This window comes from Brachyspira hampsonii, from assembly GCF_001746205.1.
Classification (GTDB): domain Bacteria; phylum Spirochaetota; class Brachyspiria; order Brachyspirales; family Brachyspiraceae; genus Brachyspira; species Brachyspira hampsonii_B.
In genome coordinates this window covers 115,344-173,014 of the sequence record NZ_MDCO01000006.1, presented here as the reverse complement: position 1 = coordinate 173,014, position 57,671 = coordinate 115,344, and the positions used below count along the sequence as shown (strand labels likewise).

The 57,671-nt window shown below is 27.1% G+C and carries 40 protein-coding genes, 1 tRNA gene and 3 pseudogenes (2 of these 44 cut by a window edge); 14 read left to right on the top strand and 30 right to left on the bottom strand.

Annotation, left to right across the window (positions count from 1 at the left end; genetic code table 11):
• The 9 genes from BFL38_RS03850 to BFL38_RS03810 all read right to left on the bottom strand — a co-directional run.
• A protein-coding gene (locus tag BFL38_RS03850) for an ankyrin repeat domain-containing protein (RefSeq protein WP_069725814.1) crosses the window boundary here: on the bottom strand, positions 1 to 374 show its 5' portion. 373 nt of this gene lie to the left of the window's left edge; the window shows 374 of its 747 coding nt (coding positions 1-374); its start codon is at positions 372 to 374; its stop codon lies beyond the left edge, outside the window.
• Between the two features lie 127 nt (positions 375 to 501).
• A complete protein-coding gene (locus tag BFL38_RS03845) occupies positions 502 to 1,536 on the bottom strand; it encodes an NADH:flavin oxidoreductase/NADH oxidase (protein WP_069725813.1) in 1,035 nt (344 codons plus the stop codon).
• A 212-nt stretch (positions 1,537 to 1,748) separates the two neighbouring features.
• Complete coding sequence (locus BFL38_RS03840) at positions 1,749 to 2,093, bottom strand: hypothetical protein (RefSeq protein ID WP_069725812.1); 345 nt, start codon at positions 2,091 to 2,093, stop codon at positions 1,749 to 1,751.
• A 78-nt stretch (positions 2,094 to 2,171) separates the two neighbouring features.
• A complete protein-coding gene (locus tag BFL38_RS03835; protein ID WP_069725811.1) occupies positions 2,172 to 4,820 on the bottom strand; it encodes an ankyrin repeat domain-containing protein in 2,649 nt (882 codons plus the stop codon).
• 93 nt (positions 4,821 to 4,913) lie between these two features.
• On the bottom strand, positions 4,914 to 6,296 hold the full coding sequence (locus tag BFL38_RS03830; protein ID WP_069725810.1) for an ankyrin repeat domain-containing protein: 1,383 nt from the start codon (positions 6,294 to 6,296) through the stop codon (positions 4,914 to 4,916).
• A 28-nt stretch (positions 6,297 to 6,324) separates the two neighbouring features.
• Positions 6,325 to 9,264: an LPS-assembly protein LptD gene (locus tag BFL38_RS03825; RefSeq protein ID WP_069725809.1), complete on the bottom strand. Its 2,940-nt coding sequence runs from the start codon at positions 9,262 to 9,264 to the stop codon at positions 6,325 to 6,327.
• A gap of 28 nt (positions 9,265 to 9,292) precedes the next feature.
• Positions 9,293 to 10,489 carry a tyrosine--tRNA ligase gene (tyrS, locus tag BFL38_RS03820; protein ID WP_069725808.1) on the bottom strand — a complete coding sequence of 399 codons (1,197 nt, stop codon included), beginning with the start codon at positions 10,487 to 10,489 and terminating at the stop codon, positions 9,293 to 9,295.
• A 172-nt stretch (positions 10,490 to 10,661) separates the two neighbouring features.
• Positions 10,662 to 11,738 (bottom strand): M24 family metallopeptidase, encoded by a 1,077-nt coding sequence (locus BFL38_RS03815; RefSeq protein ID WP_069725807.1) that lies wholly within the window; start codon positions 11,736 to 11,738, stop codon positions 10,662 to 10,664.
• 72 nt (positions 11,739 to 11,810) lie between these two features.
• Positions 11,811 to 12,701: a DMT family transporter gene (locus BFL38_RS03810; RefSeq protein WP_069725806.1), complete on the bottom strand. Its 891-nt coding sequence runs from the start codon at positions 12,699 to 12,701 to the stop codon at positions 11,811 to 11,813.
• 580 nt (positions 12,702 to 13,281) lie between these two features.
• On the opposite strand from BFL38_RS03810, the gene BFL38_RS03805 reads away from it, so the two are divergent.
• Together BFL38_RS03805 and BFL38_RS03800 are read left to right on the top strand one after the other, a co-directional pair.
• A complete protein-coding gene (locus tag BFL38_RS03805; protein ID WP_069725805.1) occupies positions 13,282 to 14,076 on the top strand; it encodes a hypothetical protein in 795 nt (264 codons plus the stop codon).
• A 1-nt stretch (position 14,077) separates the two neighbouring features.
• On the top strand, positions 14,078 to 15,847 hold the full coding sequence (locus tag BFL38_RS03800; protein WP_069725804.1) for a hypothetical protein: 1,770 nt from the start codon (positions 14,078 to 14,080) through the stop codon (positions 15,845 to 15,847).
• Between the two features lie 251 nt (positions 15,848 to 16,098).
• Here the strand turns inward: BFL38_RS03800 and rplT are convergent, their stop codons facing one another.
• From rplT to thrS, 4 genes are all read right to left on the bottom strand, one after another.
• Positions 16,099 to 16,452 carry a 50S ribosomal protein L20 gene (rplT, locus tag BFL38_RS03795; protein ID WP_028329892.1) on the bottom strand — a complete coding sequence of 118 codons (354 nt, stop codon included), beginning with the start codon at positions 16,450 to 16,452 and terminating at the stop codon, positions 16,099 to 16,101.
• A 14-nt stretch (positions 16,453 to 16,466) separates the two neighbouring features.
• Positions 16,467 to 16,670 (bottom strand): 50S ribosomal protein L35, encoded by a 204-nt coding sequence (gene rpmI / locus BFL38_RS03790; protein ID WP_008725923.1) that lies wholly within the window; start codon positions 16,668 to 16,670, stop codon positions 16,467 to 16,469.
• A 102-nt stretch (positions 16,671 to 16,772) separates the two neighbouring features.
• Complete coding sequence (gene infC / locus BFL38_RS03785; RefSeq protein WP_069725803.1) at positions 16,773 to 17,363, bottom strand: translation initiation factor IF-3; 591 nt, start codon at positions 17,361 to 17,363, stop codon at positions 16,773 to 16,775.
• Positions 17,364 to 17,375: 12 nt separating this feature from the next.
• Entirely contained in the window at positions 17,376 to 19,307 is a 1,932-nt protein-coding gene (gene thrS / locus BFL38_RS03780) for a threonine--tRNA ligase (protein ID WP_069725802.1), read from the bottom strand.
• 351 nt (positions 19,308 to 19,658) lie between these two features.
• Here thrS and BFL38_RS03775 point away from each other — a divergent pair, with 351 nt between their 5' ends.
• From BFL38_RS03775 to BFL38_RS15745, 3 genes and pseudogenes are all read left to right on the top strand, one after another.
• A complete protein-coding gene (locus tag BFL38_RS03775) occupies positions 19,659 to 20,621 on the top strand; it encodes a class II fructose-bisphosphate aldolase (RefSeq protein WP_008725933.1) in 963 nt (320 codons plus the stop codon).
• Positions 20,622 to 20,866: 245 nt separating this feature from the next.
• Positions 20,867 to 21,769: an SAM hydrolase/SAM-dependent halogenase family protein gene (locus BFL38_RS03770; protein ID WP_069726052.1), complete on the top strand. Its 903-nt coding sequence runs from the start codon at positions 20,867 to 20,869 to the stop codon at positions 21,767 to 21,769.
• A gap of 103 nt (positions 21,770 to 21,872) precedes the next feature.
• Positions 21,873 to 22,489 (top strand): annotated as a pseudogene (locus tag BFL38_RS15745) (GmrSD restriction endonuclease domain-containing protein).
• 516 nt (positions 22,490 to 23,005) lie between these two features.
• Here BFL38_RS15745 and BFL38_RS03760 read toward each other — a convergent pair.
• From BFL38_RS03760 to BFL38_RS03735, 6 genes are all read right to left on the bottom strand, one after another.
• A complete protein-coding gene (locus tag BFL38_RS03760) occupies positions 23,006 to 24,655 on the bottom strand; it encodes an ankyrin repeat domain-containing protein (RefSeq protein ID WP_069725801.1) in 1,650 nt (549 codons plus the stop codon).
• 61 nt (positions 24,656 to 24,716) lie between these two features.
• Positions 24,717 to 25,478, bottom strand: coding sequence for a DUF4261 domain-containing protein (locus tag BFL38_RS03755; RefSeq protein ID WP_069725800.1), 762 nt, complete (start codon positions 25,476 to 25,478; stop codon positions 24,717 to 24,719).
• A gap of 10 nt (positions 25,479 to 25,488) precedes the next feature.
• Positions 25,489 to 26,841, bottom strand: coding sequence for a UDP-N-acetylmuramoyl-tripeptide--D-alanyl-D-alanine ligase (locus tag BFL38_RS03750; protein WP_069725799.1), 1,353 nt, complete (start codon positions 26,839 to 26,841; stop codon positions 25,489 to 25,491).
• A gap of 72 nt (positions 26,842 to 26,913) precedes the next feature.
• Positions 26,914 to 28,734, bottom strand: coding sequence for a glycoside hydrolase family 10-like protein (locus tag BFL38_RS03745; protein WP_069725798.1), 1,821 nt, complete (start codon positions 28,732 to 28,734; stop codon positions 26,914 to 26,916).
• An 81-nt stretch (positions 28,735 to 28,815) separates the two neighbouring features.
• Positions 28,816 to 30,867 (bottom strand): ligand-binding sensor domain-containing protein, encoded by a 2,052-nt coding sequence (locus BFL38_RS03740; RefSeq protein WP_069725797.1) that lies wholly within the window; start codon positions 30,865 to 30,867, stop codon positions 28,816 to 28,818.
• A 71-nt stretch (positions 30,868 to 30,938) separates the two neighbouring features.
• Entirely contained in the window at positions 30,939 to 32,699 is a 1,761-nt protein-coding gene (locus tag BFL38_RS03735) for a SpoIVB peptidase S55 domain-containing protein (protein WP_069726051.1), read from the bottom strand.
• 187 nt (positions 32,700 to 32,886) lie between these two features.
• Here BFL38_RS03735 and BFL38_RS03730 point away from each other — a divergent pair, with 187 nt between their 5' ends.
• The 3 genes from BFL38_RS03730 to BFL38_RS03720 all read left to right on the top strand — a co-directional run bounded on the left by BFL38_RS03730 (position 32,887) and on the right by BFL38_RS03720 (position 35,374).
• Entirely contained in the window at positions 32,887 to 33,549 is a 663-nt protein-coding gene (locus tag BFL38_RS03730; protein ID WP_069725796.1) for a bifunctional nuclease family protein, read from the top strand.
• A 74-nt stretch (positions 33,550 to 33,623) separates the two neighbouring features.
• Positions 33,624 to 34,796 (top strand): tetratricopeptide repeat protein, encoded by a 1,173-nt coding sequence (locus BFL38_RS03725; RefSeq protein WP_069725795.1) that lies wholly within the window; start codon positions 33,624 to 33,626, stop codon positions 34,794 to 34,796.
• A 26-nt stretch (positions 34,797 to 34,822) separates the two neighbouring features.
• Positions 34,823 to 35,374 (top strand): hypothetical protein, encoded by a 552-nt coding sequence (locus BFL38_RS03720; protein WP_069725794.1) that lies wholly within the window; start codon positions 34,823 to 34,825, stop codon positions 35,372 to 35,374.
• Between the two features lies 1 nt (position 35,375).
• Here BFL38_RS03720 and BFL38_RS03715 read toward each other — a convergent pair whose 3' ends face one another.
• The 6 genes from BFL38_RS03715 to BFL38_RS03690 form a co-directional block, all read right to left on the bottom strand.
• Positions 35,376 to 36,278 (bottom strand): carbohydrate kinase family protein, encoded by a 903-nt coding sequence (locus tag BFL38_RS03715; protein WP_069725793.1) that lies wholly within the window; start codon positions 36,276 to 36,278, stop codon positions 35,376 to 35,378.
• 17 nt (positions 36,279 to 36,295) lie between these two features.
• On the bottom strand, positions 36,296 to 38,200 hold the full coding sequence (locus tag BFL38_RS03710; RefSeq protein WP_069725792.1) for a penicillin-binding protein: 1,905 nt from the start codon (positions 38,198 to 38,200) through the stop codon (positions 36,296 to 36,298).
• A gap of 14 nt (positions 38,201 to 38,214) precedes the next feature.
• A tRNA-Cys gene (locus tag BFL38_RS03705) sits at positions 38,215 to 38,285 on the bottom strand.
• 247 nt (positions 38,286 to 38,532) lie between these two features.
• Positions 38,533 to 40,161, bottom strand: coding sequence for a peptide ABC transporter substrate-binding protein (locus BFL38_RS03700; protein ID WP_069725791.1), 1,629 nt, complete (start codon positions 40,159 to 40,161; stop codon positions 38,533 to 38,535).
• A gap of 133 nt (positions 40,162 to 40,294) precedes the next feature.
• Positions 40,295 to 41,290: an NAD(P)-dependent oxidoreductase gene (locus BFL38_RS03695; protein WP_069725790.1), complete on the bottom strand. Its 996-nt coding sequence runs from the start codon at positions 41,288 to 41,290 to the stop codon at positions 40,295 to 40,297.
• A 44-nt stretch (positions 41,291 to 41,334) separates the two neighbouring features.
• Positions 41,335 to 42,366: a hypothetical protein gene (locus BFL38_RS03690; protein ID WP_069725789.1), complete on the bottom strand. Its 1,032-nt coding sequence runs from the start codon at positions 42,364 to 42,366 to the stop codon at positions 41,335 to 41,337.
• Between the two features lie 173 nt (positions 42,367 to 42,539).
• Here BFL38_RS03690 and BFL38_RS03685 point away from each other — a divergent pair, with 173 nt between their 5' ends.
• Both BFL38_RS03685 and BFL38_RS03680 read left to right on the top strand, forming a co-directional pair.
• Positions 42,540 to 43,232, top strand: a complete 693-nt coding sequence (locus BFL38_RS03685) for a tetratricopeptide repeat protein (protein ID WP_069725788.1) — start codon at positions 42,540 to 42,542, stop codon at positions 43,230 to 43,232.
• A gap of 38 nt (positions 43,233 to 43,270) precedes the next feature.
• Positions 43,271 to 44,965, top strand: a complete 1,695-nt coding sequence (locus BFL38_RS03680) for a DNA repair helicase XPB (RefSeq protein ID WP_069725787.1) — start codon at positions 43,271 to 43,273, stop codon at positions 44,963 to 44,965.
• A 25-nt stretch (positions 44,966 to 44,990) separates the two neighbouring features.
• Here BFL38_RS03680 and BFL38_RS03675 read toward each other — a convergent pair whose 3' ends face one another.
• The 5 genes and pseudogenes from BFL38_RS03675 to BFL38_RS03655 all read right to left on the bottom strand — a co-directional run bounded on the left by BFL38_RS03675 (position 44,991) and on the right by BFL38_RS03655 (position 53,878).
• Complete coding sequence (locus BFL38_RS03675; protein WP_069725786.1) at positions 44,991 to 45,266, bottom strand: PTS transporter subunit EIIB; 276 nt, start codon at positions 45,264 to 45,266, stop codon at positions 44,991 to 44,993.
• A gap of 114 nt (positions 45,267 to 45,380) precedes the next feature.
• Entirely contained in the window at positions 45,381 to 47,489 is a 2,109-nt protein-coding gene (locus BFL38_RS03670) for a BspA family leucine-rich repeat surface protein (protein ID WP_069725785.1), read from the bottom strand.
• Positions 47,490 to 47,529: 40 nt separating this feature from the next.
• A pseudogene (locus BFL38_RS03665) lies at positions 47,530 to 48,732 on the bottom strand (BspA family leucine-rich repeat surface protein); the annotation flags it as partial.
• A 43-nt stretch (positions 48,733 to 48,775) separates the two neighbouring features.
• Positions 48,776 to 51,184: a BspA family leucine-rich repeat surface protein gene (locus tag BFL38_RS03660; protein WP_069725784.1), complete on the bottom strand. Its 2,409-nt coding sequence runs from the start codon at positions 51,182 to 51,184 to the stop codon at positions 48,776 to 48,778.
• 111 nt (positions 51,185 to 51,295) lie between these two features.
• Entirely contained in the window at positions 51,296 to 53,878 is a 2,583-nt protein-coding gene (locus tag BFL38_RS03655; RefSeq protein ID WP_069725783.1) for a BspA family leucine-rich repeat surface protein, read from the bottom strand.
• 255 nt (positions 53,879 to 54,133) lie between these two features.
• On the opposite strand from BFL38_RS03655, the pseudogene BFL38_RS03650 reads away from it, so the two are divergent.
• The 4 genes and pseudogenes from BFL38_RS03650 to BFL38_RS03635 all read left to right on the top strand — a co-directional run.
• A pseudogene (locus BFL38_RS03650) lies at positions 54,134 to 54,517 on the top strand (BMP family ABC transporter substrate-binding protein); the annotation flags it as partial.
• 70 nt (positions 54,518 to 54,587) lie between these two features.
• The gene (locus tag BFL38_RS03645; RefSeq protein ID WP_069725782.1) at positions 54,588 to 55,664 is read left to right on the top strand and encodes a BMP family lipoprotein; all 1,077 of its coding nucleotides are present in this window, start codon (positions 54,588 to 54,590) and stop codon (positions 55,662 to 55,664) included.
• Positions 55,665 to 55,815: 151 nt separating this feature from the next.
• Complete coding sequence (locus BFL38_RS03640; RefSeq protein ID WP_069725781.1) at positions 55,816 to 57,345, top strand: ABC transporter ATP-binding protein; 1,530 nt, start codon at positions 55,816 to 55,818, stop codon at positions 57,343 to 57,345.
• Positions 57,346 to 57,401: 56 nt separating this feature from the next.
• Positions 57,402 to 57,671, top strand: partial view of an Rpn family recombination-promoting nuclease/putative transposase gene (locus tag BFL38_RS03635; protein WP_069725780.1) — the 5' portion only. It continues 576 nt past the right edge of the window; 270 of the gene's 846 nt are visible here — the first part of the coding sequence; the start codon lies at positions 57,402 to 57,404; its stop codon lies off the right edge, out of view.

Below are 57,671 nucleotides of genomic sequence, written 5' to 3'. Positions count from 1 at the left end.
GTAGATTTATAATTATCTCTAAGATTAACATCCGCCTTATACCATATAAGCATCTGTATAATATCAAAATCACAAGTATTGCATGCATATATTAAAGCAGTTTTACCGCTGTCATTTTGCATATTAGGATTGGCATTGTTCTTTAATAATAATTCTAATATATAAATATCTTTATTAAATACAGCATGCATCAAAGGAGTAACACCGTATCTGTCTTGAACATTAATATTAACATCTTTTTTATTAAGTATATTTCTAATTGACATAATATCAGATTTTTCGGCAGCCATAATTAAATCATTTTCATTTTGAGTAAATGAATATATAATATTACAGCAAATGCTTATAAATATGATAATAGATACAGTCTTCATAATTTATAATTCTATTATTAAATAGAAATATATCAAGAAGTAATGAAAATAAAAAAGGCTTAAATTATGCATATTTATATAAGCATAATCAAGCCTCAAAAAATATTTAATTATATTTATTTTTTAATTATCTTTTAGCCATTTCATATTGTTTAGGGAATGGAACATCAATACCTAAAGTTCTGGCAGCCTGTAATGCCCAATAAGGGTTTCTTAAAATCTCTCTTCCAATATATACAGCATCAGCAGCACCGTTTCTTACTATCATATTAGCCATTTTAGGATCTGTTAAAAGTCCTCCACCTATGCAAGGAACTTTCATATATTGTTTTAACTCTCTGCAGAAAGGTATTTGATAGCCTTCATAAGGTATAATTTTACCGTCAGCAGTAACAGCTCCTGTACTAACATTGATAGAATCAAATAATCCTTGTTCTTCTAATGGTTTTAACATATCAACAAAATCTTTTACTGTGTTCCCGCCTTCTTTCCAGTCATAAGAAGATATTCTTATTTGTATAGGATAATCTTTTCCTACAGCTTCTTTTCCTTTTCTTAAAATCTCTTCTAAAATTTTAGCTCTGTTTTTTCCGTATTCATCCGTTCTTTTATTTGATAATGGTGATAAGAAAGTAGAAATCAAATAACCATGAGCAGCATGAACTTCAACCATATCAAAGCCTGCTTTTTTAGCTCTGACAAATGCTTTAACAAATGCATCAACAACTTCATTAATATCATCTTTAGTCATTTCAACAGGTGTTTTAAACTGATCACTAAATGCTATAGCACTAGGAGCATATATTTTATCAACTTTCAAACAATCACATTTTCTTCCTGCATGATTAATCTGTATTGCTGCAGAAGCTCCATTACCTTTTATAGCTTTAACAAGTTTGCTTAAGCCGTCAATATATTTATCGTCCCAAATGCCTAAATCATTGTCAGTAATATAGCTGGCAGTAGAAAGCACTCCTGTAGCTTCAACAATAATAAGTCCTGCTCCGCCTATAGCCCTTGTAGAATAATGCTGAATATGCCAATCATTAACATATCCGTCTTCAGCACTATACATACACATTGGAGGCATTACTACACGGTTTTTTATTTCAAGATTACCTATTTTTAAAGGTGTAAAAAGATTACTTTTTTCTGGTTTCATAAAATAACTCCTTTATAAAAATAAACTAACTATTTTCTGAATATAGTAATATATAGTATATAACAATTTTTTATATATTTCAATTTCACAATATAATTAATTTGAATATACTTATAAAATAATTATATGTGAACATCAAAAAGATTAATACAAATAACACATATAATACATTTGTTTGTAAAAAATGCATGAAAAATACATAAGAATTATTATTAAATTATCAAAAATATACTAATAAAAAATACTATTCTTTTTTTAGACCATTTAATAGTATATCTGTCAAACGATTTACTTCTATCGGCAAGACATATGGTATCTTTTTTCACTTTAGCTGTTATGGTAATATTTTGTCCTACATACTGGGCATATTCATCAAAAAATTTTTTATCAAAATAATAATCTCTCTCTTCAGTGCTTATAACAATATCTGGAAATATAGAAGTTCCAACCATTCTAATTGTACCTGTAATATCTTCTTTTTTAGCAAAAAGTAAAAAGAAAAAAATGCACATGCAAATATAAGAATATTTTATCATATTTTTATAAATTGTTTTCATTAGTTCTCCATTTTTTGTAGATTAATATTTTTTATATTTTCTCATTTTTAATATAAAATCAATAATCAATAAATTATTCTAGCTAATAATATCAGTTGGAGTTAATCCTTCATTATTTTTTATATCAGTTTTAGCACCTCTTTGAACAAGCAAGTTAATAGTAGAGGAATATCCCTTTTCACTAGCACAATGTAAAGGAGTGTTGCCCTCATTGTCTCTAGCATTAATACTCAAAAATGTATTAGATAAATAATACGATATGGCTTCATCATTTCCATATAAAGCAGCAAAATGCATAACTGTTCTTCCGCTTAAAGATTTTTCTCTTGTAAGAGATGGATCTTTTGTAAGTAAAAAGTGTATCATATTAGCATCAGAAAATGCTGAAGCATAAAATAAACTGCAGTATCCATTATAATCTTTTTTTCTTGTATCTGCCCCATTTTCTATAAGCAGATTTACAGCATTAGTATTGCCTTTATATACTGCATATTCTAAAGGAGTTGTACCGTTAAATAATACTTCTCCGCTGAAATTTTTTCCTTTTACAGAGTACATATTAGTATAATTATTAAGAGGCATTTCTATATCTATAATATTGCTATAGCTTAAAAGAGCCTTCATAACTTCAATCCTGTCATAATTAATAGCATAAAGTAAAGGAGTAAAACCATCTTCATTTCTTGAGTTTATGTTAATACCATTTGAAACAGCTTTTAATACATCAGAAACATTGTTATTGTATATAGCTTCAAATAAAGGTTTCAGCGCATCATAATATTCTGAATAATCATCATCTGTATCATCTTCTACATAATCATCAGAATTATCTTCCGTAATACCTTCATCGCTGTACTCGTATATTAAATCATCAGCAAAAGTATTAGCATTAACTGCCATAACATTATCAAATGTGTTTTCATTATTAATGCTGTTAGTATACTGTATATCATTATAAGGTAAAGTTTCTGCATCATAATTGCTGTTTGTGCCAATATTATTATTTTGATTATCATTATAATAATTAGTATTATTATAATCATTATTTGTATTAATGAAATTTGTATTATTTAAGTTTGTATTATTAGTATTTATCTTATTAAATTTATCATTCGTATAGATATTAGTAAATGAATTAGCATCATTACTTATAATGCTTTCTATACTCTCAATACCATCACCATAAAGTAAATCAGAAGCTGTTTTTCCATCATAATTTTTTATAGTATAGTCAGCACCTTTTAAAAGTAAAAATCTGTATGTATTAGTATTATGATTTTTTACAGCCAAATGCAAAGGAGTATTACCATCAATATTTTGTGTATTTATATTTATAGGAGTTCTATTCATAAGTGCAGTCAAAGTATTAGTATTTCCTAATAATGCAGCATTATGTAAAGGAGTATTACCATATATATCAACAACTCTGTAAGAATTACTGCTGTAATTTAAAAGCGTATCAATAACTTCTGCATTTCCATAACTTGCTGCATACATTAAAACATTATTTCCTAAACTGTCTTTTCTGCTTATATCAGCCCCATATTTTAGAAGAGTATTTATTATATTAGTATTTCCTTTGAATATAGCATACTGCAAAGGGCTTGCATTATACAAATATACATAACCTGTAAACTCTGCCCTGCTTTCATTAAAATATAAATCATCTCTTGGTATAAAACTAGTTTCTATATTAATAATATTTGTATTATCAATTCTATATTTTAAAAGTTCATTAACCATATCATCTTTACCAAGATGTATAGCATAAGTAAGAGGAGTTTCATAAGCTATAATTACAGAATTCATATTAAAGTTAGAATACATCATTATATTTCTTAAAGAATTAGTATCTGATTCTCGAATAGTTCTAATAATAGACATATTTTCTTCATAAGTATTTGTAAATGAATTATTATTTTCTTCATTGCTAGAATTATCACCTAAATCAACAGCAGAACTTCCTCCTGATAAAACATATTCAGGCTTAACTCCGTAATTATCTCCTATATCTTTATTAGCACCGAGTTTAATAAGAAGATTATAAGCCTCTTTTTTTGCATGATAAGCAGCATAATATAAAGCAGTACATCCGTTTGAATCTCTGTCATTAATATTCATATTAACATTTTTAATTAAAAAATTAATAGTTTCTAAATTATTGAGAGAAGCAGCATAATGAAGTCCATTAACATCAGAATTTTTATCATTAACTAAGTTCCTATCTTTTACAAGAAGCATTCTTATAATATTTCCGTCTCCAAAACCGCATGCATATAAAAATACAGAAGTTCCTTCATTATCTCTAGCTCTAACATCAGCATTTTTATCTATAAGCTGCTTAACTATTTTGGCATTAGCTTTGAATATAGCAAACATTAAAGGAGTAGCCCCTCCTATATTAAAACTGTCGCCTTCAACTTTATTTATATATGGATAATCTGCAAAATCATCTGGAAGTTTATATTCTATATTAACATCGCTATACTCAAGCAATACTCTTACAGCTCTTTCATTACCGCATTCAATAGCATACAAAAGCGGAGTTAATCCTCTTTCATTTGTGGTATTCAAATTCATTTTATATCTTAAAAGATTTTTTAATTGAGATTCATATTTATTTTCTTTTACGGCATCAAAAAATTCCTGCTCTTTTTGAGTTAAAGCAAATATATTAAAACTAATAGTAAAAAGTAATATAATAAATAAAAATCCATTTTTAATCATAATAAAAATTTCCTAATATATTTTAATAAGTAAACATAATATCAAAAATTATATAATAATAATTAATTAATGCAATATAACAAAATTGATAATTTAGCGTAAAACATCAGCAGGCTTTAATCCCTCATTATTGGCTATATTTTTGTCAGCACCTAATCTTAAAAGCAAGTCATAAGCTTCTTTTTTATTATTGGCAGCTGCATAATACAAAGCCGTCCAGCCGTCATCATCTTGAGCATTAATATCCGCTTTCAAATTTCTAACCAAATATTTGATATTATCTATATTATCATAAACAACAGCCATGTGAAGAGGGGTAACATTATCTTTTGTTTTACTGTTAATGAGATTTCTGTTTTTTAACAAAATATTTCTAAGCATAGAACTATTTCCAAAAGCAGCTGCATATAAAAATGTAGACCAGCCTTCTTCATCTGAAGCATTTACATCAGCACCTTTTCTTATAAGAGCATTTACTATTCTGCTATCTCCGCCGCTTTTAAATATAGCATAAATAAGAGGTGTAGCCTTTCCTATATAAACTGCATCTGAAGAGTTATCTCCCAAATGAGTAAAATAACCTTCAGGAAGTGTAGATTCCAAATCAATATTTCTATTTGCTAAAAGCACATCAACAGCCCTAAAACTATTATACTTTATAGCTAAATGTAAAACGCTTAAGCCGTATCCGTCTTTAGCATTAATATTAGCACCTCTATTTATTAAAGTTCTTATCTTTCTATAATCATCTTTTTCTACAGCTTTAAATAATTCAATATCAATATCCCTTACTTCATTAAGTTCGTCTTCAATTTTTCTATTAAGTATAGTTTCAGGCAATACATTATGATTATCTGCAATATTAGTATCTGCTCCAAGTATTATTAGTAAATTATAAGCCTCAATACTCTTAGAATTTGCCGCATGATAAAGAGCAGTCCAGCCGTCTATATCCTGAGCATTAATATCTATATTAGAATTAGTGCATAAATACATCAAAGCATCAAGATTATTATAATCACAAGCTATATGCAAAGGTGTTACATTAAATTCTGTTTTAGTATCAAGCAATGTACTGTCTCTCTCTGCAAGTAATGCAATAGTATACAAGTCAGAAAAAGCAGCCGCATACATAATACTATTCCAAGTTTTAAAATCCCTCGCTCTTAAATTAGCTCCATTATCTATTAAAATTTTAGTTATTTCTCCTGCATTTTTATATATAGAATAAAGTAAGAGAGTAGCACCTCCTAAATTATTTGGATAATCATCTGTAAGTTTTGAGTCAATATTTATATTTCCATTGCTTATAGCCGTTCTTATATAATCTGCATCATAATTATCTATAGCCTCATATAAATTATCATAACTGATATTTAAATCATAATCCGACATTTCATCAGTTACTATATCTGTAAAATCTTCAGCAAATAAGAATATGCTTAAATAAAATATAATAATTACAATTTTCTTCATAAAAAAACCTAAAAAACCTATATAATAATTACTGTGTAGTAGCGGCACTATCTTGCAAATCAGTAATCGTACTGTTAAGATTATATTCTTTTTTAGGAAGACCAACATTAGGAAAGTCTGTAAGAGTAAATTCAATCCAAAACTCTTTATTCCAATAAACACCTTTTACAGAACCTGAAGTAATATCAGACGGAAGTGTAGAAGGTTTAACAGCAAAAGTAGCCTGAATCTGCCATCCATCTAATTCATGCCAAATACTAGCCTCTATGGATTTTAATTTAAATAAACTATCCGTTCTTTTTTGAGCATCAGAAAAATTAAACGAATTTATAATATCCCAAAAAGGATTAACCCAAGTTTGATTTTCTTTTTCGGCATAAGATTTTATATATCTGTAAGTATTTTCATTTGCACTAGTAGTAGATATTCTGAATTTCCATTGTTCTAAAACCTGCAGCTCTATACCAAATGTAAATGATGCTGTATTATATCTGTAATTAATAAAATCATGAGTAAAAGCAAATCCGAAATATAAGTTAAAATCATTAACTATACCATCAAAAAAAGGTTTTTTATTATTTTTTATTAAAATCCAATCTGTGATTTTTCCTAAAGGTATTGGAAAGTGAAAATATGCATTTATTCTATTAGCTGTTAAATTAGTTCCTAATAAATTTCTAGTTACATCATAAGATATATAAGATTGATTATATAAAAGTCTTGCAGAAGCCCCTACTTCAGTTGTAAGCATCTTATTTGTGGAAAATTCAACTTGATAAGATTTAGTTTCCACATTATATGTAGGTATAAAGTCATAACCTGTTGTTATAAATGTTTCCATATTAAGATTTAAATCAGGTAAATAAAACAAACTATACCCTGTTCCGCCCATAGAAAATCTAGTTGTAAAATTATGATTATTAAATTCTCCAAATTGTGAATTTCCATAATCATTATCAACATACTTTTCTTTGAATCTATATCCCAAAGTATAAGTAGTATCCCATCTTATAGTAGGTTCAAAATATTGAGTAAAATTATAAGGCAGAATGCTATAAGGTAAAAACATAGAAAAATTTATACCAGTTCCTAATCCCAAATAAGTATTATCTTTATCATAAATCAAATCTTCAGCTGAAGGAGATATACTATTTTGATATGCATATTCCATATTAACACTAGGCACAAATCTTATAAAATCATTGGTAAAAGTTCTTGATACATCTCCGTATAAATTAAGATTATCCCTCTCAGAAAGCTTATCATTTAATTGTGAGTCAAGCATTGGATTATTGTAAAATGCTATACCCTCTGATGTCTTATAATTAATAGTATGATTATAATTAGCTCTTAAATTATAATTAATATTAAGATTCGGAAAGTAATAAGATGTTTCATCGCCAAATACAGAACTATAACTAGCCTCTACAGAAGGAAGAATAAGTTTATACGGTTTAGGCATATAATAATCGAAGTTAGTATTAACATCAACTGATATATTTCTAACGGCTTGCAAATCCCATTCTGCTCCTACTTTTAAATTGACACCATAAATATTATTATTAAAATATACAGAATTTTCAATATAACTTTCAGGATAAGAATCACCTATATCTTGTAAATCTCCTGTAAGAGAAGTAAAAAATGTTAATATATCAAAATTACCTCTTTGATTGTAGAAGTCGGATCTAAAATATAAATCACTATTTAAATTAAGCTTTCCTGTAACATAACTATTTATATTTTGACTGCTGTATAATTGAATTGTATGATCATATTGAAATTTGTATCTTGGTACAAACTTTCCCGACTCACCTGATGAAAAATAGTTAACATACCTAGTTCCATAACCTATACTTGAAGTAATATAAGAATCAAGTAAATAATACTGTCTTCCCAAAGCAAACATAGCATCAAGAGCCAAATTCTGATACTGACTTGTATATCTTATTTCATCGCCAATTAAAAAACCTAATTTCTGATAAGCATCAAATCTTACTTTATGCTGAACTCCATACAAATCAAATATTTTATAATTCTGTATATAAACACCTTCTCTTAAAGATTCACCGAAAGAAGATATTATGCCTGTACCAAAATTATTTTGAATAAATAGAGGGAAATAGAATACGGGCTGTCTTCCTACCCTATAAAGACTATTAAATACCATCATTTTTTTACTATCCCAAAGATAAACCCTGCTAGCTAAAAAATCATGGGCTACGGGAGTAAGACGAGAAAAACTTACGCTGCTGTTCTCAGCAAAAAAATCCTGATCATTAAATTTTATGATACGGCCTTCTACTCTAAAACTCATAAATTTTGTGCCGCCGCCGAATAGAATACCTTTTTTATTTTCTCTATTCAGCATAAACCATTCACCATTAAGAGTAGTATCAGATGACTCCACAGTTATATTACCAGAAGCAAAAACTTCACCCGTTTTTAAACTATAAACAACTTTGTCAGCTATTAATGTATTATTATACATTTTCATAGTAACATTACCATATAATGATATAAGCTCCTCATCTGCTTCTTCTACCGCATATCTTTCAGCAAAATCTGCACCTATAAGTTCTACTTGAGCTCCGCCTTTGTTTATAGTTGTTCTTGCAATTTCCTTTACCTCTTCATTTCCTTTAATAACTTCCTGCTTTATATTTAATTGCCTTTCTATTATTCTGGCTCTCAAAGTAGATTCTGTATCATAAGGATAAATTTCTATATTGTTAACTTTTGCATATTCTTGTAATACATAATACGGAGTAAAATTAACTAAATTAATAAATGAAACAGGGTTTCTTCTGGCATCGAATCTATTTATCTGCATTATTGCACTTTCACCTCTATTAGCAGAAATGGTATTATTATTATTTGTTGCAATAGTATTATCTGCATTAGTATCCTGAGCATAAAGACAAACATTAAATATTAATGTAAATAATAACAAGACAAAGATTCGCATTCTATCCTCTAAAACTCAATCACTAACTTTAAGAAAATTTAATTTTAAAGAAATTGCGTTTACCTACTTTTAAAATCCCCTCTTTAGAAATCAAAAAATTTATGTCATTTATCTTTTCATTATCCAAAGCAACACTACCTTGAGAAACAAGCCTTTTCAAATTAGATTTACTTTCTGATGACATACAAATAGATAATACATTTAAAATATTATCATCTTTATTAAGAATAACTTCTTCTATTTCATCAGGAAGTCCTTTAGAACTGAATATTCTTTTAAACTCTTCTTCAGCATTCAATGCTTCTGATTCTCCATGATATATTTTTACTATCTCTTTTGCTAATATACCTTTTATATTTCTAGGGTTTTCACCATTTTCCATAGCTTTAACATAATTTTTTATATCATCTATAGGTATATCTGTAAGAAACTCCATATATTTAGATATTAAACTATCCGGTATACTCATAGCTTTACCATACATATCTTTAGGACTGTCATATATTCCTATATAATTTCCTAATGATTTACTCATCTTTTCAACACCGTCTAACCCCTCTAATAAAGGAACAGTAATAACAGCCTGAGGAGATAATCCATACTCCTTCATTAAAGTTCTTCCTACAAGCAAATTAAATTTCTGATCATTTCCTCCAAGCTCGACATCGCATTCCAAAGCAACAGAATCATATCCTTGTGCTAATGGATACAAAAATTCCATAATACTAATAGGCTGTCCGTTTTTATATCTTTTAGAAAAATCATCTCTCTCTATCATCTGAGCTACAGTATATCTTGAAGTAAGTCCAAGTACATCTGCAAAACTCATTTTCTCAAGCCATTTAGAATTAAATTCAACTATAGTTTTTTCAGGATCCAAAATTTTAAAAACCTGCTGCTTATAAGTTTCAGCATTCCTTAAAACATCTTCTAAAGTAAGTCTTGGTCTAGTTTTAGTTTTACCTGAGGGATCTCCTATTCTTCCTGTAAAATCGCCTATCAAGAATATAACTTTATGACCTAATAATTGAAAATGTCTCATTTTTCTTAAAAGTACAGTATGTCCCAAATGTATATCTGGTGCGGTAGGATCAAAGCCGGCTTTTACAGTTAATTGCTTGCCGCTTTTTAATTTTTCTTTTATTTCTTCTAAACCTATAACTTCGCTGATTCCTCTTGTAATTAACTCTATAGATTCTTCGATACTGTATTTTTTATCTTCCATTTTACTATCCCTTTAATAAAAATTATTATAACAAAAATATAATTATAGTAGAATATTAATAATAATGTAAATTTCAATTAAAGTCAAATAAAGAATTTTTTATTATGTTAATTATAAATAAAATAGAATAATTTTTTAATATTAATTTAATATTTTTTAATATATAATCTTATTACTTTATTATCATTTCTTTTGTAAAACTATTCAAGTTTTTATGTCCTTCTCTAGTTACAAGTACCAAATCCTCTATTCTTACACCAACTTTCTTATTAGAGCAATAGATACCCGGTTCTATTGAGAATATCATGCCCTCTTTTAATAATGCCTGATGAACAGAACTAACATCTCCATATTCATGAACATCCATACCTATACAATGCCCTGTTCTATGAGTAAAATATTCTCCATATCCATTTTCTGTTATATATGAACGTGCTTCATTATCTATATCTGAAAATTTTAATCCTTCCTTTACTTTATCAATAGCTCTTTCATTAGCAGTTTTTACTATATTGTATATTTTTTTAGACTCATCATTAGGCTCACCAAAAAATATAGTTCTAGTCATGTCCGAACAATATCCATCATGCATACAGCCCATATCTATAACCAAACAGCCATTATCTCCTATTATAGTATTGCCTGTAGAATAATGAGGATTGGCGGCATTCTCTGCAAAAGCTATTATAGGTGTAAAAGAAAAACCACCATCTGCTCCGTTTCTTTTATATATAAGTTTTAATTCCTCTAAAACCTCAATCTCTTTCATGCCAGATCTTATAAAATTAATAATATCATTCATACTTTTATCATTGATTTCTGATGCCTTTATCATCTTTTTTATTTCTTCTTCGTCCTTTTGCATTCTTACATAGTCTATACAGCTTGACGCATTTAAATAACTTTCTGCAATATTAAGCTCCATCATCTCAAGCAAAAAATTTGATGTCATGGCTTTATCTATTCCAATATTTTTATCTTTATGTACAAATTTAGATAGTTTTTTTACCGCATTTTCTGTATCTGAATAGTATAAAATATCTATATCATTATTATTTAATGGAAAAAGCTGATTATTAATAAGATGAACTTCATTATCCTGATTAATATAAAGTCCTAAAAATCTTTCTCCTGAATGTATATTAATATTTGTAAGATAATATATTGACATTCTATCTGTTATAACAAATTGATAAATATTTTTTTCTTTCATAGAATCAATAACTCTGTTTAATCTATTAGCATTCATAAAAATAATTCCTTTAAAACTCAAAAATTATTAAAATGCATTATATACTGTAATATATTATTTGTATATAAATTATTTATTTTTTTCAGGTAAACTAAGCAAAGTCAAAGCAGTCAATGTTAATAATACACCTATAACAGAAAGTACGGTAGGAATTTCATGATAAAAGAATATGCCAAAAAACATTGCCGCTATAGGCTCTCCTGATGCCAATATAGAAGCCTTTCCAGCATCCATATAACCTAAAGCTATAGTAAAAAATGCATAAGGAAATACTGATGTACAAAGAGAATGAAAAAGCATAAAAACCAACATTCCTGAACCATTTTCTATTACAACATTTGAAAGCGCTTTCCAATCAGTAAAAGGAAGTGATATTACTGCTATGCTTATTAAGGCATACAATGTAACTGTCAATGTATTATAATTTTTTCTTATAGCAAGTTTAGAGAATATACTATAAAGTCCGTAGAAAAAAGCACCTAAAAAACCTATAAATATACCGAAATATGTCCAATGCATAGTTTCATTAGTTTCAAGTATTCCGCTTGCAAAAAAACAGCCTAACAATGCTAGTATCATACAAATAATTTTTTTTGCTGTGATTTTCTCTTTAAAAAATATATTAGCGAATATTAAAACAAATATAGGTGATAAGCTCAAAAGAATAGCAGATAAAGATAATGATAATTGCTTTACAGCCTCATTATAGCAAATATTAAGCCCCAATATTCCAAGTATGCCGGCTGAAATAAATATCCATAAATCTTTTAATTTTATTTTTACCAAAGATCTGTCATATAAAAACACGCTTATAAAAAATATTATGCTTGCTAAAATAACTCTTGAAGAAACTACAGTAAAACTATTTATATTTAACTCCATAAGTCTTCTGATAAATATTCCGCCGCCGCCCCAAAATATACCGGATAATATAGGGAGAATTGGTATAAACTTTTTCATAATGAAGCAAGACTCCATAAAATAATAATTAAAATTTTGAATAAGTATTATATATTAAAAATAATTTTTTTTAATAGAAAATTTTTAAATATTTTTCATATTGAACTGATTTTTTATTAATTCCTGATGTTCTAAAGATGTATAAGTTAAAAGCTCAAAAATAATTTGCTTATGAAACTTGAATACTTAACATATCTATGAAAAGAGCTAACTAATTTATAATATTTTTAATATTAAAGCTTTATTATAAAAAATAGTAAAAAAAATAAACCGCTTTTGTGGGATGAACAAAGCGGCTTATTACAAATATAGTTATTGGGGGGTAGTCCAATCAACTAAATATATTATCGGCCGCTTGGAAATTAACTTTAATATTTTTATAAAAAATAGCAAAATTATTAAAAACAATACAATATAATTAAACATGTATTTTTAATTTAAAAAAAATATATTAAATTTTTTAAATTATAATAAAACATATAAATACTTGAAAATTATATTTATATAATATATAATTATATATAAATCATAATTATATATATTTATTTTAATAATTTTATAAAAATCATAAGGAGTGAATATGTCTGATAATAACTCATCAAAAATATTTGAAATAGTTAAAGGTATATCATCATCATTTAACCCTATTAATACTATATCAAATGCCACTAGTAATATAACATCTTCTATATCAAATGCTGTTTCAAAATCTAAGGAAACAAAGGCTAAAATAGTTGAATCTGATAATAATAGAGAAATAGAAAATAAAAGAACTGATGCTATGATGAAAGCAAGTATTACAAATGCTGCTATAAATGGAGCGGCAAATGCTGGTAGTTCAATAATATCTTCTATATCACATGCCTTTGGTAAATCAAAAGAAACAGAGGCTAGAATATCTGAATCTAAAGATAATAAAACAATAAAAATAGTTGAATCTTTTAATAATAGAGAAATAGAAAATAAAAGAACTGATGCTATGATGAAAGTTGAAATCGTAAGAGAAGGAGTAAATTTAACTTCTGTTGTTCTTAATAATACTGATGCAATAGTTGATGTATTAAATACATTTAAAGAAGCAAAATTAGCAATGGCAGAAATAGAAGCAGATTTAGAAAAAAATCAACTTGAATTTGAAAAATGGAAAATTCAAGCTAATAACGATTTGATAAAATTCCAAGAAGCCTCTAATAATACAAAAGAAATTATAAACTCATATTCAAGAAGATTAGAAAAAATTACAGATACTATTTTATCAATCCCTACAGATACATTAAATGGAGAGGAAATAAAAATAAGAACACAATTATTAGAAAAAATGGATGATATAGATGATAAACTAGCTAAAACATTATTTGAATTATTAGGAAAATAAAATGGATATAGAGACTTTAAATATAGATGCCAATGAGTTATTAAAAATAAAGACAGATTTAGAAAATATACTTAATGAAATGGATAGATTAGCAGGAGAATGGATTAATATATCCGCTTCAATAAAAGATATTGCAGTTTCTTTCTCTATAATGAATAAAAAATTAGGTATAATAAAAAAAGAAACTTTATTAAAAATAAGTCCGCAAATAGGACTAGCAATAGCAGCTGGTACTTTGATAGTTAAGGGAACAGCAAAAATAATTACTGAAATGCAGAAAAACAAAAAAATTAAGGAAACATTGCCTATTTTAAAAGAGACAGCTAATATAAAAATACCAGTAATAAAAGAGCATATAGAAACACTAGAAAAAAAATTAATGAAAGTTAATAAAATATTAACAAACGATATTCAAATAAAATTATCAGAAAATAATATACAAAATAAAGATCTATTAATAAATGGAATAAATTCATCATTTGCTTCTTATTGTACATTGACACATGTATATAAAACTTGTCAATATGTTCTTGATACATATTATGCATGGTTAGATGATAAAATTGACTGCGGAAAACCTATGCCAAATATAAATCAAGTATATTATGAATCTACTTTGTATTTATATAATAATTCAAATTTTAAATCAATTATAACATTAAACCCAAGTTTTGGTTCATTACTAATTATAGATAATAATAATAATCCTGAAATTGAATTTATACCAACTTTATTAACATCGTATGCTTTAACTAATAATGATGAACTATCAAATTTCATATTCAATAATAGAAAAAATGAAAATCTTAAAGAAAGTAAATTAATAAATACTTTTAAGAAAGCAAGAAAATTAAAGATAAAAGAAGAAATAAAAAAGAAGTTTATTAATAATCCTATAATTTTATTATTTATTTTTATTTTTACTTCATTAACTACTTTTTTTATAGAAAAAAATGCATACGGTACTCTACTGCAAACATCTTTATTTACATTGGCAACAGCATTAATAGCAACAATTATATTCTATGCTTTAACTAAATTATATTCTATATTCCTGATAAATAAAAAATCTAGATTTGATTCCGGGGATATTTTAAAATCTTTATTTTCATTTATTATTATGATATTCTTGATTATTGGAAGTACATTTGGATATAATAAATATTATAATTTAAATTATAAAGAAAATAATATAATAAATATTAAAGATAATGAAAACAATATATTAAAATTAATATCAAATAAAGATTTTGAAAATGCCTACAATAAGAATTCTTCTTTTCAATTATTAAATAAATTTCCTATTGTAGATATTAAAGAAGGAAAGACTTTAAAAAATATAAAAAAAGAACTTTATAATAATATGGCAATAAACTTTTTTAATAATATAGAATATATAGTATTTAATGAAGATATGGATTATGACAATTATAATTATATTTCAACAGCTTACGAAAATAGAAAAAAATATTATACAAAAATTATTGATAAATATAAAAAAGAATATGCTGATAAATTAATAAACGATATACCAGAAATTGTTGATAATAAAAGACATCAATATTTATTATCTCAAATTTCAATAATAGAGAATTTAATAGAAGAAGATAAGAAGGTAGAAGCTAGAAAAGCAATATTTCAATTAGAGCATTTATCTGATTCAAAACTTAAAATAAATGATGAAAAAAAATTATTGTTTTTTGGTAATACAATTGAATATAAAAAGTATTGGGAAAAAGAAAGGGAAAGATTATCAGAATTGATAAAATAAATATATAAAATTATTCTCTAATAAAAAAACCGTTAGCATTCATTAATTTGTATACTAACGGTATTTTTTTATTCTATTACTAGTAAAACATTAAATTTAATAACTTTATATATTTATAATAAATACAAATATCATAACTTATATTGAAAATAATTTAAAAATGAATATTTTAAATAATAAAAAACCGTCGGCATTCTTAAGAATACCAACGGTGATTTTATACATAAGTAAATATTTTTTTAAGTCTAATTTTAAGCAAGTGCTTTTTTAGCTACCTCAACTACAGCTTCAAATGCTTTATAATCTTCAATAGCCAAATTAGATAAAGCTTTTCTGTCAATTATAACATTAGCTTTTTTAAGTCCGTTAATGAACTTGCTGTAAGATATACCTAAAGGTCTGCAAGCCGCATTGATTCTTAAAGTCCATAAGCGTCTCATCATTCTTTTTTTCTGTCTTCTATCACGATAAGCGTATTTTAAGCCTCTTATTACAGCTTCTTTAGCTTGTTTCATCTGCTTACTATGAGAACCATAGTAACCTTTAGCCATCTTTAATATTTTTTTAACTTTTTTCTTTCTTACTACACCGCTAACTGCTCTCATTTTAGTCTCCTTTATTATCTGCCGTAAGGCATTAATCTTGGCATTTCTAACATATTAGTATCATCAGCTATTCTAGCTTTACGATATTTTCTTTTAGTGTCAGGTCTTTTGCTTAAGAATTTGTGGCTACCAAATGCATGAGCAAATTTAACTTTACCTGTTTTAGAAAATCTAAAACGTTTTTTTGCACCGCTTTTTGTTTTTAATTTTTGTTTCATAAACTAATATCCTTTTGATTATATTTACTGTATGCTCAATCTATATGTATGATAAGTACATATAGCTAGTGGGCTATTATAATATTTTAAAAACTGTATTTATTATTCTTCAGTATTCTCAGAAGATTCTTTTTTAGTAGAAGAACCTTCAGAATCAGAAGCAGTTTTTTTTGCTTTTACCGGATTAAGCACTGCCGATAGATTCTTACCTTCTAATTTAGCAGGTTTTTCTGTAGCAGCTTCATTTTCCAAATCCTGTATAATTTTGTTGATAAGTTCATAGCCAAATTCAGTATGGGCCATTTCCCTACCCCTAAACATTATAGTGATTTTTACTTTGTTACCTTCATCTAAGAATTCACGAATATGCTTCATTTTAAAGTTGTAATCATGTATGCTTATTTGAGGTCTCATCTTGATTTCTTTAAGCTGTACCGATTTTTGTTTCTTCTTAGCTTCTTTACTCTTTTTTTGAATATCAAATTTATACTTACCATAATTGATAATCTTACAAACAGGAGGATCTGCTGTAGGTACAATTTCAACCAAATCTGAACCTTCCTCTTTAGCTAATGCAAGAGCATCTTTAATACTCATTACACCGGGGCTTACTCCCTCATCACGCACAACTCTAACTTCTGGTGCAGTAATAAATTGATTAATTCTCTCTCCTTCTTTTTTTACTGTTGCCATTATTTAGCTACCTCATTTAGTAGTAAATATAGAATCATTCATTCTCTCCTTAGATTCTTTTTTGAGTTTCTCTATAAACTCATTTAAATCCATATCTTTAATTTCTTGCGAAGAACGTGTTCTAATAGACAATTTACCATTAGAAACTTCTTCCGCTCCTATTATAACTGTATACGGAGTTCTTTGCAAGCGGTATTTTTTAATCTTAGTACCTAAATTTTCATTTCCTTCATCTGTTTCTACCCTAAATCCTGCATCTTTTAATGCCTTAGCAACTTCATTAACTCTGTCAATCTGAGATTTTTCATCAAGAACATTAACAACAGCTACTTGTAAAGGTGAAAGCCATAATGGGAACTTACCATTATAATGCTCAACTAATATACCTATAAAACGCTCCATTGAACCAAGTATTGCTCTGTGAAGCATTACAGGAGTATGTTTTCTTCCATCTTTACCTTCATAACTAATTTCAAATCTCATAGGAAGTGAAAAGTCTACTTGTAAAGTACCGCATTGCCAATTTCTATCAAGAACATCTTTAATATTAAAATCTATCTTAGGACCATAGAAAGCTCCGTCTCCTTCATTAATTTTATACTTTATACCAAGTTTATCCAAAGCATTAATTAATGATTTAGTAGCAAGCTCCCAAATTTCATCGCTTCCGATTGATTTTGCTGGTCTTGTAGAAACAAATATTTCAAAGTTCTCGAAACCAAAGTCTTTATATACAGATAAATAATATTCAATAGTATTAATAATTTCATCGCCTAGCTGCTCTTCAGTACAGAATATATGTGCATCATCTTGAGTAAATGCTCTAACTCTGAAAAGTCCATGTAAAGCTCCAGAAAGCTCATGTCTGTGAACAAAACCTAATTCAGCAACTCTTAAAGGCAAATCTCTATAACTATGTATATTAGAATTATAAACAATTAAGCCGCCCGGACAGTTCATAGGCTTTACAGCGTATTTAGTTTCATCAATCTCTGTAAAATACATATTTTCTTTATAATTATCCCAGTGTCCGCTTCTATGCCATAATTCTTCATTAAGTATAGCAGGAGTTTTTATTTCAACATATCCGCGTTTATCATTTTCATTTCTTATATATGATTCTACTGCTTTATAAATAATCATTCCTCTAGGATGCCAGAAAGGGAAACCGGGACCTTCCTCATGAAAACTAAATAAATTAAGCTCTTTACCCAATTTTCTATGATCTCTTTCTTTAGCTTCTTTAAGTTTTTTAAGATATTTGTCTAAAGCCTCTTTGCTTTCAAATGCTGTTCCATATATACGAGAAAGCATTTTATTATTAGAATCCCCTCTCCAATAACTTCCAGCTACAGACATTAATTTGTATGATTTTATATAACCTGTAGAAGGAACATGAGGACCGCGGCAAAGATCTATAAAATCGCCCTGCTCATAAAAAGATACTGTATCAGCATCTATACCTTCTATAATTTCAACTTTATAAGGCTCATTTGCTTTTTTAAAATACTCTATAGCTTCATTTTTATTCATCACTTTTCTTACTACAGGTATATTTTCTTTGATGATTTTTTTCATTTCATCTTCTATTTTTGGAAGATCCTCTTCTGTAAAAGGTTTTTCTGCATCAAAGTCATAGTAGAAACCATCTTTAATAGCAGGTCCTATAGTAACCTGAGTATTAGGATAAAGTCTTCTAACAGCCTGAGCCATTAAGTGGCTTGTAGAGTGTCTTAAAACTTCAAGACCTTCATCGGTGGTTGTAAGTATCAATTCTAAATCGCCGTCTGTTTCAGGCGTATATGTAAGGTCAACTTCTTTTCCATTAAACTTAGCAGCTACTGCATCTTTGGAATCTTTTTTAGCATTTTGTTTAAGGAAGTCTAGTAAAGACTCTCCATTGGACAAATCATAGGACTGTCCCAAATAATTAATTTTTGACATTATAACACCTCTTGAATTGATACTTATATTTGCACATAAATAAAAACTTATGCAAATATTTTGAAATATTATAACATATATAAAAACAATAGTCAACAAATCATATAAATCAATTAATAAAAAAATAATTCAAATTAATAATATAGTTTATTTAATATATTTACAGGATCTTATTTTATTTTGAAATTTTTAATATTTAATTTGATTTTTAAATAATATTTTTTAAATTCTAATCATATAAAAAATAAGTATTTTTATTGAAAAAATATTATTTTTACTATATTATTAATAAAGTATTTTTGATATCTTTTAATTAAAAATTAAGAATTAAAAAAGAATAAGGAGAAAAATATGGTTAAATTCTCAGATTTAGGTCTTGTTAATAGCAGAGACCTTTTTAAAAAAGCTATAAGCGGCGGTTATGCAATACCTGCATTTAACTTTAATAATATGGAACAACTTCAGGCTATAGTTCAGGCTTGTGTAGAAACTAAAAGCCCTGTTATAATTCAGGTTTCTTCAGGTGCTAGAAAATATGCTAATCAAACTTTATTAAGATATATGGCTCAAGGTGCAGTTGAATACGCTAAAGAATTAGGAGTTAATGTTCCTATAGTTTTACACCTTGACCATGGTGATAGTTTAGAACTTTGCAAAAGCTGTATTGAATATGGTTTCTCTTCTGTTATGATAGACGGAAGCCATTATGATTACAATAAAAATGTAGAACTTACTAGAAGTGTTGTTGAGTATGCTCATAAATATGATGTTACTGTTGAAGGCGAATTGGGTGTACTTGCTGGTGTTGAAGATGATGTTTCTGCTGAACATCATACTTATACTCAGCCTGAAGAAGTAGAAGATTTTGTTAAAAAAACAGGAGTTGATTCTCTTGCCATTTCTATAGGTACTAGTCATGGTGCTTATAAATTTAAACCAGGTCAAAACCCAGAAATAAGATTAGATATTCTTAAAGAAATTGAGAAAAAAATTCCAGGATTCCCTATCGTTTTACATGGTTCTTCAAGCGTACCTCAAGAATATGTTAAAATGATTAATGAATACGGCGGTAAATTAGATGATGCTATAGGTATTCCAGAAGAACAATTAAGAGAAGCTTCAAAAAGTGCAGTTTGTAAAATCAATATTGACAGCGATTCAAGACTAGCTATGACTGCAGCTATTAGAAAAGTATTCCATGACAATCCTAAAGAATTTGATCCTAGAAAATATTTAGGACCTGCTCGTGATGAAATGAAAAAACTATACATGCATAAAATTAACAATGTATTAGGTTCTAACGGCAAAATATAATTTTAATAATTTATATAATAAAAAAATTTAATAAGGAGATAACATGGGAAAACAGCATAGAAAAGTAGTTAAACGCAAAAGAGCTTTAAGAAGAATTAGAAGACAAAAAGATGCTCTAAACGCTAAAACTAAATAATTATTAACTTAATAATTATTAAAAAATAAATATTCAAGGGCATGGGGTTATTCTTATGCCCTTAATTTTTCAACAAAATATAATATATATAATTAAAAAAGGAAATAAAATGAAAAAGTATATATTAATAATAATATCATTATTTGTTATGCTTATATCATGCGAAAGACAAATTGACAAATCTCCCCTTGCACTTCAAACAGATTTCGGAAGAAAGGACAATGCTGTTGCAAGCATGTACGGAGTGGCTTTAACTGTAGATAAAGATTTAAAAGTTTATGACCTTACTCATGAAATACCTGCATTTAATATATGGGAAGCTGCTTTGAGATTGGATCAAACTGCTAGATATTGGCCTGAAGGAACAGTATTTGTTAATGTTGTAGATCCCGGAGTTGGTACAGAAAGAAAGTCAGTTGTTATGAAAACTACTAATAACTATTATTTTGTAACTCCTGATAACGGCTCTTTAACTTTTGTCGCTGAAAGTTTAGGAATAGAAGAGGTAAGAGAAATTGATGAGGCAGTAAACAGACTTACTAACTCTCAGGAATCATACACTTTTCATGGCAGAGATGTCTATGTATATACAGGAGCAAGATTAGCCTCAAAACAAATAACTTTTGAACAAGTTGGAAAATCATTGGGAACTAATATAACAAAAATAGATTATCAAAAGCCAAGATTTGAAAATGGTAAATTCTTTGCCAACATACCTATACTAGATATTCAGTATGGTAATGTATGGTCTTCTCTTCCTCGTCAATTAATGCTTGATAATGGAGTGCAGGTTGGAGATATTTTAAATGTTTCTATATACAATGAAGGAAATTTAATATGGAATGGTGATGTTAAACTTGTCAATACTTTCGGAGATGTAGCCGAAGGTGATAATATGGCATATTTCAATTCAGAGCTTAATTTCTCTGTTGCTGTTAATATGGGAAATTTCTCTGATAAGTATAAAGTTTACAGCGGACCTAATTGGAGTATGGAAATAATAAAAAAATAATAATTATAAAAAAGCTAAATATAAAATTGTTAGTATTGCTAAGTTTATCATATAATAATACAAAGCTAGCTAACAATTTTTATTAGCATTAATAGGATCAACTATGGCAAGAAGAAAAAAGAAAAAATCATCTCCTTTATTTATATTATTTATTTTATTAATAGCAGCAGGATACTATTATTATAATAATATATACAATAAAAAAAAACATCAAAAACAGAAAAGTCACAAAAAGAAACAGTTACGAGATACAACAGAGATGATTGGGGAGATTGGGAAGATGAGGATAATGACGGACTTAACACAAGGCATGAAGTATTAGCCCGAGAATCATTAGTAAAACCTCTAATATCAAATAATAGAGTAATATCAGGAAAATGGTATGATAAGTTTACAGGAAAATATTTTACTAATGCCAGAGATTTAGATATAGATCATTTAGTACCTTTAAAAAATGCTCATATAAGCGGTGCTAGTAATTGGAGCAAAGAAAAGAAAAATGAATATTATAATTATATGAAAAATGAAAATCATTTGATTGCAGTATCAAGAGGTGCAAATCGTTCAAAAGGCGATAAATCTCCTGTAGAATGGCTTCCTCCTAATAAAGAATATCAATGCGAATATGTAAGAGAATGGTATAAAATCAAAACAGATTGGGGGCTTACAATAGAAGAAGGTTTTGATGAAGTTTCAAATAGAGTATGCCGAGGAAAATAATTTTTTTATTAATATAATTTTTTAAACTTTACTATACTATAAAATAGTTTGAAATGTTTATACTTAAACAACTATATTTTGTCAATTTATTTATTTTTATAAATGTATTATCAACTTTTTTGCCGTACAAAAAAGTTGCAAAAAACGCACATAATATAGCTTAATATTTTAAGAATATGTATTAAATATGGTGTAATACCATAGTTTTAGATTAAAAATGCAGTCCTTTTTCTTCTTACTTCGTTTGTGTCACCAAAAGAAGTGGGGGTTCGGGGGCTAGTCCAAGAAAATAATAAAAACATAAAAACTATTTTTTGACAAACTTAAAAGTTTCAGTATATACAGAAATGATTTTATCACAAATTAGTTTTATAAATTTAAAATATTTGCATACAATATTTCTATATTACTTATGAATGGCTAGAATATATATACTCAATAACTTGTATATGCTTATCAAATAACAGTATTAAAAAAAATCATACTCACAGCATAATTGTATCAAAAACTGATAATTTATTTATTATAGTCTTCTATAAGCTGTTCAAAAAATCCTTTTTCAATATCAATAAGTTTTACTCTGCTTGTTTGATTAAATTTTTGTGCATCTGATTTATAATTATAATAATACTCTTCATTGTATACTTCTGAAAAATTAGTAGCTGATGCTGATATAAGATTAGATTTACCCGTAGAAAATTTATCTAAATATAATTCATTATTTTCTATAATAAATGTGTAATAATATGTTTTACCGCCATCATATTGTTCTGCTGTAATATAGTTTCCTGATACAGCAATATTAAAATCGCTTAAATATGTATATTGATAAAATGCATCTTGTAAAGGATAAAAACCTGATACAAATGAGGCTTTATTATCTTCTTTTTTCCATATAGTTATATAATGAAAATATTTATCTTCCTCACTTGTAAAATCATCAGGATAATTGATATATTCCTGATTTAATATAGGAGATGATATAAAAATATATTTATTATTAGTATCAGATTTAACAATAGACTCAGAAGTTGGTTCATAATAAAAATAAGTATTAGCTAATTTAAAATTTTGAGCTGTTTTATTTAATATTTTTATAACCAAATCATTATAATCATTTCCTGTAATAACAGTACCATTCAAATTTGTTGGACTTAAAACAGGAAAGTTATTTATTATTTCATCTCTTTCATCGCTATAATAACTATAATAATTCCAAATGTTTTCTAATTCTTGATTGTCTTGAAAACAATTAATATTAACATCAGCATTTTTTTCCAATAAATAATCAGCAATATCATAATTTTCTAAAAATGCACTATACATTAAAGGAGTTCCTATAGAACCATCCCTCATTCTATTTAGAGAATTAATATCTGCACCAAGATCCAGAAAATATTTTACTAAATCAATATCCTGATTATATATGGAAGTAAATAATAAATCACTTTGTAAGTTATAATCAACTTTTTCAAAATTATAATCATATAATATATCAAGCATTTTTTTAATAATATCCGAATCACCATTATTAACCATTAAGTCATATACATCTTTATAGTCAAAATATATTCCAGAGTCTATCAAATAATAAACAATATCTGAATATTCTTTACTGCCAATATGATCATAATATGTTTTTTTAAGATAATAATAATAAGATAATGTTTTAAATATTTTTTTACTTGATAAATCAATGCCATGCTCTACAATCCATTTTATTAAATCATAATAAACAATAGAGTCTGTACTGTATTTTATAGCAAGCATTAATGCATTATTACCATCTTCATCTTCAGCATTTATAGTCTTTATAAGTAAATCTCTTATAGGCTTTAATTTTTCTTTTTCTTTTTTTATTAACTCTCTATTTTGTTTATCATTTACATACTCCCCTAATGATTTATTAATTCTAACTAGAAGTATTTCATCAAGTTCTTCTTCTGTATATGATTTTATAGGGTATATATTTTTTCTTACTATAACGTCACTTTTATTATTAACATTATTAGTAACTATATTATTTTGATTTGTAATAATTGTATTCGTATTTTGGGTTAATGAATTTGAATTGGTATTTAAATTAGCATTTATATTATTTTTTTCTTTATTGTTAGAACAGCTTATTAAAACAATTAAACTTATTACAATTACTGCAAATTTCATAATACTTACCCCATCTATAAAATCTGTCAAAGTATATATTATAATACTTTTATTGTCAAATCTATTGATTTTTATTTATATCTTTTAAACTCTTTTCAAGCATAATAAATTTATTATCAAAGAATTTAAACATTCCTATATAATCATCATCTGTCTGCATAGTATTTCCATCTTCAAGATTAAGATTATTTTCTATAATACCCCTTGATAATATCATAAGTACCCTGATTATACTTTCAGCATATCTTGAAGTTTTATAAGCCATAATCTCATACTTACCAAAATTTTTAAGCCCCTCAGTATAAGCATGATTTCCATTATTATCTGAAAAAACATCAACTCTCACCCATAAACGAGTGGGAAAAAATTTATTATTTTTTATATACTCATTCATCTCAAATAAATATGTATTATTAGAAATGATAAGGTTAATCTCCCCTATTAAAACAGCTGATACATTATTTACTTTTATTATAGAATAGCATACCTTACTAAAAGTTAAAGCAATATCTTTGAAATCAGTATTATCACTATTAACCTTAATTGATAAAAAAGATTTATGATTAAGTATTTTTTCTCTTGTTTCATTATCTATATCATTATAATTTATCAATATTTCAGCTTCTTTATCTGGAACTTTAAAAGGGGCAAGTTCATATTCAAAATCCATTGTTTTAATATTAAATGTATTTTTATTGTTATGACTTACTATAGTTATATCTATATCCCAATCTTCTTTTAATTGATTTGAGAAATCATTAAAATTTTTATCATCTAATAAAATAAAAGCTATTACAGAATCATTTTGTATTAAATCATTCATTTTTAAGCCTTTATATATTTTTTATAGAATCTATTATCAAAGCAAATCCCATACCTAATGAGGCTTTTATTAACATTGCCGTATCATCTTTTAAAAACTCTTTTACTTTATCTACAGCACTTTGAGCGTTTTCAAAATAATATTTTTCGCAATTAACAGTATCATAAATATCTTTTGAATGCTCCCCAACTGCTATAACAGCATTAATATTTTTTAATTCATTTATAATATTTCCTATGTCCTTATGATAGCTTGAATTTTCAGTTTCTGCCTCAAGCATATCACCTATTACAGCAATTTTTTTTGATTCATTTCTCTGTGATAAATAATTAATCATATTTTTTAAAGCTGACGGATTAGAATTGTAGCAGTCATTAATAACATTACAGCCTTTTATATTAATTATCTGCATTCTATTTTTTTGAGATTCATAACTTGGTAAAATATCAGCACATTTTCTTAAATCCGCATTATAAATCTCTGCTGCTTTTAATGCCGAAAGTACATTATACAAATTAAAATCACCTATCAGATTATGTTTAAAAGTTATGCCTTTATATTCAAATGTATTATCATCTTTTTTTGTTATCTCTTTTATATCAGCTTCTATTATATTTTTTATATTATTTCTTTCAGCTTCTTTTTTTAAAATGTCAAAGCAATTAGTATTTTTGTTTATTACAGCATTAGCATTTTCTCTTGTATGATTAAAAAGTTCTGATTTGGCATAAGCAATATTTTCTATGGAACCAAGATAAGCAATATGCACAGGCTCTACATTATTTATTATAACTGTATTTGCCTCTATAGCTTCAGATATTCTTAATAATTCATTTTTATGATTCATACCAGCTTCAATAACAGCTATTTCATAACTGCTGTCTAAATTAAATATTGTTTTTGGAACTCCTATTTCATTATTAAAATTACCTTCCGTTTTTAATGCTTTATATTTAGCAGATAAAAATAGATGCGTTAATTCTTTTGTAGTAGTTTTTCCGCAGCTTCCTGTTATTGATATTATAGGCATATTAAATCTTCTTCTGTATTCTCTTGCCAATTTTATAAAAAAAAGTATAGTATCATCAGTATAAAAAACTACTGCATCATCTGGAAATTTTATGTTTTCATCGCTTAAAATAAAATACCTGCATCCTTTATTATAAGTTTCCAATGCAAATTTATTTCCGTCAAACTTCTCTCCATTTATTGCCAAAAATAATTTAGGGCTGTCAAAATTATCTCTGCTGTCAGTTGATATTTCTAATTCTCTATTTAAATATAATGATTCTATATTTTTAGAGCATTTGAAGTTTAATTCTTTGATTACTTTTACTATATCATTTAATGAAGTTTTACCCATAATAATATTTCCGATTAATTTATTTTGTTAACATAATAAAACCATATAAATAAATATTTGTAAATATTATATTTATCTATTAGTAATCATAATAGGCATACTCTCATTATGAAGCCTATCTAAAGCAGTAATATAATAAATATAAGTTTTCTTAGGATTTGCTGTATTATCATTGTATACTACATTAGAATGAGAATCAAAATTTGTTCTTCTTATTTTATCAATTAGAACTATATAATCTTCTGAAACATCTTTTCTGTATATAGAATAATAAACAGATGTACCTTCTACAGCACAATTATATTTATCAGTTTTATATTCTCCTGAATCTGTGAAAGTAATTTCTATACTTCTAAATTTATTTGTTATATAGAGGTTAGTTAAACCCAAAGGAGATGTATTTAAATCTTTCATGGTGTTCATAGTCGGTATTATAGATTTAAAAGGATAGTTATTTTCTTTTAAATAATTTAAAGCCTTATAGCCAAAACCTTTTGTATGAATATCATCTTTATACATATTTCTCATAGTAAAAAATACAGAACCTTTTATATACCCTCTTCCTTTATCTCTAATATAATCAACTTGTTTTGACATTAAATCTATATCCTGCCAAGGCTCAGCATTTGTGTCTCTTCCCATTTTATAAAGAGGATGCCCAATATATAAATCAGCCAATTTTCCATTAGCAGATTTTTTAGATTGTTCAATCCACCAATCAGCTATAATATCAAAAGGAGCAGTTTCATGCTTATCACTCCAATATATCTGAGGTATAACAGCATCAACATACATTTTATTAATACCGTCTTTTTCTGCAGCATTTTTTAAAAACTCAGTTTTCTCTCCATTAAGCATCCACAAAAGAACATCAGCATGCAATGCGTCGAAATTAGGATTATAAGACTGAGTATCGCTTCCGTATTCATATCCATTGTAATCTGAAAGTTTTTCTTTGTTTCTCCAAACTCCAGCAGGTGATATAGTCCATTTTACATAAGGCTTTCTTGATTTTATTTCTTTATATATAGAACTTACAAGCGTATTGATATTATTTCTTCTCCAAGCATAAAGCCCATTAACTCCGTAATCATCATAATTTGTATTAGAAGCATCATAACCTTGACTAGAAGCATATTTTGAAGAACTCACTTCATCAGGCCAATACTTATATGTTTTATCTCCAATCATATTCTGATAAAAGTAATCATCAAAATGCACTCCGTCTATATCATAATTTTCAACAACTTCCATAATAGAATCTATCACATATTTTGCACTTATAGGCTCACCGGGATCCAAATAAAGTTTATTATCATACCAATGAATAGGCTTTAAATTATTAGAGTAAGCATATACATGAATAAAATTCTTCTTTGAAAACTGCTCAGCATAACTTTTATTAGTATCATAAGTTACAGCTATTCTATAAGGATTAAACCAAGCATGAACTTCTAAATTTCTTTTATGAGCTTCATCTATAATAAATTTAAGCATATCAGTTTTAAAAGGATAATCATCTATTTCATTTGTACTGTCTTTACCAAAAAAATATCTTGTGGTAGGATTTATTTTTGAAGGAAATATTACTCCTGCATCAGGCTTAACTTGTACAAATACAGCATTAAAATTATTATCATAAAGTGTATCTAAATATTTCAAAGCTAGTTTTTTCTGCTCTTCCTCGCTTCCTCCCTCAAGAGGCCAATCCATGTTATTTACAGTTGAAAACCAAGCAGCTCTGAATTCTCTATATAAAGGATTTAAACTTCTATCCTCATTAATATCTTTTATAAGCATGCTTTTTAAATTATCAGGAATAATTATTTCACTTCTTTGACATGACAATAGATGAAATATTAATAAAGAAATAAAAATAAATAACTTTCTCATAAAATCAAACCTTATAATAAATAAAGGGCTGGTAAATTATAAATTCACTAGCCCAATTAAAATTCTATTATTAATAAATAATCATATCAAGAATGAATAATATTTAGTATTTCCATCAGTATCCATTACCTCAATAGTAACAGATCCGGCATTGGCATCTTCTATATTTATAGTAAATATTTCATTCATAGAATCTAACATACCATCATCAGGGACAATATATTTCCATTCTCCTGTTATAGTAGAATATCTTACTGTTTTTATGAAAGATAATTTATCTTCCACTCTGAAAGTAATTTTTCTATTTGCCCCGCTTGTTTCCACATTAAAATCTAAAACTTCCGGAGGATCATTATCATATTTCACATTAAATACTTCTAAAGTTTTAGTTTTAGCAACATTTATAGGATTATCATAACTGTCGCTTGCTGTTATTCTAAAATCGTAAATACCAGAAGGAAGTAAATAAGATTCAAATTTAAAATATGATGTTGATAAATTATCAGCTAATTTTCTATAATTTTTCTCACCTTTTAATCTATATTCCAAATTATATGTAAGTTTATCACCATTAGGATCAGTTCCTTTCCAATAAATCATAGCCTCATTTTCTTCTAATTGAGGACTTTTAGCTGTTTCAGAAGAATCATTTTGCTGAAGATAACGGGTAGTAAGCCCTCCGTTTATTACTTCAGGAGGAAGATTATTTTCAACATAACTAAAATCCATAGAATTAAGTACAGGAGTAGTATTTGTATCAGAAGTTGTCATTGTAACTTTAAACTGCATAAATCTTCCGTCCGGAACATCTATCTTTCCGTCAGTACCTACTGCATTAAAGCTGCTCCAAGTATTATCAACTCTTGCTACATTTCCTGTTCTAACTTCAATAGATATGGAAGAACCGTTTGGAATAGTTGATATATCACTCAAACTTCCTAATTTACTCAAAAGTTTTAAATCTAATGAATCGCTTGTAAAAGTACCCTGATTAGGATAAGTATGCTTTACTCTGTATATTTCACCTGTCTTTGATATTGCAAAATAAAGTCCGTCATCAGAAACAGCAAAAGTTGAAAGTATTTTATTTTTTAAACCGCCTATATATGATAAAAGTCCGTCATTTCCTCCTATTTTATATATATCAGCAGTATCTCCTGTAACAAAATATATATTATTATTATTATCGCTGCTCAATGCCAAAACCAATGTCTGATTCAAGAAAAATAATCTTTGAACTGTGCCGTTAGTATCAGCCTTATATAAAGAGTTTCTAAATTCCTTTTCGCTTTCATCAGGTCTTTTATCGCCGTCTATTATAGAAGGAAGCAGTAAATAAGCAGGCTGTCTTGTAGAAGTTCCAAAATATAAATTTCCTATATTATCCATAGTTATAGCATAAACTTCATTTTCCGCTGTATCATAAAGTACATTGTATGAAGGATTTTCCAAATTTGTAGATAAATCAACAACTAATACAAGCCCCCTTCCGGCAGTTCCTATATAAAGTTTGTTATTTTTATCATCATATAATAAAGACATAGCATGCTGCTCATCTGTTTTTAATATTTCCTTAATATTACCGTCAGAAGTTATTCTCAATAGCTTGGCATTATTTCCGCCGGCTGCAGCAAATAAATTTCCTTTATCATCAAATTTCATATCCCATATATAAGTATCATTTAAAGTTTTTCTCCAAAGTTCATTTCCCTGACTGTCATATTTTATTATTTTTGCATAAGGACCTGCAGCGGCATATACATTTCCCTCATTATCAGTAATAACTGCAGTAAAAGCATTTTCATTTTTTTCAGAAGCAAATAAGGAAAAGTTAGTATCATTAGCAGTTCTTTTATAAAGTTCAGCACCGCTTCCGCTTATAGCCGCAAACATACTGCCGTCATTAGCAGTATACATTTTCCATATATCTTTGCCTGCAATTACTCCATTCTGTTCTATTATAGGAGCTAAAGTTAAACTGCCCTGTTCTGTAAGCATTATTCCATCATAAACACCATTATCGTAAAATCCTCTTTTAGTGCTTGATAATGTTCTGGTAACAACCCCAAAAACATTAGCAGAAGATAATATTAATATCAGCTGCAAAGCAATTATAATCTTAGTGATTTTCATATTTTCTATCCCCTTCTATTCTTATATCTATTTTTTATCATAAACATTTCATCAATAAAAATCATGAAAATTTAACGATTTTCATATTTTCTAGCACCTTCTATTATTATATCCAATTTCATCAATCCTAGTATAGAACTATCCATTTGATAATTTCCATTAATAGGAGTAATAACTGCAGCTTTATCAGATGTAGCATTCTTAGCCATTGTACCATATTTAGAAGGAGGAAGCGTAGGATATAAATCCTTACCTATTTGAACTCCTCTTGATGAAGAATAAAGCCATACTTTTAAGGCACTGTCATCATAACTTTTTCCATATATACGCTGAACATCATCTAAACTTCTTATCTCATATTTACTAGGCATAAATAACTGCTCAGCATAATTATAAATATATTCATTAGCAGCATATATAGTATAAACATCTGTTTTCAAATTAACAGGAAGTCTTACAGGTATATCTACATATTGTTTTTCTTTGCCGTAAGGAGTATACCCCAATCTTAAATGTATAGTTTCTCCGGCAACTGCTCTAGGTTCTACCAAAGTTATATCATTCAAAAAAACATATTCAAGATTACTTCTTTTTATAGATAGTTTTACAGATTTGATGCCTACTCTATTAAAGTTATTATAAATGAAGAAATCTATAGGAGCTATTAATTGTTTTATAGCAGCTTTGAATGCCTCTGTAGAAGAATAATCCAATATTTTATCAGTTACTTTATAAGGCTCTTCAAAATAATCTGTTTCTATTTCATAACTTATACTGAATACTCCCTCTTCAGCTCCGCCTGCAGCAGAACTTACAGCACTGTATAAAGCCATAGAAAGTATCTCTGTAAAATAGGTAGGATCATTTAATACTCTGAAATTAAAATCTCTAGTAAGGAAAGTCTGATCTTCTATTTCTACTTTTACAGGCACCATTACATTTTCAGGAACTTCTCCGTAAACACCGGAAACTCCAAAAGCACCGTCATAAACAGTATATCCTAAATAGTTAGAATAAGCATATCCGAGTTTGAATGAAGAATCTACAGAAGCCACTACATGATTAATATATGCTCTTGACACAGGTGCTCTCAATCTTCCCTTAGACCACATAGAATGCCCGAAAATAAGGAATTTTTCATCATCTGTATGAGAAACAGTACCAATACCGGCTAAAGAGATATCTCCGTCAGCCAATACTATAGCAACTGAATCCCCAAACAAAAATTTACTTGCCTGATTTGTATCAGAAACAGAACCGCCTGCCTGCATAGGATAAAAACCGCCCTTTTTAAAAGAAGAAGAATATTCATTAAAAGCCTTGCTGCTTATACCTGAAAACATTAAAGGAGTTTGAAGAGAATTATCATCTGCAAATCCTAAAAGCGGTGCTTTAGCATTAGTATCTTCATATAACTTATACATTTCTTCTATAGGTGTAACTCCGGCTATTGGATCCTTAGCATAGTTCCATCCAAAAGCCAATGCTCCAGCTATTTTACCGTTAAAATATATAGGAGAACCGCTCATACCAGCAACAGTTCCTGAATGATCTAAATCAAGACCTTCGCATCTTATAAGTATAGCATCACTATTATGCCATCTCTTTCTTAAAATAGATAATACTTTCACTTTAAATGGTTGCACATTCGTACCATGTATAACAGTGTAGCCTACTCCTTCCATTCCTTCATAAATTTCACTTATAGGTATAACTTCAGGATTTTCCGGAGGATAAGGAGGTAATTCTTCATTTGTCTGTGAAAATAAATTAAATGTAAATATAACTGATAATGTAAAAATAAAGATTAATTTTTTTCTCATAGTTCCCATCATATTGTGAAATTATTTATTTGAATTTAATAAAAAAACTATATTTTATTATAAATAGTAAAATAATAATACATTAATTTTAGATTATATACAAGCATAATTATTAAATAAATTTTCCTTGACAAATAATATATATATATTAATATTATAATAAATAGGCATATATATATAAAAGAGGTTTATAAAAGTGGTAGAAGCAAAGATACTTAATTTAGCTATTACAGATAAAGGTTTTGTAGTTATTTTGAAGCCGGAAAAATCTGATAAAGTTGTACCAATATCAATAGCATATTTAGAGGCTCAGTCTATAATGTCCAGCCTTATAGGGTATAAAATAGAAAGACCGCTCACTCATGACATAATATACAATATATTTCAAAACTGTAATATAAGATTAATAAATGTAATAATAGATAATGTACATACAGATACTTTCTTTGCTAAATTAGTCATAGAACATAATGATAAAAATATATTTATTGATTCAAGACCTTCCGATGCTATAGCACTTTCTCTTAAATCAAAAGCACCTATATTTATAGAAGAACATGTTATAGAAAAAGCAGGAATTATATTAGAAGAAAATGATAATTTAATGAAAGTGAAAGAAGGAATACCTTTTACTTATCAGAAATTTGAAAGAGATGAGCTTAGAGAAAAAAATGCTGAAAATATATTTGTAAAAAAAGAACCGGAAGAAATTAATAATACGGATAATCAGCAATTAAATATAAAAAGTAATAAAAAAAATAAAGAAGAATTACAGAAATTGCTGGATCAGGCAGTAAAAGAAGAAAGATATGAAGATGCTGCTAAATATAGAGATGAACTTGATAATTTAACAGAATAAAATAAAATTTTGTTTTCTATATTACTTATATTTTTTATATATTATATAGTAAGTAATAGAATTATAGAGGATATATGAAACACTGTATTAAAATAATTTTATTTTTAATATTATTTAGTTACTCAGTAGTATATTCAAAACCATCAGATAAAATAAAATTTGAAGCAGGCGAACTTACAGAACTAGAATACGATTTCTTTACAAAAGTAGATAATGGAGAAACCAATGATTTGGAACTTCATTATGACGGATTTATAATAGCTTCAGGAATTACTGATAAAGATGAATTTGAATTCTACAGAGAAAAATTAAATAATATAAGAAATTTTGCTAAAAAAGAATTATCCTCATATACTAAAGAAGGAGCATACTCTTTCGGTAAAAGGCTTTTAAATTGGCTGTACACAAGCGGAACATTAAAGCAATATTTTGAAACTTCTACCCTATTTCAGGATTTAATATATAAAGGTGAATATAACTGTTTAAGTTCAAGCATATTATACTCGCTTCTATACAAAGAATTTGGATTTGAAGTTACAGGCGTTCTTACTTCAAGTCATTCATTTTGTACAATATATGCAGATGATAAAGCGGTGGATGTTGAAACTACCTTATCAAGAGGATTCGATCCGGGACAAAAAGAAATAAGAAATACAGGAAACTCTACAATAGTTACTTTCGTGCCTCAAGGAAATTATAGAGATAGAAATAATGTAGATATACTCACCTTAATAGCAACATTATATCCTAATTCTATTTCACTAAAAAAAATAGAAAAAGATCTTGAAAAACAATTAGTAATGGCAAAAAAAGCATATTATCTTTCTCCTAATACAAAAATGTACAATGATAATTTAGTGAATGCTTATAATAGATTGGCTTTAGATTATCTAAATAAAAATAACTTTGAAGCTGCTTATAGAACATTAGAAGAAGCATATACCTTCGATTCTAATAACCCTATGACAAAAAATAATAAAATACACTATTACAACACAATAGGCACATCTTATTTAAGTAAGAAAGATTTTCCTAATGCTATAGAAACATATAAAATAGGAATATCTGATATAGGAGAAGGTGCTGATGTGCTAAAAAGAAATCTTAAAGTTTCATATTATAATTATGCTGTTACTGAATATAATCAAAGAAGATATAATAATGCAAGTATTATATCAGAAGAAGCTTTAAAATTATTCCCTAATGATAGAGATTTTATAAGATTATTGTCATCTATACCGAAATAATATAAAAATAATTCCGAATATATTGTATGAGATTTTATTTTGCGATAATAATATTTATTCTTATAGCTAGTTCGTATAGTTTTGCCCAAAGTAATTATAATCTTAATATAAAATTTAGAGTAATTGAAAAATTTGATAAAATTGTATCATCTGATAATAAAGAATATGTATTCTATATAGATGCCGATTATATTTTTAGCGATGAAGGTAAAAATATATACAGCAATAATATATACAATATTCAAAATACATTAAATGATTTAGAAAGACAAGAAAAAGAAGCAAAAACACAATCAGAAAAAAATTCCATAAATCAAAATATCCGAATATACAAAGCATTACTAGCCTACAATAGTCCGCCTAAAAAATTTATAAGCCTATTAATAAATAGACAAATACATCAATATATATCTAAATATCCATCAAGCTATATAGACGATATGATGAATAATAATTTACAGGCTTTCTATGATGATATAAGAAATAATATAGTATACAATGAAAAATATACAGGAATATTTACTTCTATAAAATTCCTTACAAAAGATAAATTCAAATATTATACAGGAAGAACATAAATTATAAATTAAATTTTGATTTTACCCTTTCAACATTATATCTTGCAGTACCGCCTTTTAGCTGAATCATCTCCTCAGACACACTTGAAGCAAATTTCAATACATTATTAATATCAAGTCCCATCAATATAGCATAGCTCAAAGCAGCACAAAATGAATCCCCAGCTCCAACAGTATCAACAACATCAATTTTATTAGAAGGATTAAAAATATACTCATTATTATATAATACACTAGCACCAGATGCACCAAGTGTAAGAAATATATAATCAATATCAAAATCTTTACTGATAGCTTTAAGCAATGTTTCATTATCATTTTGTAAAGATGGATAAAAAAGACCTTTTATCACAGCTAGCTCATCATCATTAATCTTTAAGATATTTATAAACTCTAAAGATTCTTTTATCTTTTCTTTAGTGTAATAATTTTTTCTGAATGTTACATCGCATACTTTATATTTAGCATTAATGTTTTTGAATATGTTTTTTAATGTATTATAAGATTTTTCATTTCTTTGGGATAGTATATTAAAATAAAATAAATCATAATTTTCTTTTAAAGCATTTTCTATATCTGAATTATATTCTATATGATCCCAAGCAGTATTTTCATGTATTATATAATCAGGTACTTTATTTTCATTAAGAAAAACAGTAGCTTTTCCTGTTTCATAATCTTTTGATATCTGTATTAAAGATTTATATATATTCTCATTATCAATAAAAGATAAAGCATCTTTAGAATAATCATCATCACCCAAAGCAGTTATAAATTGCAGCTTGTCATCTTTATTTAAAAGCCTTGAAAGCTGAAGAGAATAATTAAAAGGGGCACCTCCTATCACTGAAACATTATCATAAACATCATATAAAAGTTCTCCGAAAGTAAGTATATTTAACATAAATAAGCTCCTATTTACTATTTATTATCTTGTTCTTTAATAGGTGCTTTTAATAATAATCTTATTATAGAATTATTAGTAACAGATGTACCAAACTTCGGTGAAAAATCCGTTACATATCCTTCTCCTTGTATCATTATCTTAGCATTATTATTTGATACTATATAAGATATACTATTTAAAGCATCTCTCAAAGAAAGCCCTGTTAAATTAGGCATAATATTATTTGTAATATTATTTGCATGAGGTACTAAACTTAAAAAATCATTAGTATTTATTGTATATATTTCTCCGTCAATAAGTCCCAAATAAGGTATAATCTGATTGGCTATTTTAGCAAACAGAGGAGCCGCTACCCTTCCCGCTCCCTGAGATCCCTGACCCTGAGGATCATCAAGCAATACAAGTATAGATATTTTAGGATCTTCTAAAGGAAAACCTCCTATAAATATAGATTGATAATACTTTTCAGGCTTTTCAGATTCATTGTTTCTATAAACTTCTGTTATTGCAGTACCTGTTTTTCCAACAACATCTATATTAAGCAGATTAGCTCTATGCCCTGTAGAACCAGATTCAACACCTTTTCTAAGTAAAACTCTGGCTATTTGAGAATACTGTTCATCTATTATTCTAGTCTTTTTTAAGTTATTTGTTGCACTGATTTTTTCTATTCCGTCATAAAATGAATCAACAACATGCATAGGTACTTTCCAGCCTCCATTCAAAAGAGGTAAATAAGAGGCTGCTATCTGCATAGGAGTAACACTTAAATCATAACCTATTGCTAAATAGCCTTTTGAAAATCTATGCCATTTATTTAGAGAGTGATATATTCCGCTCCATTCATTTTTATAAGGTCCGACACCTGTAGGCTCTCCGAATCCAAATCTTTTTAAATAATCATAAAAAAACTGATTATCTATTCTTTCAGCTATAGTTACAATAGCAAAGTTGCAGCTGTATTTTAATATATCATTAAATGGTACATCTCCATGTGGATAATCGCAATGTATTCTTGTTTGTCTGCTGTAATCATAATAACCTTTACAATGGAATATTTCATCACTATTGACTACTCCCTGCTCTATAGCGGCAAGTTCAGCAAATATTTTCATTGTACTTCCCGGATATATAGTGCTCATTATACTTCTATCCATTCTTTCATTGTTAACATAAATAAAAGGATTATTAGGATCAAATGAAGGATAAGAATAATTTGCAACTATCGCTCCGGTATTGACATCTGATACTATTACTGTAACAGATTGAGGGGATTTTTCAGCCACAGTTTTTAATACTTCATTTCTTACTATAGTCTGCACATCTCGGTCTAAAGTCAATACTATATCTTTTGGATTATCATTCTCTGATGAAAGAATAGCCTCATAAGTTGCCTCAAGTCCTGCATATCCTTCTGTCTCTGTCCTATTCATATAACCTATAACATGAGCAAATACATCTTTATAAGGATAAAATCTTTTATAACTTTCTATGCCATAAATGCTTTTTACATTATATTTATCTTTTATTTCCTTTATTTTTTTATAGGAATCTAAATTAATATTCTGAGCCAGCATTATGGTTCTTCTCTTAGTGTTTAACAATTCAGCAAATTTTTCTTTTGTAATGCCTATAATATTAAATATTTGAGAATAAGCTTCATTGATATCAGTTTTATCATTACCATCTAAAGAAACAGACTCAGTATCCAAATAAATTATATATGCTGGGATATTTATTGTAAGAGGACGCATTTTCACATCATATATAGTTCCTCTTGGTCTATCGAGTCCGGATAATGATGATAAAGATTTTCTTTCTTTGATAGTTAAATTAAATAACTGAATGAATATTGCTATTGTTCCTATAAAAAAGCAAATAAGGAATAAATATAATATTTTAACTCGGCTGTCATTCATAGTTAGGAAAAATGAGGCGGCGAACGGATTTGAACCGATGATAAGAGTTTTGCAGACTCCTGCCTTACCACTTGGCGACGCCGCCATATTTTATATGTAATTAATGATATATTAAAATTAATAAAAAGTCAATAGACATAATTTAAAAATAATAGATTATTATTATATTTCAAAAAATAAAAACAGTAAAATAATATATATTATTTTACAAAATGAGCTATGCAAAAAAAAAATACCTATTAACTAACTATATAAATTACATGTAAGTTAATAGGTATAAATTTATTACTTAATTCATAAGCTATCAGCTGTTAATTTACAGATTTACAAAATTACTCCTCTAAATAAGCATAGAAAAATTTATGAAATCCTAATGGATTATATACAACATCTCTCAATTTAGGATTAACAAGTAAAGGCTCTGTGAAGAAATAAAGAGGTATGGCACCCATATCTTCTTCTATAAGAATTCTTTCAGCCTCATGCATAGCTTTCATTCTTATATTATTATCATCTGTAGACATAGCCTCACCTATAAGATCATCATATCTTTTATTACTGTATCCGCCGTTATTTTGAGTATTGTAGCTAGTAAATAAACTCATCATAGACATAGGATCAGAATAATCAGCAGACCAATAAAGTCTTCCTATCATAAAGTTTTTTTCAAGCAAAGTCTGACCTAATAATGCATTATCTATCTGAGTAATAGTAGAATCTATATTAAGATGCTCTTTCCACATCTGCTGTACTGCTTCAAATATACCCACATGATTACCGGGATCAGTTTTAAACTCTATTACAGGAAAACCTTCTCCATTAGGATATCCTGCTTCAGCCAAAAGCTGTTTAGCCATTTCTACATTATTGGAATATCCTTCTTTAGATATATCATAAAAATCACCGCCATTAACTCTAAAATCTCCATCAACATCATTAACCGCATAAGGCACCCATCCGCCTGCAGGTTTCTGTCCGCCTTTAGTAACATTTTCTACTATATAGTTTCTGTCTATAGCTAGGGATAATGCCTTTCTTACTCTAGGATCTTTTAAATATTCATTAGTTACATTTATAGGATAATAATAAGTAGCTATAAGGGGCTTAATCTGTATTAAACCCTCTTCCATAAGTGTAGGTATATCCTGCTGAGGAGGTTCATAAGCCATATGTAAAGATCCGTCTTTTATACCAGCTACCGCAGCAGCACCATTTTGCATAAATACAAATGTTATTTTTTCAGCAACTATACTGTCAGCATTCCAATAATTAGTATTTTTTACCATTATAATGTTTTCATCAATATTGCGTTCAGACATAATATAAGGACCGTTACCGATATAAGTTTCAGGCTTCAAAGTCCAGTTGTCTCCGTATTGTTCTATTATATCTTTTCTTAAAGGGGCAAATGTAGGAAATGCAGCTACTTCCAAGAAATAAGCAGTAGGAGCTTCCAATTCTACAACCAAAGTATGCTCATCAATAGCTTTTACACCCAAAGAATCTACTGGCATTTCTCCTCTAGTAATAGCCATAGCATTTTTTACAGGTTCATGCTGATAACTGTATTCGCTTGCAACTTTTGGATCAACCTGTCTCTGCCAGCTGTAAACAAAGTCTTCAGCTACAACAGGTTTTCCATCTGACCAAGTAGAATTAGTTCTTAGATAAAATGTATAAGTTTTTCCGTCAGGACTTATTTCCCACTTTTCAGCTACACCCGGTACTATTTTATTATTTCTATCTCTTACGGTTAAACCCTCAAATACATGAGAAATATAAATTACTCCGTATATTTGTGCGTTCAAACTAGGATCTATAGTCTTTGGTTCAACACTAAGATTAACAATAATTCCTTCACTATTACTTTTGCCTTTAGAACATGATATTGATGATAGTATTATCAAAAATGCTAAGCTGATACTAATAATAGATGATAAAAATACCCTTATAGTCTTCATAATAAACTCCATAAAATTAAACTATTTCTTTTTAATTAACTACCCTAAATAATAATTAATCAAAACTATGTAAAAATATTTTATATAATTTTCTAAACTTAGTCAATTAAAAAAAATAAAAAGTTACTATGAATTAAGATTTTGTTATTTGATTTATACATTTTCCTGTATTTTTGAATTCAAATATATTATCAATAGAAGTGCTGACCATATTAAGCAATGCTTCATCAGTATAAAAAGCAAAATGAGGAGTTATTATAACATTATCCATTTTGAATAATTCTTCAATAATTTCATCTTTCAAAACAATATTTTTTATATCTTTATTAACATACTCAATCTCATTTGAATATACATCTATAGCAGCTCCACCTATATGCCCGCTTTTTAAACCTTCAAGTAAATCTTTGTTATTAACTATTCCGCCCCTGCTTACATTGATAATATAAACACCCTTTTTCATTTTATTTATAGAATCTTTGCAAATCATATTTTCAGTTTCTTTGCTGTATGGTATATGATAAATTACAGCATCACTATTTGCATATAATTCATCTAAACTCACATATTTTGCATAATTTTTTATTTCTTCCTTTTCTGTTCTTGAATATACAAATATGTCTTTAGGAAAAAATCCTTTAAGATGCTTTACAGTCAAAGAACCAATCCTTCCTGTACCTATAATACCGATATTTAAATTTCTAATCTCTTTTGCCACAAGCCCTGTTCTTATATAATTTCTATTATATCCATTTATAATAACATTATTATAATTCTTAATAATAGAAAGTAATGATAGAACTGTAAACTCACTCACAGAATTAGGAGAATATGAAGGTACATTTGCTATTTTTATTCCTATTTTGTTTGCATAATCAATATCTATATTATCATAACCGACAGATCTGGTGCTCATATATTTTACGCCGTATTCTTTCAATTTATCAAAAACTTTATCAGTAATAATATCTCTTGCATTAAAAACTATAGAATCAAAACCTTTTGCCTCTTTGACATTATCAATATTTAAATGATGTCTGTATAATGTGAATTTAGTATTATATTTTTTTTCCATTAATTTAAAAAATTCTGCTTCATCATCTAAAAACGAATATACAGCTATACTCATAATTTTTACCTTTTAATTTAAAAAATATTATTTTTAATAATAAATCAAGTTTGAAAGAAGAATACATATACCATAGCAATAAATACAAATATTATAATAGCACCAAGTCCAAACATCATTAATTTAAAAGTGCTTATCTTAGAAAATATTCTCTCAAATAAACTTTTATTTCCATTATCTTCTTCGCTAGGCTCAACATACACATCTTTTTCAGGATTGAATAATTTTAATTTAATGGGTTCAATTTCTTCTATTAGACAGCAATATCCGTCTATTAATTTTAATAAAATTTTAATGGATTTTTCTCCTACAGTTTTTTCTAATACTTCAGCAGGAACTAAATATTTGGAATACTTATCCTTTTTTCCTTTAAGCTCAAGATATATTATATTTTCTTCAACTGTATTAGAATTTATACTAACTATAACCTTATCTCCTGCAACTATATCATTTATAGATTTTCCTCCTATTGGATCAACTACAAATGAAGCATTAATAAGTTTATAATGAGGTGTCTGAACTTCTTCAGAGGAGGCATTTTCATCTTTAGTTTCATTGCCGCTATTTTGATGTGCTGAATGCATAGAAGCTACATCTTCCATTTCTTTATCAACATTCTCTATAGCACTGCGAACAGAATTAATATCTAAAATACTGCTGTTTATATCAAATGTACCTATATGAAAATCCATAAATTTATTCATAGCACTTGCAAATATATCAATAATAGAAATAATATTATTATTGCTTTGATATATTATAATATTATTAATATTTCTATCTTCACTTAGAATATTTGAAATTACATCATAAAATTTATCAAAATATGGATTGCTCTCATTATTAAGTCTATTATAAATTTTAATATGTTTATACAATTCTAGTAAATCAGTATAAGCATTTAAAAAAGTTAAAAGTTTACGATCTCCTGAAATAACAAATGCAATATCTATCAAACTGCTATTATATTTATCTATAAAAAAAACAACATATATGTATTTGTTTAAATCACTATATTCGGCTAATATTTTTATAACTACTACTTCATCATTTGGATTTATTTTTTGCTGCGACATAAATATATACCTAAAATAAAAAAATTCTAAGCATTATTATATCATAAGTAATATAATAAACAATACCCCAATACAATCATACCGAAAATAATTATTAAAATAAATACTTGATTTTTTTATGTTTAATCATTATAATTGATTATTCTCAATTAATAGATTTTAAGAGGATTTTTATGTCTGAAAATACAAATAAACTGCAAAAAAATGCTGAATTAATATTCACATATCTATATAATAATAGAATAATATTCATATCCGGCTTTGTATTAATAGTTGTAATTGCAGCTGGAATTCTGCTTTACAGAGCAAATATAGAAAGTCAGGATGCAGCTAATAATGTAGAGTTTGAATCAGCATTAGCTTTATATAATGTTTATCAAAATGCACAATTACCAGCAGAACAATTAAATGATCCTGCTTTAATAATAGATATTACTTCAAGATTTCAAAAAGTATATAATGCCGCTAAAGGTAATAAACTTAAATTAAGAAGTGCTTATGCATTGGGATGTGTTTATTATGATATAAATAATCTAAAGGAAGCTGAAAAATACTATCAGGAAGTAGCAAATTCAAGAGGATTCTATTTACAGGAAACTGCAATATATAACTTAGCTAATACACAAATAGGATTGACTAATTATACTCAGGCTGTATCTACTTTGGAAAATTTTATTAAAGCATATCCTAAAAGCTATTTAATCCCTCAGGCTACTTTAACATTATCCGATGTTTATTTATCACAAAATGATAGAACAAAAGCCTTGAATGTGTTAAAGTCTTGGACTACTAAAAATACTAATAATGCTGAATATCTTTCTTTATTTAGAGAAACTATTTCATTGATAGAAAATAATGTTTATTAAAAAAAATTATACATCATTAATATCAAAAGGAAAATAAATTGAACAAAAATGCTCCTATTATAGTTCAGGGCGACGGTACTATTCTTTTAGATGTCAGCACAAAACATTTTGAAGAAATTAGAAACTTTATGTTAGTATTTGCAGAATTAGTAAAAAGTCCTGAATATATACATACATATAGAATAACATTAGTATCCTTATGGAATGCTGCTAGTTTAAACTATACATCAGATCAAATACTTAATTTTTTGAAAAAATATACATCTTATGAAATTCCAAAAAATATAGTAAAGCAGATTGAGACTAGTATAGAAAAATACGGAAGAATAAAAATAATAAAAGAAAATGATAAATACTATCTTATAAGTGAAGATAAAAATATTATAGATGAAATTCTGCATTACAAATTAATGACTAAATATATAAAGGCAGAAGTTAACAAAAACAAATTAGAGATAGATGCCACATACAGAGGACATATAAAACTTGCACTTATAAATATAGGATATCCCGTTCAGGACTTGGCAGGATATAAAACAGGCGAAGAATATCATTTTAATATGAGAGAAAAATTAGCATCAAGCGGAGATGATTTTGCTTTAAGAGATTATCAAAAAAATTCTGTAGATGCTTTCTATGCTGATGGTAAACCTGAAGGCGGTGCAGGAGTTATAGCTCTTCCATGCGGTACTGGTAAAACTGTTGTAGGAATTGCCGCAATGCATAAAACTCAGACAAAAACACTTATAATAGTTACAGGTGTTACAGCATGCCGTCAATGGAGAGACGAAATATTGGATAAAACTGATATTCCTCCTGAAGATATAGGTGAATATAATGGTCTCAATAAAGAAATAAAACCTATAACAATAGCTACTTATAAAATTCTTACATATAGAAAAAATAAAGAATCTCCATTTGTGCATTTTGAATTATTCTTTCAGCATAATTGGGGATTAATAATATACGATGAAGTACATTTGCTTCCGGCACCTATAATAAAACTTACAAGCGAAATTCAAAGTATGAGAAGATTAGGGCTTACTGCTACTTTGGTTAGAGAAGACGGACTTGAAAAAGATGTGTTCTGTCTTATAGGACCTAAAAAATTCGATATACCTTGGCGTGAGTTAGAAGAAAAGAAATTTATAGCTGAAGCATACTGTTATGATATAAGAATACCGTTAGATGATTCTCATAGATCTGATTATGTTATATCCAGTGATAAAGTTAAATTTAGAATAGCAAGTGAAAATGTTCTTAAATATACAGTAGTAAAAAAAATCATAGAAAAGCTTGAAGGAAAAAATATTCTTATAATAGGTCAGTATTTGGATCAATTAAATGAGATGAAAAGGCTGACAGGATATACTATAATCACAGGAAAAACTCCTCAAAGCGAAAGAGACATAATATACAAAAAATTTAAAACCGGAGAAATAAAAATACTTATAGTAAGTAAAGTTGCTAATTTAGCTGTTGATTTGCCTGATGCTAATGTTTTAATACAGATCTCTGGAACTTTCGGTTCAAGACAAGAAGAAGCTCAAAGATTGGGAAGAGTTCTTCGTCCTAAAAAAGGTGAAAATAAAAGCTACTTCTTTTCAATAATAACCACAGATACAAAAGAAGAAGATTTTGCTCATAAAAGACAATTATTCTTAACAGAACAGGGATATCATTATGAGTTGTTGGATAAAGATTCATTTGAAGAATTGGAATTTAATAATTAAAAATTTAACAAATAAAAAATAATTATTATAAATTATATTTATTATGAGTTTTTATTCCCAATGCTTCCATTTCATAATAAATAGCCATAGCAGTATATCCAGATAAAATTATTTGATATTTTCCGAAACCGTAAAAAGCAAATATAACACCTTCCATTTTTTCAATTTCATCATATTTAATTTGTTCTCTGTTTTTCACAACTAATCTTAATCTTGTACCACAATAACTAACTAGTTCTATATTATCTTTACCTACTTTTGATATTATATCCTCTGCCATTTTTTTATAATTTACTTCCATAAAAAACCTCTGTATATTTTAACAATTAATTATATATATTTTTTATATATTTACAATAGACTTGTTTCAAAAGACTTGATAAGATTGTATTAGTTTTGAAACAAAACTAATATATTAAAATAAATCAGTAAGCATAAAATCTAAAATTATAAATACTAAAAATGTATAGACAAATCTACTGCTGATTTCTTTTTTATTTTCACTCTTTTTAAAATCAATAGTTATATCTACTGGCTCATCATATTCTGTATCAGCATCTACTTTTGCAGACATTGTAAAAATATCTCCGTCATTTGCAGGAAATGTATATGCTATAGTATCATTATATCCCAATACATCATTAGTATACATATCATATCTTTTAGCAAATGCCTTAAAAGCTCCGTAACTTGCTTCTATACTTTTTATCTTTTTTATTTCTTTTTTCAAATTCTTTTTATCTAATTTTACAAGTGTTAATTGATTTATTGGCTGTACTAATTCATAATCCTCAAGCTGTTTTCTCCATTTATCTATAGTGTTATTATCCATTTCTGCAGGAGTTGCCAAACTTATAAAATTGTCAGCATTAATTTTTACTTCTTCATCATCACAATTTGAATAACTTCCATCATTTGAATATCTGAAAGTTGTTATAATTTTTTTATCTTTATCATACAAGTTCCATATCAAAGAAGATGAAAATTTATTCATTAAATAATTATCAATAAAAACTTCTTTAAACAAATCATAACTGTATATATCACCATCTATTAATGTAATACTTAAAATACTAGCAGTATGATTAATAAATTTTTGTACTTCTTTTCTTAATTCTTTTATTTCTTCTTTTAATTTTTCATCAAAGTTTTGAGGAATCTTTTTCAATTCTTTATTATTTTTTATATCGAATAAAGTTAAACTATAATCACTATTAGCTATTAATTTATAATCATCATTTAATATTTTTTCACCTTGAGAATTAAATCCGTAATTTGGAATACATCTTAATCTAAATTCAGTATAACCAATATTCATTTTTTCAAGTAATTCACTAATCATTTTTCCAGATTCTTTGTGAACTTCGGTTTTCTTTGTATCTGAATATATTTTATACAATAAACTTTGAGCATATTTGCTTTCTATATTGAATTTTATCATTATAAGGAAAACTTTTGAATCAATACCTAATAATATTAATTCAGATATCTCTTTTAAAGCTTCATCTCCTCCATACATAGCATAAATAAAACCTGATATTTCTATGTTTTGATTTTCTAAATAAATTTCTCTAATGAACTTCAAAAATGATTCAAAGTCAAGCAAGTTAACTATATTATCAATTTTTTCTAATCTATTAATCATTCTTTTTAAAGATAAATACTCTGAATATATATACTTTATCACTGTAATATCTACTTCTCTTGATTTATCTTTTACTAGAACATGGCAATCTTTTATAAATTCAAGTTTTTTATCTTCTTTTTTAGCATTATATTTTTTTTCAGCATACTTTTCTGCTTTTTCTATAGTTTTGAAATTATAATCTTTTGTAACAAATGAAAGCTCCTTAGAAAAATCACTTTCAATTCTTTTTCTCAATCTTACAATTCTTTTATTTTTATCTTTTGCAATAAGATCGTATATTTCTTTAACATTAAATTTTGTTATAGTTATATAATCTTCTTTAGGATAAAATGCTTGCATATATACTTTAAGTCTTGTATGTAATTTATCCTCATCATCGCAAAAAGTACCAACTTCTTCTAAATTATCTAAATTCCAATTTTCTAAAGACTCATAATTATCAAACTTATACGCAAATCTAAATAATCCCGCAGCAGTGATTAGTTTTTGTGTATTCCATTTATCAAGAGGCTGATTAAAACTTTGAGCCATATAAAACATCATATCCATATTTTCTACATTATATACATTCCAACTATTTAAAGGCTGATCAAATTTCATGCATGAGAAAAATGTCTTTTCCATGTTTACCACATTAGAAGTATCCCATTTATCAAAAGGCTGATTTAATTTTTCGCATTGCCTAAACAAAGAATCCATATTTGTAACATTAGAAACATCCCAATATTCTATGCCTTCAAAATCTTTTCTTTTGCTTTCATAAAAAAGTTTACTCATATCTGTGATAAGACTTGTATCAACACAATTAAGCTTTATACCGTCAGTAAATACTAATTTTTTGAGTTCTTCTTTTGTTTCTGGTTTGTATTTTCTCATAATTATCTCCAAACTGATTTTAATATAGCATTTTTCATTATTTTTTTATAGTTTTTAAATCAGAATTTTTTGTAACAGATGAAAGTTCTTCTGAAAAATCACTTTCAAGTTTTTTTCTTAATTTGGATATTCTTCTATTTTTATCTTTTGAAATAAGATTATATATTTCTCTAACATTATCTTTTGTTATAGTTATATAATCTTCTTTAGGATAAAAGACTTGCATATATACTCTAAGTCTTGTATGCAATTTATTTTCATCATCACAAATTAAAGTTATATCTTTTAATTTATCTAAATTCCAATGTTCTAAAGATTCATAATGATCAAACTTATCGGCATATTCAAACAAAAATGCTATACTAATTACTTTTTTTGTATCCCATTTATCAAGTGGCTGATTAAAACTTTTTGCTAACTGAAACATACAGGCAATATTTGTTACATTGGATACATTCCAGCTATTTAAAGGCTGATTAAATTTTTTACAATCGTCAAACATTCTAAACATATTTTCAACATTTGAAGTCTCCCATTTATCTAAAGGCTGATTAAAATTAGAACAACTATCAAACAAAGATTCCATATTTTTTACATTAGATACGTCCCAATCATTAAGAGGCTGATTAAAAATAGTACAATAACTAAACATATTTGATAAATCTTCAACTTTACTAATATTCCAATTATTTAAAGGCTGATTAAAGTTTTTTGCCAGATTAAACATACATGACATATCTTCAACATTAGAAGTATTCCATTTATCCAAAGGCTTATTAAAACTTTCTGCTAACTTAAACATACCTCTCATATCTTTCACATTAGAAACATTCCAATCATTAAGAGACTGATTAAACTCTTTTGCCCCCAAAAACATAAATGACATATCGGAAACATTAGAAGTATCCCACTTATCTAAAGGCTGATTAAAATTAGAACAATAGGCAAACATATTACTCATCTTTTTAACTTTAGATACATTCCAATTATTTAAATTAGGATTAAAATCTATTCTTGATAAGTCTAAAATAAAATTATAGTCCATATATGCAAACATATAAGACATATCCTCAACATTAGAAACGTCCCAATCTTCTATGCCTTGAAAATCTTTCCTTTTACTTTCATGAAAAAGATTGCTCATATCCGTTATAAGACTTGTATCAACACAATCAAGCTTTATACCGTCAGTAAATACTAATTTTTTGAGTTCTTCTTTTGTTGTTGGTTTGTATTTTTTCATAATATCATATCCTAATTATAAATTAAAAAATTATTTATTATAATCAAAATAAATCTGTAAGTCTAAAATCCCAAATCATTAATACCAATAAAGTATAAATAAATCTTTTACTTACTTCTTCTCCATTTTCATTATCAAAATAAATATTAATTTTTACTCTGTCATGAAAATCAGTATTAGAATCAACATCAGCATCTATAGTAAAAGTATCGCCATTCTTTGATTTTAATGAATAACTTTCAACAACATCGTATCCTATATACTCAGAATACATTTCATATCTTGCACCAAAAGCCTTAAAAGTACCATAGGCTATTTCTAAATTATCTATTTTTTCTATTTCACTTTTCAAATTATCTTTATCTAATTTTATAATAGTTAATTGCTGTAAAGGCTGTGCTATTTCATAATCTTCAAGCTGCTTTCTCCATTTATTTATAGTGTCATCGTCCATTTCTACAGGGCTTGCCAAACCTATAAAAGTATTATCATCAATTTTTAATTCTTCATCTTCACAGTTTGAATAACCTCCATCGCCTGAATATCTAAAAGTAGTTATAAAATTATCGTTATTATCATATAAATTCCATATCAAAGATGAAGCAAATCTATTCATCATAGCATTATCAATAAAAATATCTTTGAATACATCATAACTATATTTCTCTCCGCTTGCTAATAAAACAGCCAAAAGAGAAGAAGTATCTTTCATAAAAGAAGGAATTTTTTTTCTTAATTTTGTTATTTCATCTTTTAAATCTTCATCAAAGTTTTGAGGAATCTTTTTTAACTCTTTATTATTTTTTATATCAAATAAACTCAAAGAATAATCACTATTCAAAATTAATTTATAATCTTCATTTAATAGTCTCTCACCTTGAGAATTAAAGCTGAAATCAGGAGAAAATCTTAATTCAAACTCCTCATAGCTAATATTCATTTTTTTCATCACTTCCTCAATTAGATTATAAGCTTCATAACGGACTTCAGATTTTTTTGTACTTGAATATATTTCATATAATATTCTAAGTGCATATTTACTTTCTATATTTAATTTAATTATTAAAAGTGAAAGTTTAGTATCTTTTTCTTTTTTATATATATTTTTTATAGCCTCATATCCTCCGTATAAACAATAAATAAAAGCTGCCGTTTCTTTATTGGTTTCATTATAAATATTTTTGATAAACTCTATGAATGATTCTTTATCAAGTAAATTAACTATATTATCGATTTGGCTTAATCTCTTAATATCTCTTTTAAGAACCAAATACTCTAAATATATATATTTTAAAACTTTATTTTCAACTTCTCTTGATTTATCCTTTATCAAAACCTTATAATTATTATTTATAAAACTTACTTTCTTATCATCTTTTTTATTATAATTATCTTCAACATACTTTTCTGCTTCTTCTATAGTTTTGAAATTATAATCATCAGTAACAGATGAAAGTTCTTTACTAAACTCTGTTTCTAATTTCTTTTTTAATGCCATAACTTTTTTATTTGTATCTTTTGATATTGCATTATATACTTCTTTAACATTTTCTTTTGTGATAGTTATATAATCTCTTGATACTAAATCATATTCTTCTGATATAAAATCATCATCATATTCTTTATCACTATTTTCTATAGGTACATAAACTTTGTGAGAACCATAAAATGCCTGCATATATACTCTAAGTCTTAAAGGCAATTTTTCATAGAATCTTTCATAGTTAGAACAGAAATCACTAATATCTGATACTTTACTTAAATCCCAATTTGCTAATGAATCATAAGAGTCATATCTGTCAGTATATTTAAACATTGAGTACATTTTACTTAATTTTTTTGTATTCCATTTATCTAAGGGCTGATTAAAAGAATCGGCAGAATAAAACATAGATTCCATAGTTTTTACATTAGATACATTCCAGCTATTTAAAGGCTGATTAAATTGTTTACATCGGCAAAACATATCATGCATGTTTTCAACTTTTGAAGTATTCCATTTATCTAAAGGCTGATTAAAAGAAATGGCAGAATGAAACATAGCCTCCATAGTTTTTACATTGGATACATCCCAATCATTAAGAGGCTGATTAAAAGAATCACATGCATTAAACATATAACTCATATCTTCAACTTTACTAACATTCCAATTATTTATATTCTGATTAAAAGTTTTAGCAAGACTAAACATACCGCTCATATTTGTAACATTAGAAGTATCCCATTTATCTAAAGGCTGATTAAAACTTAAACACTCTCTAAACATCCAAGACATATTCTCAACATTAGAAGTATCCCAATCCTCTATGCCTTCAAAATCTTTTCTTTCACTTTTCTGAAAAAGTTCACTCATATCTGTAATAAGGCTTGTATCTACATCGCTAAGTTTTATACCGTCAGTAAATACTAATTTTTTAAGTTCTTCTTTTGTTGCTGGTTTATGTTTATTCATCAATTCCTCCTAATTTCAATAATGGATATAAAATTATGAAAATCAATTATATCTTTATAGAAGACACAAAACTATGATGTCTGCCATGTATATTAAAATTATTTATTATAATTAAAATAAATCTGTAAGTCTAAAATCCAAAATGATAAATACTAAAAATGTATAAACAAATCTTTTACTTATTTCTTTTTTATTTTTAGCTTTTTTAAAATCAATAGTAATATTTACTAAATCATCATATTCTATATCCTCATCAACTTTTGCAGACATTGTAAAAATATCTCCATCATTTGATGTAAATGTATATGTTACATTATTTTCTAATGCATCATTGGTATGCATTTCATATTTTTTAGCAAAGAATTTAAAAGCTCCGTAGCTTGTGTCTATATTTTTTATTTTCTTTATTTCTTTTTTCAAATTATCTTTATCTAATTTTATAACTGTTAATTGATTTATAGGCTGTGATAATTGGAAATCTTCAAGCTGTTTTCGCCATTTATTTATAGTATCATAATCTATTTCTATAGGACTTGCCAAACTTATAAAATTATCAGAATTAATTTTTACTTCTTCATTCTCACAATTGAAATAGCTTCCATTACTTGAATATCTAAAAGTTGTTATAAAATTTTTATCTTTGTCGCATAAATTCCATATTAAAGATGAAGCATATTTATTCATTAAATAATTATCAATAAATACTTCTTTAAATAAATCATAGCTAAATATATCACCGTTTATCAGCATAATACTTAAAATATGTGAGCTATGATTAATAAACTTATCTACTTCTTTTCCTAATTCTTTTATTTCTTCTTTTAATTTTTCATCAAAGTTTTGAAGAACCTTTTTTAATTCTTCATTATTTTTTATATCAAAAAAGCTCAAAGTATAATCATTATTGACAATTAATTTATAATCTTCATTCAACTCTTTTTCACATTTAGAATTGAATCCCAAATTAGGCATACATCTTAATCTAAATTCAGTATAACCTATATTAATTTTTTCAAGTAACTCATTAATCATTTCTACTGCTTCTTTACGAATTGCACTTTTAGCTGAATTTATATATATTTTATATAATAAACTCTGAGCATATCTGCTTTCTATATTAAAGCTTATCATTGTAAGGAGATTTTTTGATTTAATAGTATACATTAATTCTGATATTTTCTTTAAAGCTTCATCTCCTCCGTACATAGCATAAACAAAAGCAGTGATAACTTCATCTTGATTTTTTAAATAAATCTCTTTGGTAAAATTCACAAATGATTTTAAATCAAGTAAATTAACCATATTATCAATTTTTTCTAATTTTTTAATAGTTTTCTTTAAAGACAAATATTCTGAATATATATACTTTATGAGATTGATATTTACTTCTCTTGATTTATCTTTTACTAGAACATGGCAATCCTTTATAAACTCAAGTTTCTTATCATATTTTTTAGCATTGTAATTTCTTTCAGCATACTTTTCTGATTTTTCTATAGTTTTGAAATTATAATCATTTGTAACAAATGAAAGCTCTGATGAGAAATCACTTTCAAGTCTTTTTCTTAATCTTACAACTTTTTTATTTTTATCATCTGCAATAAGCTCATATATTTCTTTAACATTAAATTTTGTTATACTTATAATATCGTCCTTAGGAAAAAATGCCTGCCTATATACTTGAAGTCTTATAGGTAATTTATCCTCATCATCACAAATTAAACCTATAGCTTGTAAACTGTCTAAATTCCAATTTGCTAAAGATTCATAATGATCAAACTTGTGTGCATATGTAAACAACAACATTACGCTAATGACGTTTTTTGTATCCCATTTATCAAGAGGCTGATTAAATTCTTTTGTAAAAGCAAACATACGCTCTATATTTGTTACTTTAGACATATTCCAGCTATTTAAAGGCTGATTAAATTTACCGCATGCTTTAAATGCATTTTCCATACTTTCAACATGAGAAGTATCCCATTTATCTAAAGGCTGATTAAAAATTTCACATTCCTCAAATATACCTTCCATATTTTTCACATTAGATACGTCCCAATCATTAAGAGGCTGATCAAAAGCTTTACAATAACGAAATGTGTTTGATAAATCTTCAACATTAGATACATTCCAATTATTTAAAGGCTGATTAAACTTTTTAGCCACATTAAACATATTAGACATATCTGTAACATTAGAAACATCCCATTTGTCCAAAGGCCTATTAAATGCTTCACATCTATGAAACATATCGCTCATATCTTTCACTTTAGATACATTCCAATCATTTAAAGGCTGATTAAACTTTTTCGCACCCAAAAACATGCAAGACATATTTTCCACATTTGAAACATCCCATTTATTCAAAGGCTGATTAAAATATGAACAATAAGCAAACATATTATTCATGTTTTTCACTTTAGATACATTCCAATTATTTAAAGGCTGATTAAACTCTGTATTTGAGTATTTTCCTAAAACATTGTAGTCCATACATGCAAACATATAAGACATATCCTCAACATTAGAAGTATCCCACTCTTCTATGCCATCGAAATCTTTTCTTTCACTTTCATTAAAAAGTTCACTCATATCTGTGATAAGACTTGTATCAATATCACTAAGTTTGATGCCGTTGTTGGTGAATACTAATTTTTTTAATTCTGTTTTTGTTGTTGGTTTATACTTTTTCATAAATTTATCCAAGTATTAATTATTATTTTTGAGCAGGGTAAAAGTATTATACCCACTATATCATATTAAAAATTAAAATAAATCTGTAAGTCTAAAATCCCAAATCATTAATACTAACAAAGTATAAACAAATCTTTTACTCACCTCTTCACCATTTTCATTATCAAAATAAATATCAATTTTTACTCTGTCATGAAAATCAGTATTGGAATCAACATCAGCATCAAACTTAGTGATATTGATACAAGTCTTATTCCTGCAGGAGGAGCTGGAAACTCTGTTATGAGTGCCGCTGAACAAAATAATGGATTAGTTATAGGTGTTGATGTTGATCAGAGTTTTGAATCTCCTTCTGTTATAACTTCTGCTATGAAATTAATAAGAGAGTCTGTTTATAATGCTGTTGATTCTTTTTATAATGGCAAATTCCCGAGCGGACAATCTGTTGTGCTTGATGCTAAAATTAAAGGTATAGGTCTTCCTATGGCTACTTCTAAATTCCAAAAATTCACTCAAAATGATTATGATACAATATATTATCTGCTTTCAAACGGCAGTATAAAAATATTAAAAGATACAGATGCACAAACAGTAGAAGATTTACCTTTAAATATAATAAAAATAAATTATATAAAATAAATATTAATTATATATGGCTTTAATAATTTTTAGCAAATAAACATATTATAAATACAGGAGACATTAAATTATGAAAAAAATTCTTATCTCAATCATTACATTAATGAGTTTTCTTCTCATGATTTCATGCGGAGGAGAAAAAAAATCTGGAGGATATGAACTAGCATTAATAACAGATGTAGGTACTATAGATGACAGATCCTTCAATCAAGGAGCTTGGGAAGGCTTAACAAAATATGCTCAGGAAAAATCTATATCTCATAAATACTATCAGCCTGCTCAAAAAACTACTGATGCTTATGTTGATGCTATAGATTTAGCAGTATCTGCCGGTGCTAAATTGGTAGTAACTCCAGGATTTTTATTTGAACCTGCTGTATACAGAGCTCAGGATACTCATCCAGGTGTAAGTTTTGTGCTTTTAGATGGTACTCCTCAGGACGGAACTTATACTGATTTTAGAATAGAAACAAATGTTTATTCTGTACTTTATGCTGAAGAGCAAGCTGGATTTTTAGCAGGGTACGCTATAGTAAAAGAAGGCTATACTAATTTAGGCGTTATGGCAGGTATGGCTGTTCCTGCTGTTATAAGATTTGGTTACGGATTCGTACAAGGAGCTAATTATGCCGCTAAAGAAATGAATATGCCTGTAGAAAGTATAAAAATAAATTATACATATATAGGAAACTTCAATGCTACTCCTGAGAATCAGACTTTAGCTACTTCTTGGTATCAAAGCGGCGTACAGGTAATATTTGCTCCTGCAGGAGGAGCTGGAAACTCTGTTATGAGTGCTGCTGAACAAAATAATGGATTAGTTATAGGTGTTGATATAGATCAAAGTGCTGAATCTCCTACTGTTATTACTTCTGCTATGAAAATGCTTGGAGAATCTGTTTATAATGCTATAGATGATTTTTATAATGCTAAATTCCCGGGAGGACAATCTGTTGTGCTTGATGCTAAAGTTAATGGTATAGGTCTTCCTATGGCTACTTCCAAATTCCAAAAATTCACTCAAAATGATTATGATACAATATATCAGAAACTTAATATGGGTGAAATAAAAGTTCTTACTGATAAAGATGCTAAAGATGTTAATGAACTGCCTTTAGACATAGTTAAAGTTAATTTGATACAATAAAAGTATTAATTATTAAAATATTAAGAGATATCAGCTTCATATCTGGTATCTCTATTTTTTTTATAAATATTTGACAATTTAAAATCATTGAACTATATTTTATATATAATTGTTTTTAAATAGTTATATAGAAAATATAATAGGAAATATAATGGAAAATTCAGAATATGTAGTTGAAATGCTTAATATAACCAAACGCTTTAAAGGTATAATAGCAAATGACAATATTACTATACAATTAAAACGAGGTGAAATACATGCTTTGCTTGGAGAAAACGGAGCCGGTAAATCTACTTTAATGAGTGTTCTTTTTGGACTTTATAAACAGGAGGAAGGAATTATTAAAGTTAATGGCAAAGAAGTAAATATTGATAATCCTAATACGGCAAATGCTTTGGGAATCGGAATGGTGCATCAGCATTTCAAATTAGTTCATAATTTTACTGCTTTAGAAAATATTATGCTTGGAGTGGAAACAGTTAAAAACGGAATACTTCAGGTTGATGATGCAAGAAAGAAAGTAATGGAATTAAGTAAAACTTATGGGCTTGAAATTTATCCTGATTCTTTAATAAGCGATTTAACTGTAGGTATGCAGCAGAGAGTAGAAATTTTAAAAATGCTCTATAAAAATAATAATATACTTATTTTTGATGAGCCTACCGCTGTACTTACTCCTAACGAAATAGATGAGCTTATGAAAATAATGAAGTCTTTGGTAAAAGAAGGAAAATCTATTCTTTTTATAACTCATAAATTAAATGAAATTAAAGAAGTTGCTGACAGGTGTTCTGTTCTTCGTAAGGGTAAATATATAGGAACTATTGATGTAAAAAGCACTACTAAAGAAGAGATGTCAGAAATGATGGTTGGAAGAAAGGTATCTTTAGTAGTAGAGAAAACTGAGGCTAAACCTAAAGATATAATATTATCAGTAAAAGAACTCAATGTTAAATCTCCTCATAGTGAAAAAAACATAGTTAAAAATGTTTCTTTTGATGTTCGTGCAGGAGAGATAGTATGCATTGCGGGTATTGACGGAAACGGACAAAGCGAACTCATATATGCTCTTACAGGTCTTATAGAGATGTCAAGCGGAAGCATTCATTTAAACGGCAAAGACATAACTAATTTATCTATAAGAAATAAAACTTTAAGCGGAATAGGTCATATTCCAGAGGACAGGCATAAACATGGACTTGTGCTTGATTATACTCTGGCAGAAAATACTATACTTCAGACATATTTTACAGATAAATTTCAAAAAAATGGATTTTTAAAGTTTAAAGAAATAGACAATTATGCTGATGAACTCATAAAAAGATTTGATATAAGAAGTGCTGAAGGCTCTAAAACTATAGCAAGAAGCATGTCTGGAGGAAATCAGCAGAAGGTAATTATAGCAAGAGAGATAGACAGAAACCCGGATTTACTTATAGCGGTTCAGCCTACAAGGGGGCTTGATGTTGGGGCTATAGAGTATATACATAAAGAATTAATTGCTCAAAGAGATAATGGAAAAGCTGTTTTACTTGTATCTTTAGAGCTTGATGAGGTCATGAATTTAAGCGATAGAATATTAGTTATATATGAAGGTGAGATAGTAGCTAATGTTCTTAATAAAGATTTAACTATTAATGAACTTGGTCTTTATATGGCTGGCTCTAAGAGGAGTGCTTAAAGTTTATGGTTGATAATATATAGTAAATGGTTTTAATATTTTTTATGAATTGAACTATGAAAATTAATAAAGATTTTAATGTTTTAAATGATTATTTTATGCGTTATATGTTTGCTAAAAAAGGACATGAGCATATTTTAAAAAATTTGATTAATTCTGTAAGAATAGATGCTAATCAAGAACCTTTTGAAAGTATAGAAGTATTAAATTCTTTTAATTTAAAAGAAAGTATAAATGATAAAGAATCTATAACAGATGTAAAAGGAAAAACAAAATCTGGAGATATTATTTTAATAGAGATACAAAGAATAGGTAATCAGTCTTTT

What these genes read in the sequence shown, in the direction of transcription:
- BFL38_RS03845 (WP_069725813.1), bottom strand. Translation starts at nt 1,536, where the DNA reads ATGAAACCAGAAAAAAGTAATCTTTTTACACCTTTAAAAATAGGTAAT.
- BFL38_RS03840 (WP_069725812.1), bottom strand. Translation starts at nt 2,093, where the DNA reads ATGAAAACAATTTATAAAAATATGATAAAATATTCTTATATTTGCATG.
- BFL38_RS03835 (WP_069725811.1), bottom strand. Translation starts at nt 4,820, where the DNA reads ATGATTAAAAATGGATTTTTATTTATTATATTACTTTTTACTATTAGT.
- BFL38_RS03830 (WP_069725810.1), bottom strand. Translation starts at nt 6,296, where the DNA reads ATGAAGAAAATTGTAATTATTATATTTTATTTAAGCATATTCTTATTT.
- BFL38_RS03825 (WP_069725809.1), bottom strand. Translation starts at nt 9,264, where the DNA reads ATGCGAATCTTTGTCTTGTTATTATTTACATTAATATTTAATGTTTGT.
- tyrS (WP_069725808.1), bottom strand. Translation starts at nt 10,489, where the DNA reads ATGGAAGATAAAAAATACAGTATCGAAGAATCTATAGAGTTAATTACA.
- BFL38_RS03815 (WP_069725807.1), bottom strand. Translation starts at nt 11,738, where the DNA reads ATGAATGCTAATAGATTAAACAGAGTTATTGATTCTATGAAAGAAAAA.
- BFL38_RS03810 (WP_069725806.1), bottom strand. Translation starts at nt 12,701, where the DNA reads ATGAAAAAGTTTATACCAATTCTCCCTATATTATCCGGTATATTTTGG.
- BFL38_RS03805 (WP_069725805.1), top strand. Translation starts at nt 13,282, where the DNA reads ATGTCTGATAATAACTCATCAAAAATATTTGAAATAGTTAAAGGTATA.
- BFL38_RS03800 (WP_069725804.1), top strand. Translation starts at nt 14,078, where the DNA reads ATGGATATAGAGACTTTAAATATAGATGCCAATGAGTTATTAAAAATA.
- rplT (WP_028329892.1), bottom strand. Translation starts at nt 16,452, where the DNA reads ATGAGAGCAGTTAGCGGTGTAGTAAGAAAGAAAAAAGTTAAAAAAATA.
- rpmI (WP_008725923.1), bottom strand. Translation starts at nt 16,670, where the DNA reads ATGAAACAAAAATTAAAAACAAAAAGCGGTGCAAAAAAACGTTTTAGA.
- infC (WP_069725803.1), bottom strand. Translation starts at nt 17,363, where the DNA reads ATGGCAACAGTAAAAAAAGAAGGAGAGAGAATTAATCAATTTATTACT.
- thrS (WP_069725802.1), bottom strand. Translation starts at nt 19,307, where the DNA reads ATGTCAAAAATTAATTATTTGGGACAGTCCTATGATTTGTCCAATGGA.
- BFL38_RS03775 (WP_008725933.1), top strand. Translation starts at nt 19,659, where the DNA reads ATGGTTAAATTCTCAGATTTAGGTCTTGTTAATAGCAGAGACCTTTTT.
- BFL38_RS03770 (WP_069726052.1), top strand. Translation starts at nt 20,867, where the DNA reads ATGAAAAAGTATATATTAATAATAATATCATTATTTGTTATGCTTATA.
- BFL38_RS03760 (WP_069725801.1), bottom strand. Translation starts at nt 24,655, where the DNA reads ATGAAATTTGCAGTAATTGTAATAAGTTTAATTGTTTTAATAAGCTGT.
- BFL38_RS03755 (WP_069725800.1), bottom strand. Translation starts at nt 25,478, where the DNA reads ATGAATGATTTAATACAAAATGATTCTGTAATAGCTTTTATTTTATTA.
- BFL38_RS03750 (WP_069725799.1), bottom strand. Translation starts at nt 26,841, where the DNA reads ATGGGTAAAACTTCATTAAATGATATAGTAAAAGTAATCAAAGAATTA.
- BFL38_RS03745 (WP_069725798.1), bottom strand. Translation starts at nt 28,734, where the DNA reads ATGAGAAAGTTATTTATTTTTATTTCTTTATTAATATTTCATCTATTG.
- BFL38_RS03740 (WP_069725797.1), bottom strand. Translation starts at nt 30,867, where the DNA reads ATGAAAATCACTAAGATTATAATTGCTTTGCAGCTGATATTAATATTA.
- BFL38_RS03735 (WP_069726051.1), bottom strand. Translation starts at nt 32,699, where the DNA reads ATGGGAACTATGAGAAAAAAATTAATCTTTATTTTTACATTATCAGTT.
- BFL38_RS03725 (WP_069725795.1), top strand. Translation starts at nt 33,624, where the DNA reads ATGAAACACTGTATTAAAATAATTTTATTTTTAATATTATTTAGTTAC.
- BFL38_RS03720 (WP_069725794.1), top strand. Translation starts at nt 34,823, where the DNA reads ATGAGATTTTATTTTGCGATAATAATATTTATTCTTATAGCTAGTTCG.
- BFL38_RS03715 (WP_069725793.1), bottom strand. Translation starts at nt 36,278, where the DNA reads ATGTTAAATATACTTACTTTCGGAGAACTTTTATATGATGTTTATGAT.
- BFL38_RS03710 (WP_069725792.1), bottom strand. Translation starts at nt 38,200, where the DNA reads ATGAATGACAGCCGAGTTAAAATATTATATTTATTCCTTATTTGCTTT.
- BFL38_RS03700 (WP_069725791.1), bottom strand. Translation starts at nt 40,161, where the DNA reads ATGAAGACTATAAGGGTATTTTTATCATCTATTATTAGTATCAGCTTA.
- BFL38_RS03695 (WP_069725790.1), bottom strand. Translation starts at nt 41,290, where the DNA reads ATGAGTATAGCTGTATATTCGTTTTTAGATGATGAAGCAGAATTTTTT.
- BFL38_RS03690 (WP_069725789.1), bottom strand. Translation starts at nt 42,366, where the DNA reads ATGTCGCAGCAAAAAATAAATCCAAATGATGAAGTAGTAGTTATAAAA.
- BFL38_RS03685 (WP_069725788.1), top strand. Translation starts at nt 42,540, where the DNA reads ATGTCTGAAAATACAAATAAACTGCAAAAAAATGCTGAATTAATATTC.
- BFL38_RS03675 (WP_069725786.1), bottom strand. Translation starts at nt 45,266, where the DNA reads ATGGAAGTAAATTATAAAAAAATGGCAGAGGATATAATATCAAAAGTA.
- BFL38_RS03670 (WP_069725785.1), bottom strand. Translation starts at nt 47,489, where the DNA reads ATGAGAAAATACAAACCAGAAACAAAAGAAGAACTCAAAAAATTAGTA.
- BFL38_RS03660 (WP_069725784.1), bottom strand. Translation starts at nt 51,184, where the DNA reads ATGAATAAACATAAACCAGCAACAAAAGAAGAACTTAAAAAATTAGTA.
- BFL38_RS03655 (WP_069725783.1), bottom strand. Translation starts at nt 53,878, where the DNA reads ATGAAAAAGTATAAACCAACAACAAAAACAGAATTAAAAAAATTAGTA.
- BFL38_RS03645 (WP_069725782.1), top strand. Translation starts at nt 54,588, where the DNA reads ATGAAAAAAATTCTTATCTCAATCATTACATTAATGAGTTTTCTTCTC.
- BFL38_RS03640 (WP_069725781.1), top strand. Translation starts at nt 55,816, where the DNA reads ATGGAAAATTCAGAATATGTAGTTGAAATGCTTAATATAACCAAACGC.